Raw genomic sequence first — 57,671 nt, 5'->3', positions numbered from 1 at the left:
CTGCTCGACCGGTGACATGCGCTGGAGCTTGGACTTGACTTCGGCGATCTGGCGGCCAACCCAGACTTCCTGCAACCGGGCCAACACTCCACCGATGTAGCGAGGTAACCGCTCGTCGTCGTCGACGTTGATGGCTTCCACCCCGAGTTCGTTGACCAGGCTTGCCGCGGCGGGTGTCGCGGTGTGCGTTCGAATTGTCTCGATCCACTCCGCGCCGGACTGGCCGGTGGACGTACCACCGGCCGCGTCGATGGCCGAGCGGACCGCGGCGTAACCCGGGTGCGTGAAACTTTCGACCGTCAGCGAATCGAACACCGGCCCCGCCAGCGCCGGATACTGCAGCGCGGCCTTTAGCGCCTCGCGCTGCGGCCACAGCGTCGGATCCGCCGGATCGGGTCGCGAGGCCGGGTCAGGGGTACGCGACCTGCGTGGCTGCGCCTGCTCGCTCGCGGCGCGCCTGCGAGCGCCGCGTTCGGGCATCCCCCGCTTCTGCGCTTCCTCGCGCACCCGGGCCAGTACCTGCGCCTCGTCGGCCCAGCCCACCCAGCCCGTCAGCCGCCGCGCGTACTCGTCGCGCAGCATCGGTTCCTTGATGCGGGCCACCATCGGCACGCACCTGCGCAGCGCGGAGACCCGTCCCTCGGCGCTGTCGAGGTCGTGTTCGGCCAGCGCGGTGCGAATTGCGAACTCGAACAACGGTGTTCGACGGGCTACCAGGTCGCGTAGCGCGCCGTCGCCGAAATGAAGGCGTATGTCGCACGGATCCATCCCAGCCAACTTGTCTTCTGAAGCCACCGCCACAAACGATTGCCCGGCCAGGTTCTGCTCACCCTCGAACGCCTTGATCGCCGCCGCGCGGCCCGCGGCATCGCCGTCGAAAACGTAGATCAACTCGCCGCGAAAGAAGTTGTCGTCCATCATGAGTCGGCGCAGCATCGACAAATGCTCATCACCGAACGCGGTTCCGCAGGACGCGACCGCGGTGGTCACCCCGGCCAGGTGCATCGCCATCACGTCGGTGTAGCCCTCGACAACGACCGCCTGATGCCCCTTGGCGATGTCGCGCTTGGCCAGGTCCAACCCGAACAGCACCGACGATTTCTTGTACAGAACGGTCTCAGGGGTGTTGACGTACTTGGCTTCCATCGGGTCGTCGTCGAAGATCCGGCGGGCGCCGAAGCCGATCACCTCGCCGCCACTGGCCCTGATCGGCCACAGCAGCCGGCGGTGGAAGCGGTCCATCGGGCCGCGTTTGCCTTCCCGGGACAGGCCGGCCGCCTCGAGCTCTTTGAACTCAAAACCCTTGCGTAGCAGGTGCTTTGTCAACGTGTCCCAGCCCGACGGCGCGAAGCCACAGCCGAACCGCTTGGCGGCCTGGCCGTCGAAGTTTCGCTCGATCAGGTACTGGCGCGCCGGTGTGGCCTCCTCGGACTCCAACGTCGTCGCGTAGAACTCCTGGGCTGCCGCGTTGGCGGCCAGCAACCTGCTGCGGCTGCCGCGGTCGCGTTGCACGTTGGTGGTCGAGGCGCCGGTGTAGGTGATCGTGTAGCCGACGCGATCGGCGAGCAGTTCGACCGACTCGACGAAGTTGACGTGCTCGATCTTCTGGACGAAGGCGTAGACGTCGCCACCCTCGCCGCAGCCGAAACAGTGGAAGTGGCCGTGATTGGGCCGCACGTGGAACGACGGCGACTTCTCGTCGTGGAATGGGCACAGCCCCTTCAAGGAGTCCGCGCCCGCGCGCCGCAACTGCACGTAGTCGCCCACGACCTCCTCGATGCGGACCTGGTCGCGGATGGCCGCGATGTCGCGATCAGGAATGCGGCCGGCCACCGGGCCAGTCTAGAGCGCCCCTGGCGAGCGCCTAGGCGGGTTCCAACCGCTCGAGGCGGCCCTCGGTGAAGGATGCGACCTGGTCGATGACCACCCGCAGTCGGGCGCCGTCGCCACCGGCGGCGTTGAACGCCGGCACGAAGATCGGGTCGAGCGTCGCCGGTGCGCCCGCGGCGACCCAAGCCACCACCCGGTGGACGCGTTCGCGCTGTCGTGCCTGCAGGTCCAGATGCCGAGGGTCCGACATGATGAACTGCAGCGCCAGGATCTTGAGCACCGCCACCTCGGCCCGCACCAGATCGGGGACCCGCAGGTCGGCCTGATAACGAACCAAGGGTCCCCGGCCGGATTCCTCGCGGGTCGCCGCGATGGCCGCCGAGGCGAACCGGCCGACGAGTTCGCTGGTCAACTTCTTGAGCGCGACGGATGCGGCCAGCGTGCCGTCGTACTTACCCACAGCGGCTACGACCGGCAGGCTCGACAGCCGCGCCGCGGCGGCCACCAGGTCGTCGGACCGCAGCCCGGCACCCATCCCGCTCGACTCCCCCAACTGACCCAGCACGGCCGCCGCGTCCTTGTCGGCCAGCACCCGCATGTCGATGCGGCCGGAAACCACGCCGTCCTCGACATCGTGAACCGAGTAGGCGACGTCGTCGGCCCAGTCCATGACCTGCGCCTCCAGGCAGGGTTTCTCGTCGGGCGCGTTCGTGCGCACCCAATCGGCCACGGGTACGTCGTCGGAGTAGAAACCGAATTTGGCCTGCCGTGACCCGCGCCGCCACGGGTACTTGGTGACGGCGTCCAGCGCGGCCCGAGTGAGGTTCAGCCCCGCGCTACCACCTTCTGTGTCAAGGGTTTTCGGTTCGAGGCGGGTCAGGATTCGGAAATTCTGGGCGTTGCCCTCGAAGCCGCCGCAGTCGGCGGCGATCTCGTTCAGGGCGCGCTCGCCGTTGTGGCCGTAGGGCGGGTGACCGATGTCGTGAGCCAGGCCTGCGAGGTCGACGAGGTCGGGGTCGCAGCCCAGGCCGATCGCCATACCGCGGCCGATTTGGGCGACCTCCAGCGAATGGGTCAGCCGGGTGCGCGGCGTTTCGCCCTGACGGGGGCCGACCACCTGCGTCTTGTCGGCCAGCCGGCGAAGCGCCGCACAGTGCAGCACCCGCGCCCGGTCGCGCGCGAAATCGGTGCGGTGCTCGGTGTCGGTACCGGGCAGCGCAGCGCTCTTCGGCGGCTCGTCCACCCATCTCTGGCGGTCGAACTCGTCGTAGGGATCTCCGTTGCCTGTCACCGACGGATAGTCTGCCAGCACCAACCGGCTTGACCGTGGTGCGCACTAGATTGGCGGTCATGCGCCTCGTCCGCCTGCTGACCCTCGTGCTCGCCATGCTCACCGCCGGTGCACTCATCGCGCCGACGGCGGCTGCCGAGCCGCCGTTTCGGCTGCCGGGCTACGTCACCGACAACGCGGGCGTCCTCGACGGCGCCGCTCGGGCGGAGGTGACCTCGGCGGTCGACTCGCTCTACAACAGCCGCAGGACCCGGTTGTGGGTCGTCTACGTCGATACCTTCTCCGGTCAACCGGCCGAGACGTGGGCGCGCAACACCATGCGTACGAGCGACCTGGGCACTTATGACGCGCTGTTGGCGGTCGCCACGGTTGACCGTTCATACGCCTTCCTGGTGCCCGACAGCGCAACGGAGTTGAGCTCGAGCCGGGTGGAAAGCGTGCGGCGCAACGGCATAGAGCCTGCACTACGCAACAGCGATTGGGCAGGTGCGGCGGTCGCGGCGGCCGACGGGCTCGCCCGGTCGGGCAGCTCGGGTTCGAGCCTCAGCTGGGTCGGGTTGCTCATCGCCCTCGGAGTGATCGCGCTCGCAGTGGTGGTGCTGATGATTTGGCGCCGACGACGGCAGCGCAAGCGCCGCGAGGCCGAGTTCGCCGCTGCGCGCAGAGTCGATCCGAGCGACCCGCAAGCCCTGGCGGCGGTGTCGCTGGACGCGCTCGACGACCTGTCGCGAGCGATGGTGGTCGAGGTGGACAACGCGGTGCGGACCAGCGACCACGAACTGGAGTTGGCGGTCGAGGAGTTCGGCACCTCACGGACCGAGCCGTTCACGCGGGCGGTCAACAATGCGAAAACGACGCTCGCCCAGGCATTCAACGTCCGGCAGATCCTCGACGACGCCATCCCCGAAACCCCGGCGCAGCGACGCGACCTCTTGACCCGGGTGGTGGTCGCGGCGGCCAAGGCCGACCGTGAGCTCGACGCGCAGCGCGACGCGTTCACCGAGCTGCGGAACCTGGTGATCAACGCCCCGTCGAAACTGGACTCGATGACGCAGCGGGTGGTCGACATCACCGCCCGGCTCGAGCCGTCACGCCGGAAAGTGGCCGAACTGCACAGCGAGTTCGATTCGACCGCGCTGAGTTCGGTGGCCGGCAACGTCGACGCGGCCAAAGAACTGCTCGACTTCGCCGATGCGAGCATCAGCCGTGGGCGCGATCTTGCCGCCCGCCCGGTGCCGGGCCAGCAGAGTGAGCTCGTCGAATGTGTGCGTGCGGCGGAGTCGGCTTTGGTGCAGGCGCGCGGTCTGCTCGACGCAGTGGAGAGCGCCGCGAGTGACATCCGTCGCGCCGCCGCCACGTTGCCCGCGGCGATCGAAGACATCCAGAACGGCATCAAGCAGGCTGGCGCGTTGCTGCAGCAGGGCAACGTGCCGCAGGCCGCGCAGTTGGCCGAGGCGCGCGACGCGGCAGCGGCCGCCGTCGCCGCCGCGCAGCGCTCCAAAGCCGCTGACCCGCTGGGCACTTTCACCGAACTGACGAAGGCCGACGCGGATCTCGATCGACTGCTGGCCGCCGTCGAGCAGGAGCGGGAGGCCGCCGATCGACTCAACCGAGCGCTGGACGAGGCGCTGTTCACGGCGCGGTCGAGGGTCCGGTCGGTGTCGGACTTCATCGATACCCGCCGCGGCATCGTCGGGCCCGAGGCCCGGACCCGCTTGGCAGAGGCCGTCCGTCAGATCGGCGCCGCCGAAGAGCGGCGGGCCAGCGATCCGGCCGAGGCCATCAAGCACGCCAACGGTGCGGCGATGCTCGCGTCGCAGGCGCAGAACCTGGCCAACGCCGACGTTCAGAACGCGCACAGTTCGTACATGGGTCCGTTCGGTGGCGGTCGGGGCGGTGGGGGCAATATGGGCGCGATCATCGGCGGCATCCTCATCGGAAACATCCTCAGCGGTGGAATGCGCGGTGGCTTCGGCGGTTTCGGCGGTGGCGGATTCAGCCCCGGTTCGTTCGGCGGCTCCGGTGGCGGTGGCGGAATGTTCGGCGGTGGCGGCCGCTTCTAGCCGCCTGCCCCTTTCCTTTGCACCGCGCGCGTGCGTGTCTGCTCAGGACACGCCGCTGTTTTTGCGCAGCTCGCGCACGCTCGACGCAGCGCGACCGTGCGAAAACTGTTGCCTTACAACGGTGTATTGTCGACAGACACGCACGCTCAGCGACGAGTGAGAGTGCGTGCAGTGCTCAATTTTCGCGGCGTGGCGTGGGCAGACACGCACGCTCGCGGCAAGGGAGTGACACGCACGCGCGCGCAGCTAGTCAGCAGCCTTTGAGACGGGCGGCGAGGTAGTCGCTGACGTTGTCGAGCGACACCCGGTCCTGCGTCATCGTGTCGCGCTCGCGGACGGTGACGGCTTGATCCTCGAGTGTGTCGAAGTCGACCGTCACGCAGAACGGGGTGCCGATCTCGTCCTGGCGGCGGTAGCGCCGCCCGATCGCGCCCGCGTCGTCGAACTCGACATTCCAGCACTTGCGCAGTTCGGCTGCCAGGTCGCGGGCCTTCGGCGAGAGTGCCTCGTTGCGCGACAGCGGCAGCACTGCGGCCTTGACCGGCGCGAGCCGCGGATCCAGCCGCAACACCGTGCGCTTGTCGACGCCGCCCTTGGCGTTGGGCGCCTCGTCCTCGGCGTATGCGTCGACGAGGAACGCCATGAACGACCGCGTCAGGCCGGCCGCCGGCTCGATCACATAGGGGACGTAGCGGGTGTCGCTGGCCTGGTCGTAGTAGGACAGGTCCGCACCGGAATGCTTTGTGTGCGTGGACAGGTCGAAATCGGTGCGGTTCGCGACACCCTCCAGCTCGCCCCACGGGTTGCCCTGGAATCCGAACTTGTACTCGATGTCGACGGTGCGGTCGGAATAGTGCGACAGCTTCTCCTTCGGATGCTCGTAGAGCCGGAGATTGTCGCGGTCGATGCCCAGTTCGACGTACCACTGCAACCGCTCGTCGATCCAGTACTGGTGCCACTCGCGTGCGGTCGACGGCTCAACGAAGAACTCCATCTCCATCTGCTCGAACTCGCGGGTCCGGAAGATGAAGTTGCCCGGCGTGATCTCGTTGCGGAAGCTCTTGCCGGTCTGGGCGATGCCGAACGGCGGCTTCTTACGTTGCGTGGTCACCACGTTGGCGAAGTTGACGAAGATGCCCTGCGCGGTCTCCGGCCGCAGATAGTGCAGGCCCTCTTCGCTCTCGATCGGACCGAGGTAGGTCTTGAGCATCATGTTGAAGTCGCGCGGTTCGGTCCATTGGCCTTTGGTCCCGCAGTCCGGGCACGCGATCTCGGTCATCGCCACGGATTCGGGGTCGCTGATCCCCTTCTTCTCGGCGAACGCCTCCTGCAGGTGGTCCTGCCGATGCCGCTTGTGACAGTTGAGGCACTCGACCAGCGGATCGTTGAACACGTCGACGTGCCCGGACGCCACCCACACCTCGCGGGGCAGAATGATCGACGAGTCCAGGCCCACGACGTCGTCGCGGCTGGTGACCACCGACCGCCACCACTGGCGCTTGATGTTCTCCTTGAGTTCCACGCCGAGCGGGCCGTAGTCCCACGCCGACTTGGTGCCGCCGTAGATCTCCCCCGCCTGGTAAACCAGCCCGCGCCGCTTGGCCAGGTTCGCAACGGTGTCGATGATCGAGGAAGAGTGAGCCACGACTGCATAGCCTAGCGACACGCTCACGGCCGCCGAGCGACCGCATTTGCACGGTGACACGCCGCGATTTCGCGGACAGACACGGTCGCTCGCGCAAAGGGTGGGGCACCGCATCCCTGCGTTGACATGCATAGAAGCGCATGTATTGTTGACCGTAATGAAAATTGTTTCCACTTTGGCGGACGGACGCGTCGCCACGGATGACACCCACGACCACGGCGGCGCACCGTATCCCGACCTGCCACCGCGTGAGGTGCTCGACACCTCCGGCGACCTGCTGCGCGCGTTGGCCGCCCCGATGCGGATCGCGATTGTGCTGCAGCTGCGGGAGTCGGCGCGCTGCGTGCACGAGCTCGTCGACGCGCTGGCGGTGGCCCAGCCGTTGGTCAGCCAGCACCTGCGCATCCTGAAGGCCGCGGGCGTCGTCGCCGGTGAACGGTCCGGGCGCGAGGTGATGTACCGCCTCGTCGATCATCACCTCGCCGACATCGTCGTCGCGGCGGTGACGCACGCGGGCGAGGCGCACGAGTAAACGCATGTCGATGAGCATGGGAGTGCGCGCGACAAGGCAACGCGCAGCCATCGCAGACCTGCTGGAGAACGTCGACGAATTCCGTTCGGCCCAGGAACTGCACGACGAGCTTCGCCGGCGCGGCGAAGGCATTGGGCTGACCACCGTCTACCGCACGCTGCAACAGATGGCGGCCGCAGGCGTCGTCGACACGCTGCGCACCGACACCGGCGAGTCGGTGTACCGCCGCTGTTCGGAGGACCACCATCACCACCTGGTCTGCCGCGCATGTGGTTCGACGGTGGAAATCCAGGGCGGCGACGTCGAGGCCTGGACCGCCGACATCGCCCGACAGCACGGCTTCTCCGACGTCAGCCACACGATCGAGATCTTCGGCGTCTGCGGGCAGTGCGCGACGACGAACGGTTCAGCCGACTAGCGCACGGCGCACCTCGGCGCCGGTGGCGAGCACCATGAGGATCAGCGTGCGCAGCGCGTCATCGGTCAGCCCGGCGGCCGGAAAGTTGTAGCGCAGCAGCACATCCGCGGCCTTCTTGGAATTGCGCCTGGCCCCGGCGGCCACCTCTTTGGGTGCGCTCTTGGAGGCCAGCGACACCGTGCCCAGCAGTGTGTTGTGGGCGTGTTCGGCGACCGCGGCGCGCAGTTTGGCGTCCAACGGCAGATCCCAGGCCAGGATCTGGGTCAGCGACACCAACTCCAGACCCTCGGCGACCGCCACCGTGCGCAGCGAAGCGAAGGTCTCGTCGTGGTGGACGGTGACCGCCCCGTCGTCCTCCCGCGTCACGGGTAGGACGCCGTCGAGGATCTCGCCCAGCCGCTCCTGCAGTGCCATCACGCTCTCCCGCTCAGGTACATCATTCGGCTCTGCCGCTCAGGTACATCATTCGGCTCTGCCGAAGCGACGGTTGCGGTTGACGTACTCCTCGCAGGCGGCCCACAGGTCCCGCCGGTCGTAGTCCGGCCACAACTTGTCCTGGAACACGAACTCCGCGTATGCGGCCTGCCAGAGCAGGAAGTTGCTGGCGCGCTGTTCCCCCGAGGTCCGGATGAACAGGTCGACGTCAGGGATGTCGGAGCGGTGCAGGTGCTTGGCGAACGTCGCCTCGCTGATGCGGTCCGGCTTGATCTTACCGTCGGCGGCCAACCGCGCGAGCTCACGCGTCGCCTCGACGATCTCGGTGCGTCCGCCGTAGTTGACGCAGTAGTTGATCGTGATGACGTCGTTGCCGACGGTCATCTGCTCGGCGATGTCGAACTCCTTGATCACGCTGCGCCACATGCGCGGCCGCGAGCCGACCCAGCGCATCCGCACGCCCATGTCGTTGAGGTTCTCCCGGCGGCGACGCACCACTTCCCTGTTGAAGCCCATCAAAAAGCGCACCTCTTCGGTGCTGCGTTTCCAGTTCTCGGTGGAGAACGCGTACACCGTCAGGTGCTTGATGCCGATTTCGATTGCGCCGCAGGTGATGTCGATGAGGACGGCCTCACCCATCTTGTGTCCCTCTGTGCGGTGCAGGCCACGCTGGGTGGCCCAGCGTCCATTGCCGTCCATGACGACGGCGACGTGCTTGGGCACCTGGTCAGCAGGGATGCGCGGCGCGGCCTCCTTCGACGTGTGCTGGGGCGGACGCGCGAACCGGCCGTTGGTTCCTGCGGGGATCTCGGGAAAGACGACGGGCCACGTCGACTTGTCCGGGAACGTGGGATAGTCGTCAGGCGCCGGGGGCAGCTGTGGGTAGGCCGGCGGAGCCTTCTTCCTCCGCCCATCCCGTTCGCTTGCCATGTGGCACATCCTGCCCGACCACCGACGCGTGCTGCTCGCCGACACTCCTATCCACCCGATACACCCGTTCCACCAGTGGCAACGTCCGCAATTGGCGCTCCAGATGCCACTGCAAATGCGCGGCCACCAGCCCGCTGGCCTGGCTGCGGTGCGACGCCGTCGACGTCTCGGCGTACTCCCAGTCCCCGTCGTGCAGCGCGGCCATCAAGTCCAGCACGGCCTGGGGCGGCGTCACCGATCCGGAGGGTCGGCAGTGCACGCACACGCTGCCCCCGGCCGCCACGTGGAACGCCCGGTGGGGGCCCGGCGCAGCACAGCGGGCGCATTCGGTCAACGCCGGCGCCCAGCCCGCGATCCCCATGGCGCGCAACAGGTACGCGTCCAACACGAGCTCACGCGGCCGGCCGCCGTCGGCCACCGCCCGCAACGCGGCCACCGTCAGCCGGTGCAGCGCGGGCATCGGCGCGCGTTCCTCACCGGCCAGGCGTTCTGCGGTCTCCAGAACCGCGCAGGCGCACGTGTAACGGCCATAGTCGCTGACGATGTCGGAGGCGAACGCGTCGATGGCCTGCACCTGGGTGACGATGTCGAGGTTGCGGCCCGGGTGCAGCTGAACGTCGATGTGCGCGAACGGCTCCAGCCTGGCGCCGAATTTGCTGCGAGTGCGCCGCACCCCCTTGGCCACCGCCCGCACCAACCCGTGATCGCGGGTGAGAAGAGTCACGATGCGGTCGGCCTCGCCGAGCTTGTGCTGGCGCAGCACCACCGCCCGGTCCCGATACAGCCGCATCGGTTCAGTCTCCCACTGCGGTCCGTCAGATTCCGATCCGCACCGCCGATAAGCTTCTACTCGATGGTCAAAAACGCGCGATTCCCCACCCTCACTCAACAGCTCTTCCAGCTCGCGAGCGGCTCCATTACGTCGGTGGAACTGGTTCAGCGCTCGCTCGAGGCCATCGCGGCCAGCCAACCGACGCTCAACGCGTTCCGCGTGGTGTTCACCGAGCAGGCCCTCATCGACGCCGCCCGCGCGGACCGCAAACGCGCCGCAGGCCAGGATCTTTCGAAGTATCCCCTGCTGGGCATCCCGATCGCGGTCAAGGACGACGTCGACGTCGCGGGCCACCCGACCCGGTTCGGCGCCGACGGCAACGTCCGCCCCGCCACCCGGGACGCCGAGGTGGTGCGGCGGTTGAAGGCGGCGGGCGCGGTCATCGTCGGCAAGACCAACACCTGCGAACTCGGTCAGTGGCCGTTCACCAGTGGACCCGCCTTCGGCCACACCCGCAACCCGTGGTCACGCGACCACACACCCGGCGGTTCGTCCGGCGGCAGCGCCGCGGCGGTGGCGGCCGGGCTGGTGACCGCCGCGATCGGATCCGACGGGGCGGGCAGCGTGCGCATCCCCGCCGCGTGGACACATCTGGTCGGCATCAAACCGCAGCGCGGCCGAATCTCGACGTGGCCGCTGCCCGAGGCTTTCAATGGGATCACGGTCAACGGCGTGCTGGCGCGCACCGTCGCCGATGCGGCGCTGGTGCTCGACGCAGCGTCCGGCAACGTAGCAGGCGATCGCCATCAGCCCCCACCGGTCAAGGTTTCGGAGTACGTGGCGCAGGCGCCTGGTCCCCTGCGGGTCGCGACGTCGACGAAGTTCCCGTTCACGGTGTTCCGCGCCAAGCTGCACCCGGAGATCCAGGCGGCGATATCGGTCGTCGCCGCTCAGCTCGAAGACCTCGGGCACAGCGTGTTCGGCGCCGATCCCGACTACAGCCTCGAGATGTCGTGGAACTTCCTGTCCCGGTCGACGTCGGGGCTGCTGGACTGGGCCGACCGGCTCGGCCAGGGCGTCACGCTCGACAAGCGGACCAAGGCCAACCTGCGCACCGGCCGGTTGCTGTCGGAGCACGTGCTGCGCAAGGCCCGCGCCCGCGAGGCCCGCGCGCATCGCCGCATCGGATACATCTTCAACATCGCCGATGTGGTGCTGGCACCCACTACCGCACAGCCGCCGCCGAAGGTGCACGAGTTCGACGAGCTCGGCGGGCTGGCCACCGACCGCACGATGATCAAGGCGTGCCCGGTGACCTGGCCGTGGAATTTGCTGGGCTGGCCGTCAATCAACGTGCCCGCCGGGTTCACCTCCGAGGGCCTGCCGATCGGCGTTCAGCTGATGGGGCCGGCCAATAGCGAGCCGTTGCTGATCTCGCTGGCCGCGGAGTTGGAGGCGATCAACGGCTGGACGGTGCGCCAGCCCGAGCCGTGGTGGTTTCCCGCCCCCGCCCCCGACCCCGAGCCAGCGGCATCCGACAAGCCGGTAGCGGCCTCCGACCGGCGCGAACCCGAGGACGTCTCCGACGAGGTCGCGTAGAGTCTCCCGGCATGAGAGCGCTGGGTTATGCGTGCGCGTTGCCGGTCCTTGGACTGGTGGGCGGCTTGGTGACCGGGGTTCCGACCGCCGCCGCTGACAACAAGCGGTTCAACGACGGTGTGGTGGCCAACGTCTACACCGTCCAGAAGCAGGCCGGCTGCGATACCGACATCAAGATCAACCCGAAACTGCGTCTGGCCGCCGAATGGCATACCAACGACGTGCTCAACAACCGCGCGCTGGGTGGCGACCTCGGCTCGGACGGCAGCACGGTCGCCGACCGTGCGCGCAACGCCGGCTACGCGGGCCCGGTGACGGAGACGGTGGCCATCAACCCCGCGCTCGCGATGAGCGGCATCGAGTTGCTCAATCAGTGGTATCACCGACCGGACTACAAGGCGATCATGGCCGACTGTTCGAACGTCGACATCGGCGTGTGGTCGGCCAACGCGCTCGATCGCACGGTGGTGGTGGCGGTCTACGGAAAGGGCGACGGCGCCCCACCGGCACACGGCCCGGGAAGGCCGTTCGGGGAGCCCGGCTCGGGCGCCCAGAGCTGAAGCGCTAGAAGCCCAGGCGGCCCAGTTGTTTCGGGTCGCGTTGCCAATTCTTGGCGATCTTGACCCTCAGGTCGAGATAGACCTTGGTGCCCAGCAACTTTTCGATCTGCTGGCGCGCGGCGGTGCCGACCTCGCGCAATCTGGCGCCGCCTTTGCCGATGACGATGCCCTTCTGGCTCTCGCGTTCGACGAACAGGATGGCGTGGACGTCGATCAGCTCGCCCTGCTCGGGTGTGCGGCCCTCGCGCTGGGTGACCTCATCGATGACGACGGCCAGCGAGTGCGGTAGTTCGTCGCGCACGCCTTCAAGTGCGGCCTCCCGGATCAGCTCGGCCATCAGGGTCTCCTCCGGCTCGTCGGTGAGCTCGCCGTCGGGGTAGAAGGCCGGTCCCGGCGGCAGTTCGGAGACGAGCACGTCGACGAGCACGTCGAGGTTGTCCCCCGCGGTCGCCGACACCGGAACAATCTCCGCGTCGGGTCCGACCAGCTCGCTGACCGCCATCAGTTGCGCCGCGACGCGGTCCTTGGGCACCTTGTCGATCTTGGTGACGATCGCGACCAGTGCGGTCTTGGGTGCGACCGCGCGGATCTGGTCGTAAATCCAGCGGTCGCCGGGACCGATCCTCTCGTCGGCGGGGATGCACCATCCGATGACGTCGACCTCGGAGTAGGTGTCCTTGACCAGGTCGTTGAGCCGCTGCCCGAGCAGCGTGCGCGGGCGGTGCAGCCCGGGGGTGTCGACGAGCACGATCTGGAAGTTCTCGCGGTGCACGATTCCGCGGATGGTGTGCCGGGTGGTCTGCGGGCGGTTCGACGTGATCGCTACCTTGGCCCCGACCAGCGCGTTGGTCAGCGTCGACTTTCCGGTGTTGGGTCGGCCGACGAAACAGACGAAGCCCGAACGGAATTCGTCGCTCATAGGTTTCGCACCGGGCGCCCGGATCGGTCTGTGACGATCACGACCGCGTCCGCCGACAGCTCCCGCACCGCGGCCACGCCCGCGTCGTCGGCCGATCCGCCGAGCACCACCGCGGCCTCCAGGCCGGTCGCGCCGCTCGACACCGCTGCGGCCACGGCGGCCTGTAATGCGGTCAGCTCCAACGCCGTCAGCGCCACCGGGGCCGCCGCGTAGGTGCGGCCGTCACGGTCGCGGACGGCGGCGCCGCTTCCGGCCTCCGCCCGCGCCATCGCCCCGCGCGCCAGCGTCACGAGCTTGGCGTCCTCGCCGTCGAGGTCAGTCATCGTGCCTCACCGCTCCTCGCGCAAGCGCTCATCGTCGCCATCATCATCGTCTTCTCTCTGGGGAGTCTCGGTGCGGCTGACCAGCACCGTGCCGATACGCACCCGCCCGCGGGGGTCCGGCCCGCCTTCGGCCTGCAGCCGCAGCCCGTCCCACGTCACCTCCGCGCCCGGCAGCGGGACGCGGCCGAGTTCCAGCGCGACGAGACCGCCGACGGTGTCCACGTCGAGGTCGTCGTCGAACTCGATGTCGTAGAGCTCGCCGAGATCCTCGATCGGCAGCCGGGCCGAGACGCGATAGCGGTTGTCACCCAAGTCTTCTACGGGCACCACTTCGCCGGCGTCGTACTCGTCGACGATCTCGCCGACGATCTCCTCGAGCACGTCCTCGATGGTGACCAGGCCGGCGATCGCGCCGTACTCGTCGACCAGCAGGACCATGTGGACGCGGTCGCGCTGCATCTCGCGCAGCAGCTCGTCGAGCGGCTTGGAATCCGGTACGAACACCGTGCGCCGCATGACATCGGAGACCTTGGTGCCGCGGCCGCCGTCGGTCGAGTAGTACGTCCGCTGCACGAGGTCTTTGAGGTAGACGACACCGACGATGTCGTCGACGTTCTCCCCGATCACCGGGATCCGGGAGTGGCCGCTGCGCACCGCCAGTGACGTCGCCTGCCCCGCCGTCTTGTCGCTTTCGATCCACACCATCTCGGTGCGCGGCACCATGACCTCGCGTGCCGGGGTGTCACCGAGTTCGAACACCGACTGGATCATCCGCCGCTCGTCGTCGGCCACCACACCGCGCTGCTGGGCCAGGTCGACCACCTCGCGCAGTTCGATCTCGGACGCGAACGGGCCGTTGCGGAACCCTCGGCCCGGTGTCAACGCGTTACCGAGCAGCACCAGCAACCGGCTGATCGGTGTCAGCAGCACCGAAAGCGCTTGCAGCGGAAGGGCCGCGAGCAGGGCGATCGTGTAGGCGTGTTGTCTGCCGAGCGTTCGCGGGCCGACGCCGATCACGACGAAGCTGACCACCACCATGATCGCGGCGGCGACGAACAACCCCCAGGTGACCCCGAGATGCCCGTCGAGGTAGGCGGCCAACAACACCGTCGGCCCGACCTCGCAGGCGATGCGTAGCAGCACGATCAGGTTGATGTAGCGAGGACGCTCGGCCATCACCCTGGCCAGCCGCACCGCTCCCGGCCGTTCCTCGCGGACGAGTTCTTCGACTCGCGCCATCGACACCGTGCTCAGGGCCGCGTCGATCGCCGCGAACAACCCGCCGAAGAAGACGAGGACGATCGCGAAGATCAGCTGTCCGACGCCGGTCACAGTTCGTCGAAGTATCGGGAGTTGTCGAGGAGCCTGCGTTCCTTCTCCGACTGGCGGTCGTGGTGGTAAGCCTCGACCTGGTCGGCGACCCACTCCTCGAGCAGTTGACGCTGCAGGGTGAACATCTCTTTTTCCTCGGCGGGCTCGGCGTGGTCGTAGCCCAGCAGGTGCAGCACCCCGTGCACGGTGAGCAACGCCAGCTCCTGGCCCAGCGAATGCCCGGCCGCAGCGGCCTGATCGGCGGCGAACTGCGGGCACAACGCGATGTCACCCAACATGGCCGGACCGGGCTCGGGGGCGTCGGGCCGTCCGCCCGGCTCCAGCTCGTCCATCGGGAAGCTCATGACGTCGGTGGGGCCCGGCAGGTCCATCCACCGCATGTGCAGATCGGCCATCGCCGCCGTGTCGAGCAGCACCATCGACAGTTCGGCCGCGGGGTTGACCTTCATCTTGCGGATGACGAAACGGGCGACGCTGATCAGTTCCTCTTCGGAGACGTCGATGCCCGACTCATTGGACACCTCGATGCTCATATCGACCGCTACCGTCGGGCTCGGCCGCCGGAGGCGCGGCGCTGGGCCCGGTTCAGCTGCGTGGGCTCGTCGTGTCGCGCGTACGCGTCGACGATCTCCGACACCAGCCGGTGCCGCACGACGTCGGCGCTGGTGAGCTCGGCGAAGTGGATGTCGTCGATGCCGTCGAGGATTCGCATCGCCGCGTGCAGGCCCGAAGCGGCCCCGCCGGGCAGGTCGACCTGCGTGATATCGCCCGTCACAACGATTTTCGAGTTGAAGCCGAGCCGGGTCAAAAACATCTTCATCTGCTCGGCGGTGGTGTTCTGCGCCTCGTCGAGGATGATGAAGGCATCGCTAATCGTGCGGCCCCTCATGTACGCCAGCGGCGCAACCTCGATCACCCCGGCGCTCATCAACTTCGGGATCAGCTCGGGGTCCATCATGTCGTGCAGCGCGTCGTAGAGCGGGCGCAGATACGGGTCGATCTTCTCGCTCAGCGTGCCGGGCAGGAAGCCGAGCCTCTCACCGGCCTCCACTGCCGGCCGGGTGAGGATAATCCGCGACACCTGCTTGGACTGTAAAGCGTTGACGGCCTTGGCCATCGCCAGATACGTCTTGCCGGTGCCAGCGGGACCGATGCCGAACACGATGGTGTGCGCGTCGATGGCGTCGACGTAGCGCTTCTGGTTCAGCGTCTTGGGCCGGATGGTCTTACCGCGCCGCGACAGGATGTCGAGGGTGAGCACCTCGGCGGGCGACTCGTTGCCTGTTCCAGTGAGCATTCCGACGCTGTGCCGCACGACGTCGGGGTTCAGCGCCTGACCGTTGCCCACGATCGCGATCAGCTCAGAGATCACCCGTTCGGCCAGCGCGACGTCGGCGGGTTCGCCGGACAGGGTCAGCGCGTTTCCGCGCACATGAATGTCGGCCGCCAGGATGCGCTCGAGCGCGCGCAGATTCTCGTCGGCGGAACCCAATAGGCCCACGACGAGGTCGGGCGGAATGTTGATGCTGCTGCGTACCGACTCAGAAGACTGATCAGAGTCAGCGGTCGTCTCGCGGGGCGTCAAGAGGGTTCAGTGCCTGCTTTCTGGTTCTGGCCTGGCCGTTGCTGATGTCTGTTCACAGTTTACCGCTGGTCAGCGACACGACCCAATGGTTAAGGCGGCCACCCATCACGACCACCGGTCGGTCAGCACGCCCAGCGCCCCCAGCGCGACCGCGGCGGCGGTGGAGGTCCGCAGCACCGTGGGCCCCAGCCGCACGGCCGTCGCACCCGCATCGCGCAGCGCGGCCACCTCGTCGTCGGCGATGCCGCCTTCCGGTCCCACCACCACGACCACCGCGTCGGCCGCGGCGACCGGCACATCGGTGAGCCGCTGCGTCGCCGATTCGTGCAGCGCGAGCACGACGGCGTCCCGGTCACCGAGTCCGTCGACCAGCTGGGTCGTCGAGACCGGGCCGCTGACCTCGGGGATGCGGGCCCGCCGCGACTGCCGGGCTGCCGAGCGGGCCACCGCACCCCACCGGCGCAGACCCTTCTCGGCCTTGGCCGGCGAGTCCCACCGGGCCACGCATCGGGCGGCCTGCCAGGCCACGAACGCGTCCGCGCCCGCCTCGGTGGCCAATTCGATCGCCAACTCCGAGCGCTCCGACTTGGGCAGCGCCTGCACGACGGTCACGGTCGGGGACGGGGGCGGCACGAAGCGCCGGTCCAGCACCCGCGCCGTCAACCTGCCCTTCGCCACCTCGTCGACCTCGCAGTGCGCCAGCTCTCCGGCGCCGTCGCCGAGCTGGAGGCGCTCACCTGGCCGGATGCGGCGCACTTTGGCGGCGTGGAAGCCCTCGTCGCCCTCGACGACCGCGAGCTCACCGACCCCAGGCAGGGCGTCGACGTAGAACAGCGCCGCGGACATCGGCGTTACCGAGGCGTCCGGGTCGAAATCTGTGGCCGGGTCGTCATCCGAGCGGGATCACGACCACGTCAGCGGCCGCTGAACGTCTCACGCAGCCGGCTGAACAGCCCGCCGCCGCTTGCGGCCGTCGGCTGCGCCGAGCGCACCTCGGCGACGTCGCGGGCACGCTTGGCCTTGAGCTTGCGCAGCAGTTCGGCGTCCTCGTTGTCCAGCCGCGACGGCACCACGACATCGATGTGGGCGTGCAGGTCACCGCGAACCCCGGAGCGCAGATGGGGCATGCCGTGACCCCGCAGCGTGACGATGGCGCCAGGCTGTGTGCCGGACGGGATCGCGATTTCGGTCGGCCCGTCGAGGATCGCGTCGACGGTGACGGAGGTGCCCAGCGCCGCGTCGACCATCGGCACCGAGACCGTGCAGTGCAGATCGTCGCCGTCGCGCACGAAGGTGGCGTGCGGCTGCTCGTGCACCTCGACGTACAGGTCGCCAGCGGGCCCCCCGCCCGGTCCGACCTCGCCTTGTGCCGCCAACCGCACCCGCATGCCGTCGCCGACGCCTGCCGGGATCTTCACGCTGATCTCCCGGCGGGCGCGCACGCGGCCGTCGCCGCCACAGCGGTGGCAGGGGTCCGGAATGACCTCGCCGACGCCGCCGCACACCGGGCAGGGCCGCGACGTCATGACCTGGCCCAGCAGGGACCGCTGCACCGTCTGGATCTCGCCGCGACCGCCGCAGGTGTCGCAGGCCATCGGGGCGGAGTTGCCGTGGGTGCCCTTGCCGTGGCACAGGTCGCACAGCACCGCGGTGTCGACGGTGACCTGCTTGGTCACGCCGGTCGCGCACTCCGACAGGTCCAACCGCATCCGCAGCAGCGAATCCGATCCGGGCCGCACCCGGCCGATCGGCCCGCGGGTGGCGCCACCGCCGCCGAAGAACGCCTCGAAAACGTCGCCCAGGCCCCCGAAGCCGGCGAACCCGTTGCCGCCCGCGGCCGCCGCCGACTCCAGTGGATCGCCCCCGAGATCGACGATGCGACGCTTCTCCGGATCGCTGAGCACCTCGTAGGCGGCGCTGATGTCCTTGAACCGGGCCTGAGCGGCTTCGTCCGGATTGACGTCGGGATGCAGTTCGCGCGCCAACCTGCGATAGGCGCGCTTGATTTCCGCATCCGACGCGCCCTTGCTGACGCCGAGCAGCCCGTAATAGTCGCGTGCCACGCTGACTTGCCTGACCTTCCACCTGTGCCGGGTCTACCGGCTACCTAAGACTTCCCCGATATAGAGAGCAACCGCAGCGACATTAGCGATAGTTCCCGGATAGTCCATTCGGGTGGGCCCTAACACACCCATGCCGCCGTACACCTTGCCCGAACTGCCGTATGCGGTCGTCACCACCGACGTGCCGGCCATCTCCTCGGCCTCGGTTTCGTGGCCGATGCGCACGGTCACCTTGCCGGCCTCCTGCTGCACCGCCAGCAGCCGCAGCACCACCACCTGCTCCTCGAGCGCCTCGAGCACCGATCGCAGGGAACCGCCGAAGTCGGCGGTGTTGCGGGTGAGGTTGGCGGTGCCGCCCAGCAGCAGCCGCTCCTCGCGGTGCTCGACGAGCGTCTCGACCAGCACGGTGGCCGACCGGCCGATTGCGTCGGCGAGCCCGCCGTGCCCGTCGAGCTGCGAGGCCAGGTCCGCAACGGCGACCGATGCGGCCGCCAGCGGTTTGCCCTCCAGGGCCTGACCGAGCAGGTCGCGCAGCTTGCTCACATCGTGCTCATCGAGCGTGTCGCCCAACTCGACCATGCGCTGGTCCACCCGGCCGGTGTCGGTGATCACCACCAGCAGCAGCTTGGCCGGGGTGAGTGCGACCACCTCGAGGTGGCGGACGGTGGAGGTGGACAGCGTCGGGTACTGGACGATCGCGACCTGGCGCGTCAGCTGCGCGAGCAGCCGCACGGCGCGGCGCAGCACGTCGTCCAGGTCGACGCCGGATTCGAGGAACGACAGGATCGCGCGGCGCTCCGACGACGACAGAGGTTTGATGTCGTCGATCCGGTCGACGAACTCGCGGTAGCCCTTCTCGGTGGGCACGCGCCCGGAGCTGGTGTGGGGCTGGGTGATGTAGCCTTCGGCCTCCAATACCGCCATGTCGTTGCGCACGGTCGCGCTGGACACACCGAGGTTGTGCCGCTCAACGAGCGTCTTCGACCCGATCGGCTCCTTGGTGGCCACGAAGTCGGCGACGATCGCGCGCAGCACCTCAAACCGGCGGTCGTCGGCGCTACCCATGTGTGCTCACCTACCCCTCGAATCGCGTTGTCACCCATTTTAGGGGCACCAACAGCGCCGATAGCGCGTGCGCGGCTCTTCGACACGTGCAACACGCGCGATCGCAGTGCATTAGCCTTGCTTTTTGTTGTCACAGTCCGGGGAGGACTCGGGGGACGACTCGAAGGACGCCGGCCCAATGATCTTCAAGGGAGTCAGGGAGGGTAGGCCCTACCCCGAGCACGGGTTGTCACACCGCCAATGGGCGCAGATCCCTCCGCGCCAGATCCGGCTCGACGAGTTGGTCACCACCACCACGGTGCTCGCGCTCGACCGACTGCTCTCCGAGGATTCGACCTTCTACGGCGACCTGTTTCCGCACGCGGTGCGGTGGAAGGGCATCACCTACCTCGAAGACGGCTTGCACCGCGCGGTGCGGGCCGCGTTGCGCAACCGCACGGTGCTGCACGCGCGCGTGTTCGACATGGACGTGCCGTCCCCAGCTGACGCGTGGGCCCCGGCGCGACAGGTTTAGAACCGCGTCACCGAACTGATTGACGCTCATGTCCTTTCGGTGACACACCTGCGGCCTCGCCCAGGTCCGCGCCGAGGATGCGGTCCGACAACAGGCCCAGGCACGACAGGTTGGGAAAGCCCGGCCCCTGCGTCAGTCCCGACAGACCCGGCAGGAAGAGCTTGGGCCGCAACCCGCCGACGGCGAGGTCGTCGCCGATGGCCTCCTGCAGCACATCCGGGGTCAGCGGCGCGCCGAGGCCGAGTTCGAGCAGATCCAATGCGTCCTGGCCGAGCAGTGGCACGAACCACATCGCGTCGGCGCCCGAGCCGTCGATGACCAGGTCGAAACCGTGCACCGTCTCGAGCGACTCGCCGCCCTGAGTTGTACTCAGCGTCAACCGGATCCGGCCTTCGCGGGCCACGGCGTGCGCGACCCGGCCCCGCAGGTGGCGGATCCGGTCGTCGGCGAGCAGTGCCTCCTGCACGCGGGCGGAGAACACCCCGCGGTCGGTCCGCAACAGCGCATCGCGGCGCTCCGTCATGGTCAGGCTGGTCCAGCCGGTGGGGTCGGAGAACAGCGTGTTCTCGAAGAACCCCTCGCCTCGGGTGAACAGGGTCACCTGCGGGGAGATCACCGTGATCGTCGAAACCCGATGCCGGAACAGCTCGTTGAGCATCGACGCCGCGGTCTCTCCGCCGCCGATGACCGCCACGCGTTCGGCGCGGATCAGCTCGTATTGCGCCGCGCGATGCCAGAACTGCGCGATCGACAGCACCCGCGGATTCCCCGGCAGGATCGAGCGCTCCGGCTGACCGGGGCCCGTGATCATCAGGCCATCGGCCGTCACGGTGCGGTCGGGTGTCTGCAGCGCCCACCGCGGCTCACCGGATTCGGTGTCGACCGAGATGCCGCGCACCTCGCCGCGGACCATGTTCATCTCGACGTTGTCCGCGACCCAGCGCAGGTACTGGCTCCACCTGCGATGGGTGGGGGCGGGCCTTCCGCGGTCAACCCACTCCGCGAACTGGCCCGTCGAGATCAGGTACTGCTGCCAGCTGTGCCGGGTCATGCGCTCGTCGAGTTCGGCGTTGCGGCGCGGCACCAGGGCCGAGCGGTACGGGAAGCCGACGTCCTTCTCCGGGCTCGTGCCCAACCGGTGTTGTCCGTCGGTCCAACCGCCGTCGGCCTGCCAGTTGGCGGCCACGCCGGTCTTCTCGACGGCGACGACCTCGGGCACGTCGATGCCCATGTCACGAAGTTCTGCGGCCTTGGCGGCGACGGCGACGGCCTTGGCGCCCGCGCCCACCACCGCAAGTGTCCGGCTCATGAAACGACCTCTCGTAGCGATTCCTGCCACATCGTCTGCAGTGCAGCGACATCGTCGGCGGACAGAATTTCGGGAAGCGTGCGCCATTGCGTGCCCAGCACCGGCGCGTCGCTGTCGCCGAGCACCGCGGCAAGCACCGTCAGTTCGTGCCGGACCGCCAGCCGCGGCTCGGGCAGCGGCGACACCCCCGCCAGCAGTGCCCGGTCCGGACGCAGCGCGCCGCCGTCGAACCCGGCGTGCACCCGGCCCAGGAAGTTGAGCAATATCTGCGGTTCGGGCAGGACCGCCAGGCGTTCGGCGGTGTCGGGGCGCAGATAGCGCAGCAGCCCGTAATCGATGCTGTCACCGGGGATGTCGCCGACATCGCGGGCGGTCTGCACACGCAGCGGGTAGATCGCGGTGAGCAGGCCGACGGTGTCGGAGGTGTCGACTGTGTCGATCAGGTTGTCGGCGCGGCCGTGTGTCTCCAGTGCCAACAGCGGCGGTGGGGTGTCCTGGCCGCGGTGCAGCCGCCAGCGAGTGACGGTACGCGCGGCGGCCGCAGCCAGCAGGTGTGGTGCGGGTTCGGACGCGTTGAGTAACCGCAGCGTGAGGTCTGTGTCGGTCACCGCCATGGAGACGACGACGTCGCCGACCCGATCGGTCTGCGGGCGCAACCTGCGGGCACCGAGCGGTGGGTCCTCGCCGTCGAGTTGGGCCGCCCAGAAGTCGGCCGTGTCGAGCGTGTACGCCCGCTCGCGCAGCAGTCTCGACCAGCGCCGGTAGCTGGTGTGTTCGCGGATGGGCGCCGGCTCGCGGCCCGACGAGATGGTGTGCCAGGCCGCGTCGAGTTCGGCCAACAGGATCCGCCAGGACGCCGGGTCCGCGGCCAGCACGTGGGCAGTCAGCAGCAGGAGGCCAGGTCCGCTGGGCGGGCGCAGCCACACCGCGGCGAGCATCGAACCCTGCTCGGGGTCAAGGTCTTCCACCGACCGGTGGGCGTGTTCGGCCACGGCTGCGACGAGCGTTTCGTCGGTATCGTCGTCGACGGGCACCTCGGTCAGCAGATCGCACGCCTCGTGCTCGACGAGCGTCATCGTCTGCCGGTCGATGCGGCTTCGCAGCACCGGGTGACCGCCGATCACCGCGCGCAGGATCTGCTCGAGTCGCTCTCGGGTAACGCCGTCGGGCAGCCGGATCGCTTCGGTCTGCGCCAACCGTTGCGGTTCGCCCAGTTCGTAGAGCCAGTGCGCACTGGGCAGCACGGGCGTCGGACCGTCGGGGTCGTCGTCGTGCTCGGCGAGCGCCGAGTCTTTCTCGATCGCCTCCGCGAGCTCACGCAATGTCGCGCACTCCAGCATCAGCCTGGCGCGCAACGGGATCCCTCGCCTACGGGCGGCCTGCACCACCGAGAGCGCCACGATGCTGTCCAGGCCGAGTGCCAGAAGGTCCGCGTTGACATCGATGGTGGTGGTGGCGGAGCCTTCGAGTAACTCGCAGAGCACAGCCGCCAGCGCCTTCTCCGTCTCGGACTCCGGCGCGGTCGAGGGCCCCTCGGCGACGGCGATCGCGTTCAGGGCGGCTTCGTCGACCTTGCCATGCGTGGTCAGCGGCATCTGGTCGATGACCACGATCGAGTGCGGAACCATGTAGCGCGGCAGGCGTTTTGACACCATGGCGCGCAACTCGGAGGCCGCCGGCGCGGGTTCGGCGGCGACGAACGCCACCAGTTGTGCGCCCCACCGTTGTGGGCGCACCACCACGTGGGCGTGTCGCACCGCGGGATGGGTGTGCAGAACCGCCGAGATCTCGCTCGGCTCCACTCGGAAGCCGCGGATCTTCACCTGCGCGTCGGAGCGCCCGAGGAACTCCAGTGCGCCGTCGGGTTGGCGCCGCACCACGTCACCGGTCCGGTACATGCGCTCGCCGTGCCCGAACGGGTCGGCGACGAACCTGCAGGCGGTCTCGCCGAACCGGCCCAGATAGCCGCGGGTCAGTTGGCCGCCCGACAGGTACAACTCGCCCGGGACGCCGTCGGGTACCGGCCGCAGCCACGAGTCCAGCACGTAGGCCGTGCTGGCCGACGTGGGATGCCCGATGGTCGGTTGGTCGTGTTCGGCGATCGTGGCGACAACGGCTTCGACGGTGGTTTCCGTTGGGCCGTAACAGTTGTAGGCCGCCATGCCGGTGCGCGCGCATTCGTCGCGGATCAGGTTCCACGCCGGGATCCCGACGGCCTCCCCGCCGAGTGCCAGCACCCCGAGCGGCACCGTCGTGAGCAGTCCGACCGCGTGCAGTTGGGCGAACATCGACGGTGTGGTGTCGATCAGGTCGATCCCGTACCGGCCGATCGTTTCGACAAGGGCCTCAGCGTCACGCTGGATGTGGTCGTCGACGATGTGCACCGCATGCCCGTCGAGCAGGGCGGCCAGCGGCTGCCATGCCGCGTCGAACGTGAACGACCAGGCGTGCGCCACCCGCAGCGGGTGGCGCAGCCGAGCCGCCGCCGGGCGCAGCACATTTCGGGCGTGGTCCTCGGCGTAGGCCAGCAGCGCCTGATGGGTTCCGATGACACCCTTGGGCCTGCCGGTGGTTCCGGAGGTGAACACCATGTACGCGGCCTGACCCGGCAGCGCGACCGTAGGGCGGTAGTCCTCGGTGGTCTCGGACGGGCCCTCTCCGAGCATCTCGTCGTCGACGACGACCGTTGCAGCGCACTGGTCGAGGATGTCGGCGATCCGCTCGGCGGGCATCCCGGGGTCCAGCGGCACGATCACACCGCCTGCCTTTAGCACCGCCAGCATCGCGACGACATACTGCGGTCCTCGCGAAAGGCGGATCGCCACAGGTGTTTCAGCCTGTACACCCTTCGCCACCAGCATGGCGGCGAGCTGATCGGCCGCCTCGTCGAGTTGTCGATAGGTGAGCTCGCCGCCGGACCAACTCAACGCCGGTGAACCCAACCGCGCGCTCGCGGCTTCGGCGAACGCGGTGTGCACACCGAGATGTTCGCTCGCCGGCGCGGGCTCGGCGGTCGCGATCGCGCTTTCGCCGTCGAGCAGGACACTGACGTCGCGCAGCGGGCGATCCCAACCGGCGATCAGTCGCTGCGTCGTGGTGAGCAACCGGTGCCCGAGCGACTCGGGACTCATCTGGCCGAGCGCCCCCTCCACGACCTCGACCAGGACCGTGAGCTCGTCGTCGATCATGTGCGCGGCGATGGTGACCGGGAAGTGCGACACGCTCTCCAACGCCGCAGGCCGGAATGTCGCACCGTTGGCCTCGAAGTCGCCGCCGCCGACCAGACCGCCGGGCGGAAAGTTCTCGTACACGAGCAGGGTGTCGTACATCTCGCCGATGCCACCCAGGACCCGCAGTTCGTTGTGGGGAAGGTATCCGTGGTCGCGCAGCTTGGCCGCTTCGCGTTGCAACGCAACGCATTGCGCGCCCACTCGGGCCGTTGGGTCCAGCCGGACCCGCAGCGGCACCGTGTTGATGAAGAGCCCCACCATGGTCTCCACGCCCGCCAGCTCGCCGGGGCGTCCGGACACCGTCACGCCGAACACCACATCGGAGCGGTCGGTGAACGCCGAGAGCACTGCGGCCCAGGCCATCTGGACCAGGGTGTTGACCGTGACACCACGGGACCGGGCGGCCTCCGCCAACTGCTGCGTAGCGTCCCGATCCAGGCGCAGCTCGGTGCGGTGCGGTTCACCGGTGGGCGGCTCCCCGGAGGTGAGAGCCGGTGTGACGAGCGTCGGGCCGTCGAGGTCGTCGAGGTGCTCACGCCACAGGGCGCGGCTGGTCTCCTGATCGCGGCCGGCCAGCCAGCCGATGTAGTCGCGGTAGGGGCGCGGCGGCGGTGGTAATACGGACGGATCGCCGCCCGAGCGGTACAGCGAGATCAACTCGCCGACGAACAGCGGCAGCGACCACCCGTCGATGATGATGTGGTGGGCGACGACGACAAATCGCCAGTGCGATTCGGGCACCTCGATCAACAGAAACCGGATCGCCGGTCCGCGCGCGAGGTTGAACGGCCTACGATATTCATCGGCCTCGAGCGCCTCGACCTCGTCGGCCCTCGCGGTGATGTGACGCCACGGCACGTCGACGCGGTTCGGCACTACCTGGACCGGTTTGCTCTGCGCCCGAACGAAACTCGCCCGCAGGTTGGGGTGGCGGACGAGCATCGCGGCCGCGCACTCGCGCAGCAGTCCCGCGTCGAGCGACCCGGTGACATCGGCCGCCATGGTGATGACATACGGGTCCTCGCCGCCGTCTTCGGCGGTGCTCAGCTGCGCCAGCGAGAACAGCCCCTGCTGCAGCGGGCTGAGCGCCATCACGTCCTCGATGGCGACCTTCGGTTCGGCCTGCGTCGAGGTCACGGTGCGCCCTCTTGGGAGGCCGACCACATCGACGTGACCGCCGCCAGTTCGTCGGCCGACAGGCCGGAGGCCGCCATCGGCTCGTGATGGACGTCGGGCGACTCCGTCTCCGCGCCGCCGTCCACCTGGGCCGCCAGTTCGTGGATCGTGGGGTGCTCGAACACCATTCGCGCAGTGACCGCCAGCCCGACATCGCGCGCCCGGGCGGCGAGCTGAACCGCCAGGATGGAATCGCCACCGAGCTCGAAGAAGTCGTCGGAGCGGTTCACCTCTGGCACGTTGACGACCTCGGCGAGCAGCGATGCCAGCACGCGTTCGGTTTCGGTGCGCACGGGTTCTGCCGGCCCGGCGGGCGCCGACGGGCGGCGCGTCTCGACGGCCTCGATGTACTCCAGTTCGCCGTGGGCGGTCCAGCGCCCACGTCTGCCCGTCGCACGCAGGTCCGCGCCCGTCTCGTCGACGACGTGCTCGTAGACGTCGCCGACCACGCCGATCGCGACCGGATCGCGCCAGCCGTCGAGCACGCTGGCCGATGCCGCCGCGCCGAACCGCTGCACGCGGCGGCGCTCCTCGCCGTCGGAGATTTGCACGTCGCGAACCCGTTGTCCGGGATCGTCTGCGAAGGCGGCCAGCACGCGATTCAGCCACCCGACGAACCGTTCGGCGGTGCTGCGCCGATACAGGTCGGTGCGGTAGATGACGTGGCCGCGGTAGCCGTCTTCGGCGCCGAAGAAGTTCACCGACAGGTCGGCGTGCGCGACGTCGAACGGCGGCTCGAGCGCGGTGAATGTGGTGTCGCCGTCGGGCTGCGATTCGATCACCTGGTCGGCGGGCAACGCCTCCCGCACGTGCACGACGACACCGAACAACGGGTTGCGCGACAGCGACCGTGCCGGGCTGACCGCATCGACCACCTGGTCGAACGGCAGGTCCTGGTGGGCGTAAGCCTCCAGCGCGGTGTCGCGGGCCCGGCGCAGCACCTCTCGCAGCGTCGGGTTGTCGGTCAGATCGTTGCGCAGCACCACGATGTTGATGAAGAAGCCGACGAGCTGGTCGAGTTCGGCCTCGGTGCGGCCCGCGACCGGCGTGCCCAGCGGAATGTCCGGGCGCTCACCGGCTTTGTGCAACGCGACCGCCACGGCCGCCTGCAGCAGCATGAACTCGGTGACGCCGAGCTCCTGGCTCAGTTCGGCGAGCTTGCCGCGGGTGGCGGCGTCGATAGCGAACTCGACGGCGTCGCCTTCCCCGCTGAGCACCGGCGGGCGCGGGAAATCCGGGGTCAGGCCCGGATCCTCGTGCAGACCGGCCAACTGCTCGCGCCAGTAGTCGCGCTGCGCGGCGACGGGCCCGTCGGTTTCGCCGATCAGGGCCGCCTGCCACGCCGCGTAGTCCGCGTACTGGACCGGCAGCGGCGCGAAACCCGGTGCCTCACCGGCCCGCCTGGCCCGGTAGGCCGTCAGCAGGTCGGTGAACAACACCATCGCCGACCAGTGGTCGGCGGCGATGTGATGCACCACCAGCGAGACCACGTGCGCGTCCGGCGTTGCGAGCACGGCCGCGCGAACGGGTGGGTCGGCTTCCAGGTCGAAGACGTGCCTGCGCTCCTTGCCGAGTTCGGTGTCCAGCCACTCGTCGTCGGCGCCGTGGGCGCGGCGCACCGCCACCTCCAGATCGTCGTTGACGATCTGGTATGGCGCACCGTCGATTTCGCGGTAGGTCGTGCGCAGCACCTCGTGCCGGGCCACCACGTCGCGTACCGCGTGCACGAACGCGTCGGCGTCGCACGGCCCGTTGATGCGGGCCGCGAACGGGATGTTGTTGACCGGACTCGGTCCGTCGATGCGGTACTGGAACCACATCCGCAGCTGCGAGGCCGACATGAGCAGCGGTCCGTCGTGCGGGACGGGGACCAGTCTGGGGCGGGTGGGACCGCCGTCGGTCGATGACGAGTCGATCCGTTGCGCCAGGGCGGCCACGGTGCCCAGTTCGAAGACCTCGCGCACGCCGATGTCGACGTTGAACGCACTGCGCACCCCGGCAACGAGTTTGGTGGCCAGCAGCGAGTGGCCGCCGAGGTCGAAGAACGAGTCGTCGGCGCCTATGCGGTCTCGTTCCAGAAGTTCGGCGAACAGGTCGGCGATCCGGCGTTCGGTACCGTCGGCCGGCTCGCGGAACACTGCACCGGAGTCGATGTCGGGTTCGGGTAGCGCCGCCCGGTCGATCTTGCCGTGCGCGGTGATCGGGATCTCGTCGAGCACGACGTATGCCGCCGGGGTCATGTACTCCGGCAGAGCGGCGGCGACCCGGTTGCGGATCCGCTCGACATCCACCGATTCGATGTCTTCGGCCGGCGTGACGTAGCCGACGAGGCTCTTGCCCACACCGGGCAGGTCGCTGACCACCACGACCGCCTGACCGACGCTCGGGTCGACGGAGATCGCCGCGGCCACCTCGCCGAGTTCAATGCGGAACCCGCGGATCTTGACCTGCTCATCGGCGCGGCCGACGAACTCGATGTCGCCGTCTGCGTTGCGACGGGCCAGATCACCCGATCGGTAGAGCCGGCCGCCGGGGTTGAACGGGTCGGCGACGAACCGCTCCGCGGTCAGCTTGGGCCGGTCGTGATAACCGTGCGCGACATGTGTTCCACCGATGTAGATCTCACCGATCACACCGACCGGGACCGGCCGCAGAACATCGTCGAGCAGGTGGATCTGGGTGTTGATCTTGGGCTTGCCGATCGGCACGATCCGGGTGCCCTGCTTACCCTCGACCTTGTACCGGCTCGCGTTGATGACGGTCTCGGTCGGTCCGTAGAAGTTGTGCAGCAGCGCATCGAATGTGGCGTGGAACTTGTCGGCCAGCTCACCGGGCAGCGCCTCGCCGCCGATGGGCACCCGTTGCAGTGTCCGCCACTGGTTGACGCCGGGCAGTGACAGGAACAGGCCCAGCAGCGAGGGCACGAAATGCATTGAGGTGATGCCCTCGTCGTGCAGCAAGTCGGTGAGGTAGCCGACGTCGCGGAGACCGTCCGGGCGCGGAATGACCAGCCGGCCGCCGCACGCGAGCATGCCGAATATCTCGGCGATCGAGACGTCGAAGCTCGGTGAGGCGACCTGCAGCAGCCGCTCGCTGTCATCGATCCCGTAATCGCCCTTGAACCAGACGAAATACTCGGCGACCGGCTTGTGGGCCACCGGGACACCCTTGGGCAGACCGGTCGAACCCGAGGTGTAGATCAGGTAGGCGGTGCTCTCCGGGTACAGCGGGCGGACGCGCTCGGCGTCGGTGGGGTTGGTGGTCGGGAACCGGTCGAGATCGGTGATCGGTTCGCGGATGGCCAGTTTCGGATCGGAGTCCGACAAGATGAACGTCAACCGGTCCTCGGGGTAGGTCGGGTCGACAGGCTGATACACCGCGCCCGCCTTGATCACGCCGAGCGCGGTGATCACCAGCTCCGGTGAGCGGTCCAGCAGCACCGCCACGCGGTCCTCGGTGCCGATACCGCGCTCGATCAGCCAGTGCGCCAACCGGTTCGCAGACTCGTTGAGTTCCCGGTAGGTGTAGTTGCGTCCCTCGTAGACCACGGCGACGGCGTCGGGTGTGCGCGCCACCTGCGCCTCCACCAGTGCCGTCATGGTCGACGGTGCGGTGTCGAATTCTTCTCCCGCCGAGACCCGGCGCAACCATTCGACGTCCTCGGGCGCCATCAGTTCGAGCTCATTGACGGGAAGGTCGGGGCGCTGAAGCGCGTCATCGAGCAGCACCGCGTAGTGCTCGAGCAGCTGGCGCACCAGCGGCGCCTCGAGGATCTCGACGAGGTACTCGGCCTCCACCACGATCCCGGGTGCGTCGAACTCCACCATGAAGCCCAGCGGCAGCTGGGTGAGATGGCCGCGTAATTCGGCTCGGCGGCAGATGATTCCGGGCGGATTGAAGCCCTGCCCGTCGGCGCCGCGCGCACCGAAGGTCACCCGCGTCATCCGCTCTACGCCGTGGCGGCGGTCGGGGTTCAGTTCGCGTACCACCCTGTCGAGGTTGACGCGCTGATGAGCGAACGCACCGACCGCGGTGTCGCGGGCGTGTGCGAGGACGTCGCGGAAGCTCTCATGGGCGCCGGGCCGCAGGCGCAGCGCCACCGTGTTGCCGTAGTACCCGATCACGTCCTCGACGTCGGCGGTGCGGTTGAGCACCGGTGTGGCGACCAGGAAGTCATCGGCATGGGTGTAGCGCTGCAGCAGTACCCCGAAGGCGGCCAGCAACACCATGTACGGCGTCGCACCTGCCTCCTTGGCCAGCACGGCAACCCGCTCGACCGTTGCGTCCGGCAATTGCAGCGTCAACCGCTGCGAACGCCAGTTCGTCGGCACCGCAGAACCGTTCGGCCCGGGCAGCTCCAGCGGCTCGGGCGGGTCGGCGAGCGTATCGCGCCAATAGTCCAGGTCCTCGTCGACCGGGCCCAGCGCGTGCGACGGTGGTGTGACCGCGGGCGCCAAGGCCTCACCGGCGTACGCGCGCGTGAGATCGCCGAAGAAGACCTGCCAGCAGCCGTCGTCCCAGGCGATGTGGTGCGCCACGAGCAGCATGACGTGTTCGTCGGGCGCGGTGCGCACAACGGTGAGCCGCAGCGGCGAGTCGGTGCTCAGATCGAAGGGGGCGCAGAACTCGCGCTGGGCCAGCACCTCCAGGCGCAGCCGGCGCGCATGCTCGGACAGCTCGGTCAGGTCGTGCACGGTCCAGCCCGGCATCAGGTCGTCGTGGACGGTCGGTTGTGGTTCGCCGTCTTCGTCGACGCCGTAGGTGGTGCGCAGCGCGGCGTGACGCGCGGCGACTGCTTTGACGGCGTCGTGCAACCGGGCGACATCGAGGTTGCCGGTGAGTCGGTAGGACAGGCAGATGTTGAGAATCGCCCCGGTCGGGTCGGCCGCTTGGACGAACCACATGCGGCGCTGGCCGTCGGACAGCCCGTCTTGTTCGTCGGTCGAGGTGTTCTCACCGCGCAGACCCCGCTCGGCGAGCTTGCGGCGCAACAACTCCAGCCGGCGGTCCTCCACCTGCTCGCGGATATCGACCGTGTCAGTCACGCGTTGTCCACCTTCTCTGATCGTTCTTTGCTGTCGAGGTCGGCGATGAGTTCGCCGCCGGTAACGCCGCCGAGCAGGACCGCCAGCGACACCTTGTGTCCGGTCGCCCGTTGCAGCCGTTTACGCAGATCCAAAGCCAGGAGCGAGTCGACCCCCAGGTCGAGCAACGACGTCTCGAGGTCAATCGAGCTCGCCTCGATGTTGAGCACCGCACCCAGCTCCGACGTCACCACCGCCGTGGTGTCGCGCGCGGGTTCCGGTGCGGCCACGGCTGTTTCGTTGTGCTCTGCCGTCCGGCTCTCCAAGAACACCCGCAACCGAGCCTGGTCCGCGCTGAACAGCAGCGGATCCTCGCCGTGGTCGCGCAGGCTGGCCTCGACGGCGGCGTCCGGGGACATCGCCAGCAGCCCGGAGCGCTCGATCTTGGTCACCTCGTCCGCGTCGGCGATGCCGCTGCCGCGCCACAATCCGTACCTGGCGGCCACGCAGTGCTGCCCCTTGGCCCGCAACTGGCCCGCCATCACGTCGAGCATCCGGTTGGCAGCCGAGTATGCGGCGTGTGCGCGCCCACCCCACACTCCGGACACCGAGGAGCACACCAGGATTCGACCATCCCCGCGCATCGGCCAGAGCTCGGCCGCCCTGGCCAGCCCGCCGATCTTCGCGGCCGCCGCCTCGACGAACGTCTCCGATGTGAGCTCGTCCCGATCGGCGAAGGCCGCCGCGCCCGCCGCATGGATGAGCAGAGACGCACCGTCGCCGCCGAACTCCTCGGCCGCCGCGGCCACCTCCTCGGCGGAGGTGATGTCACACCGCGGCGCGACCACGTCGAGGCCCGATGCGGTCGCGGCGAGGTCGGCCTTGGTGGCGGCGTCGACACCGCGGCGGCTGAGCAGCACGATGCGGCGTGCCCCGTGGGCGGCCAGATACCGGGCGAAATGCAATGCCACCGCGCCATTACCGCCGGTGATCACGACGTCGTCGAACGCGCCGGGCGCCGAGAGCCACGAGGGTGCGGGTTCCATCGCCTCCGCGACGGAGCGGAGGAAAACCGTTGGACCCGAACCATCGTCGCGCACGGCAACTTCGTCGCCGCCGGACAGAAGTGCACTGACCGCCGCGGCGGTGAGGGTGTTGTCGGGTTCCCAGGAGGGCAGGTCGAGATGCCTGAACGCCTGCTCGGGTCGCTCGAAGCCGAGACTGCGGTGCATCGCCGCCAGGGCGGTCTGCGCGGGCAACGCGACCGGCTCCCCCGGCTGGACGTGCTCACCGCCGACCGTCACCAGGCACACCGCGCGGCAGTGCGGTCCCGACGCGTCGACGTAATCAAGCAGGCCCTCGCCGACGAGCTGGGAGATGTCGTGGGCCGCGCGTTCGGCGTCGGGATGGTCGAGTAGGGGTGCGACGGCGACGACGAGCTCAGCGTCGGACGGCTCGACCATGTCGGATCCGTTGTCCCGCAGCGCCGAGCGCAGCTGTTCACCGAGCGGCCCGCGCGGGCCGGCAAGCTCGACGACGGCGACGCGCCGCGCGATCTGGTCTGATCGCGCTGCGGTGGCGTCCCATTTCTCATGGGCGACGGTGAGACCGTAGACCGGGGCCAGCGGCTGCGGTTGTGCCCACAGCCGCACCGCCCGCATCGGCGCGTTCGGGAAGCCGCGCAGCTGGGGATGCGCAGTGACGTCGACCAGGTCGGCCCAACGAAATTCGGGGTTGGCCACCGCGGCGGTGGCGATGCTGGTCGACAGCGCGTCGATGGCGGAAAGGTCGCGATGCCCCGATCCGATAACCAGTGGGTCCTCGTCGGCCAGCAGGTCGCCCAGCGCGAACAGCAGGGCCGGATGCGCCGACATCTCGATGTACGCCGTGGCACCGCGGCGGGCCGCGGCCGCAACGGCCCGGTCGAATCGCACGGTGTTGCGCAGGTTCTGGTACCAGTAGGAGGTGAACGTGGTGCCCGCGGGCACCACGTCGGTAGTGGTCGAGCCGATGAACTCGACTGGGGCGTCGCCGAACTCGGTGTCGGGAAGCATCGCGAGCAGGTCCTCGCGCACCCGCTCCAGCGCACTGGTGTGTCCCGGATAGTTCACGTCCAGTTCGCGGGCGAACAGGCCATGTTCGGTCGCGGTCGCGACGAGCGCGCTGATCGCTGCGCGCTCCCCCGCCACCGCCACCGACGCGGCGGCGTTGACCGCCGACACCTCGAGCCACCCCGGCGTCGATTCGATCAACCGCTCGGCGTCGGCCAGTGAAACCCCCAGCGCGGCCATGCCGTAGTCACCGGAAAGCCGCTCGACTGCCCTGGCTCGGGCGATGACCACAGCGGCCGCGTCGGGCAGCGCGATGCTCCCGGCGACGTAGGCGGCCGCGACCTCACCGAGGCTGTGCCCGACCACCATGTCGGGTGCGATTCCGCATGAGCGCCACATCTGGGCCAGCGCGACGGCGTGGGTGAACTGCGCCGACTGGATCTGTGTCTGCGACCAGGAACCGCCGTTGGTCTCCGCGGTCAGGTACGGCAGCGGTGACGGCTCGCCTGCGGCGACGAACGCCTCGGCGCATTGGTCGACGTGGGTGCGATACACCGCTGACCGCCGGTAGGCGTCCGCCCCCATGGACGGCCACTGGTTGCCCTGTCCGGGGAAGACGAAAGCCGTTCGTGGCGCGGTTGATTGCGACGAGCGGACCGTCAGCGGGTGCGTACCGCCGTCGGCGATCGCTCGGAGCCCCTCGGCCAGTTCGGCGGTGTCGGCGGCGCGCACGACCGCGCGGTGCCTGCGTATGCGCCGGGTGCGCAGCAAGGTCGAGGCCACCGCCGCCACGTCGGGCTCGCGATCGAGGTAGCGCAGTATCGCCTCGGCGTCGGCGGCCAGCAGTTCCTCGGCGTGCGCACTCAACACGACGGGCACCCGGCCGTCGGGGAAACCAGTGGCCATCACGCCGCCTCGGGACGGCTCGACGGAACCGACACGATCACGTGGGCATTGGTGCCGCTCATGCCGAACGCGGTGACCGCCGCGAACCGCTCACCGTTGGTGGCGGGCCAGGGCGTCAGCTCCGATGCCAGCCGCAATCCTTGGGTTTCCCAGTCGATTTCGCGGCTTGCCTCGTCGGTGTGCAAGGTGGCGGGGATGGCGCCGTGTTCGGCGGCGATCAGGGCTTTGGCCAGGCCGAGTCCCCCGGCGGCCGCCTGGGTGTGCCCGAGGTTGGACTTCACCGAGCCGAGCAGCGGGCCCTGGCCGGGTTCGGTGGCGCCGTAGGTCCCGACGAGCGAGATAAGCTCGGTGCGGTCCCCGAGCCGGGTGCCGGTGCCGTGCCCCTCGACCATCCCGATGTCGTGCGGACGCAGTCCACTCTGTTCGAGGGCCCGTGCGAACAACCGCGCCTGCGCCGGGCCGCTCGGTGCCGTCAGCCCGACCGAGCGGCCGTCCTGGTTGAGGCAGGTCGCCCGCAACTCGGCGAGAACGCGGCGTCCGTCGCGCAGCGCCCGCGACCGGCGCTGCAGGACAAACATGGCCGCGCCCTCGGCCCATACGGTTCCGCTGGCTTGCGCGCTGTAGGGCCGGCAGTGACCGTCGTCAGACAGCGCGTGTTGTTTGGAGAATTCGACGAAGAAGCCGGCTGAGCCCATCACGCAGACACCGCCGGCCAGCGCCAGGTCGCAGTCTCCCGACCGCAGCGACTGTGAAGCGGTGTGGATCGCGGTCAGCGTCGACGAACACGAGGTGTCGATGGTCAACGCGGGACCTGCCAGACCGAGGGTGTAAGCGATGCGCCCCGAGATCACGCCGAGCGCGGTGCCCGACATCAAATGCCCGGTCAGATTGGAGAATTCGGCAAGGTCGGGACCGTAGCCCATCACCGAAGCGCCCACATAGCAGCCGGCGTCGTGGCCCGCGAGGTCGTCGGGGTTGATGCCGCTGTTCTCCAGTGCCCGCCACGCCACCCGGAGCGCGACCCGCTGCTGCGGATCCATCGCGACCGCTTCCCGCGGGGAGATCCCGAAGAACTCCGGATCGAATTCGGCTGCGCGAGCGAGGAATCCGCCGAGATCGTGGATGCGCTTGAACCCGTCGCGCGTCGACCCGTCGAGGATGTCGCGGACCGACCAGCCGCGGTCCCGCGGGAAAGGGCACAGGCCCTCGCGGCGGTTGACCAACAGATCCCAGTAGTCCTCGACGGTGTCGATTCCTCCCGGCGCCTCGATCGCCATCCCCACGATGACGATCGGATCGTCGCCGACGCCGTCGGGCGCGCTAACCGGCATTGACCAACTCCGCGACGGCGTCGAGATGGTCGTTGATGTAGAAGTGGCCGCCGTCGAACAACGACAGCGTGAAAGCGCCCTGGGTGTGAGTCTCCCATCCGCGCAACATGTCTGGGCTGATTCGGTGATCGTTGCGGCCACCGATGGTGTGTATGTCGGCGGCGAGGCGGACGTCGGGTTCACAAGCGTAGCGGTTGAACGCCTCGTAGTCCGCACGCACCGCGCGAACGAGCAGTTCGATGAAGTCCTCGTCGGCCAACAGGCGGGGGTCGGTCCCGCCGAGGTCGACCATGTTGGCGACGACTTCGGTCGCGGCCGTCGGCAGGCGCGGTGAGGTGGCGATGGTCGAGGGGGCCTGGCTCGCCGAGACCCACAGCTGGTGGACGGGAACGCCGTTGCGCTCGGCCACGCGGCCGAACTCGAATGCGATCACCGCACCCATGCAGTGGCCGAACAAGCGCAGCGGTCCCAGTTCGGACCAGTCCCCCGCGGCGAACAGGTCGGCGGCCAGATCCTGCACCGTCTCCGGTGCGGGATGGCGGAGCCGGTCCGCGCGCTGCGGGTACTGGACCACGTACGCGTCGTCACCGGTGCGGGCCAGCGCCGAGGCGAACGCGCGGTAGGCCGCGGCCGCGCCGCCGGCGTGCGGGAAGACGATGGTCGCACCGTCGGACGACTGTCCCGCGGAACGTTTGATCCAGGGCGCGAAGGTTAGCTGGCTCCGTTCGTCGATCATCGCGTCGGAGTCGCGTCGGGGCGGCGTGGAAGACCGGACAGGTGCGATGAGCGGGCCTGCGATTCCGCGGTGAAAACACTCATGAATTCCTCCGTGTGATTAGCGCAGGCTGTCCTAAATCGGAAGTGAGGTTACCCTATCCTTCGCGCCCCGGACACGCCTACGTCGCCCCTCCGCTAAGGGGCATCCCGGTCCTGTCCGCTTCGCCGCTTCGCGTAGCTCTACCCATTCTGACGTGCGCGAACGCAGTTATCGTTCCGCGGCTGCCATCACCCACCCGCTGGCGGCGACGCGTTGATTCCAGAACTGCGCGTACTGGCCGCCGCGGGCCATCAGCTCGGCATGGCTGCCCTGGTCCTCGACCGAGCCGTCGGCGGACAGCACGACGATGTTGTCGGCGGCGGTGACCGTGGACAGCTTGTGTGCGATCACGACGACGGTGCTGTGTTGGGCCAACGTTCGGATGGACTCGGCGACGTGATGTTCGTTCTCCGGGTCCAGCGCGCTGGTCGCCTCGTCGAACAGCACGATGGGCGCGTTCTTGACCAGCGCCCGCGCGATCGACACCCGCTGCCGTTCGCCGCCCGAGAGTGCCGAACCGCCTTCACCGACCCGGGTCTGCCAGCCGTCGGGCAGGCGCTCGACGACCGACAACAGGCCCGCGGTGCGCGCGGCTTCCACGATGGCGGCGTCGTCGGCGTCGGGCCGACCGATGCGGATGTTCTCCCACAGCGTGTCGTCGAACAGATACACGTCCTGGAAGACCAGCGACAGTTGCGCCATCAGGTCGGCGGTCAGCTGGTCCCGCACGTCCACGCCGCCGACCCGGACCACGCCGCCGTCGACGTCATAGAAGCGCGCGATCAGCTTGGTGATCGTCGACTTACCCGAGCCCGACGGGCCGACCATCGCGGTCATGGTGCCCGGTTCGGCGACGAAACTGACGTCCGTGAGCACCTTGCGGTCCGAGTAGCCGAACGCGACGCGGTCGAGCTCGACGCGCCCAGGCGCCGGAAGCGTGCTCGCGGTGGCCGGCTCTGTCAACGACGGGGTGTCCAGGATGGAGGTGATGCGCTCCAGCTCGGCGGTCGCCAGCCTGACCGCGGACCCGAGTTCGGCCAGCTGCGACAGCGGTGAGGCGAACCGGGCGGCGAGCCCGAGGATGGCCACCAGCGTGACGGGGTTGATGTCGCCCTGGACCGCGACCCACACACCCGCCGCGATCAGCGCCGAGAAAACCGCCTGCACCGCAACGCCGTTCAGCAGCAGCCCGGTCACCGACTGCCACAAGGCAGCGCGTCCGGCGCGATGCTGGGTCTGCAGCGCGTCGCCCAGGGGCGTGTAGTCGGCCCCGGTGCGTCCGAAGGCCCGCAGCACGGGTTGGTAGCGCGCGAACTCGATCACCCGATTGTTGACCTCGATCGCCGCATCGTGCGTGCGCACCTCGGCGCCGGCGATCAGCCGGGAGGCGAACCGCCCGCACATCACCAGCAGCACACCGCCGATTAGAGCGACGAGCCCGATCCGCCAGTCGAAGTAGAACAGGCCGGCCACCACGGTCACCGCGCTGACGGTGTTGACCACCAGCGGGGTGACCAGGTTGCCGCCGCTGGTGCCGACGAAAACCGTTCCCTTGACCGCGATCTGAGAGACCTTGCCGACCGTCTCACGGCTGAACCAGCCCAGCGGCAGGGTCACCATGTGGTCGCCGAGCCGGTGGTGCAGCAGCCGCATCGTGGTCAGCGCCATGCGGATCGCGAGTTTGGCTTGAACGTAGCTGAGCACCGACGCGACCAGCACGGTAACCGCCATCAGGCCCAGCCAGCGGCCGGTGGCGGCGTAGTCGCCGTCGAACAGCGAGACCGTCACCGGCACCAGCAGCAGCATCACCAGGCCGTGCAGGATTCCGTAGACGGTCACCACCGCCAGGAAGCTGAACATCCGGCCCCGCTGCGGGCCGAGGATCTGCAGAAAGCCCCGGATCATCGGGCCACCTCCCATTCCCGTGCGTGCCCTGCGGTGTAGGACTGCCACATGCGCGCGTACTGCCCGCCCGCGGCGAGCAGCTCGTCATGCCTGCCTTGTTCGACGGCGCGTCCCTGATCCAGCACGACCACGTTGTCGGCGGACACGATCGAGCCGAGCCGGTGCGCGATGACCAGCACGGTGCGCCCGACGATCAGCCGCGACAACGCCTCTTGGATTTGGGCCTCCGAATCGGGGTCGGCGAACGCGGTCGCCTCGTCGAGCACCAGGATCGGCGTATCGGCCAGCACGGCGCGCGCGATGCTCACGCGCTGAGCTTCGCCACCGGAGAAGTGCGCGTCCTCGTCGATGACGGAGTCGTATCCCCTTGGCAGCTGCAGGATCCGGTCGTGGATGCGAGCGGCCTTGGCCGCCGCGACGACGTCCTCTTCGGTGGCGCCGGCGCGGCCGAGGCGGATGTTGTCGGCGACGCTGATGCCGAGCAGTTGCACGTCCTGCAGCACGAACCCGACGTGCCGGTACAGCTCGGCGGGCGCGATGTCGCGGACGTCGACATCACCGACGCGGATCGCGCCCGCGGTGACGTCGTGAAAGCGCGGCACGAGCGTGGCCAGCGTCGACTTGCCGCTGCCCGACGGCCCGACCAGCGCGGTGATGGTCCCGGCTTCAAGTGTGAGCGACACGTCGTGCAGGACGGTGTTCTCGCCGTCGTAGGAGAACCGGACATCTTCGAATCGGATCGAATTGTCCTGCGGTACCTGCGGTTCGCGCGCGACGGGCAGCACGGGTGTGTCCAGCAGGCGCTGTAGGCGCCCGGCGGCGGCCGCGGCCTGGCGTTTGATGTGCGTGGAGTAGCCGACGGTCAGCACGGCCGCCGGGATGGTCACCGCGACCAGCGTCGAGCCCAGCACCTCGATCGGGCTGACCCAGCCGCTGCGGACGAACCAGAATCCGCCGGCCAGGTTGGCCAGTAGCAGCACCGGGGTGTCGATGAAGACCGACGACACCGCCTTGACCCGAACCAGCGGTCCGATCCATCCCGCGAAGCTCTCGTTGAACTCGTCGGCGGCGTCGGCGAAACGCTTGTGCGCCTTGCCGGCCTGGCCGAACGTCTTGACCACTGACACCCCGGCGATGAACTCGACGATGGTGGCGCTGATCCGTTCGACGCCCTGGTCGAGCCGTTCCATCTGCGTTCGGGAGTCGCGCCCCAGCGCGAGGTAGATGCCGATGTAGAACGGCACGGTGGCCATTGCCAGCAGGCCCAGCCGCCAGTCGAGGTAGAAGCAGTAGATGAGGCCGAACAGCGGGGTGGCCAGCGCCCCGGTGTTCTCCACCGCCGAATGGGCGACCAGGAAGTGCAGTTCGCCGACGTCGTTCTGGACGGCCTTGTTCACCTCGCCCGACGACTTGCTGCCGAACCAGCCCAGCGGCAACCGGCCCAGCTTGTCGACGATCCGCAGCCGCAACGACCGCTGCAGATCCACGTCGGCGAAGTGGGTGATCGTGAGCGCAGCACCGCCGGCGAGCGTGCGTACCAGCAGCGCGACGACCACGATGGCGACGACGGTCCAGAGCCTGGCGGTGTCCGGCGGCCCGTCGGCGAGCAGTTCACGCCCGATCTCCACGATGCCGATGAACGGCACGATCGTCGCCGCCGAGGCCAGCAGCTGGTACCGCTGCGCCCGCGACGAACGCGCCCGGGTGGGCGCGAGCAGCTGCTGCAGCGCGAGCTTGTCGTAGGTGGCTGCGCGCTTGGCTGCATCGGCCGCGGTTTCGGGGGAACCCGTCTCGATGGCGGGCGCGGGTTGCACAGCGGTCATGCACCCTCCAGGTCTAGCGGTGGGTAAGGGTCGCCTAACCCTACCGGTCGCCTATGAGGCGGCGGTCGCTACGTAACGTGAAAGGCATCGATTACGGGCTCACACCTTTCGAAGGGATCGTTCATGGACCTGGCAGGCGTCGGTATCTGGAGTTCGCAGTTGCGCTACGGCGATCAGGGTGAAGCGGCCGAAGCCGCCGCGGAGCTGGAGGACCTCGGGTTCTCGGCCCTGTGGATCCCCGACGTGGGCGGGCCGGTCCTCGATTCGGTGGACAACCTGCTCTCGGCGACGAAGCAGGTGGTGATCGCCACCGGAATCCTCAACCTCTGGATGCACGAGCCCGCCGACGTGGCCGCTCGCTACGCGTCGCTGACCGACACCCACGGCGAACGCTTCCTGTTGGGCATCGGGGTCAGCCATGCCCCGCTGATCGATTCGAAGGAACCGGGGCTCTACCGCAAGCCACTCGCGGCGACCCGTAAGTACCTCGACGATATCGATGCGGCTCCCCAGCCGGTTCCGGTCGCCAACCGGGTACTCGCGGCCCTGGGCCCCAAGATGCTCGAACTCTCCGCGACCAGGGCGCGCGGCGCTCACCCCTATCTGGTCACCCCGGATCACACGCGCTACGCCCGCGAGCAGCTCGGCGAGGGTCCGCTGCTGCTCCCCGAGCAGACGGTGCTGCTCACCACCGACGCCAGCGAGGCCCGCGCACTCGGAACCGATTGGCTGCGTTCGTATCTGGCGTTGCCCAACTATGCCAACAACCTGTTGCGGTCGGGCTTCACCGAAAAGGACGTGGCGACGGTCAGCGACCGGTTGTTCGACGCGATCATCGCCTGGGGCGACGAACAGACCGTGCTGGACCGCGTTCAGCAGCACCACGACGCCGGTGCCGACCACGTGTGCGTGCAGGTGCTGACCGCCGACCCGCGTGAGTTCCCGCGCGATAAGTGGCGACGGCTGGCCAGTGCCCTTCGCTGAGGCCCTAGGCTGACGATTCGAGCTCGGACAGCACCGCGGCGCTGTCCATCTGCGCGACCTCCAGGTAGACCTCGGCGACGGCGTTGAGCCGCTCGCCGTCGGGTTCGCGGCCGAGGAGTCGTTCGGCGAGTTTGGCGACGCACCGGGCGGCGAACATGTCGGTGACCAACACCGTCGGGGTGTCCAGCCAGTCGCGCACCCGGGCGATCACCTGGGTGGCCAGGACGGAATCCCCTCCGAGGGAGAAGAAGTCGTCGTCCACACCCACGCGCACGTCGTCATCGACATCGAGCACGTCTGCGACGATCGCCACCAACGCCGACTCCAACGGTGTGGCCGGCGCCCGGTACTCCTGGGCCGCAGGCGGTTCCACGTCAGCGAGCAGCCGGGCCGCGGCCTTGCGGTCGATCTTGCCGTTGACGGTGAACGGGATGCGGTCGGACACCGCGATGATCTTCGGGATCATGTGGGCGGCCACGAGATCGGTCATGGCCTGGGTGACCGTCCGCGCGTCGACCGCGGGGTCGTCGGTGCGCACCAACGCCGCGAGCACATCGCGTTCGCCGGGAATGACGGCGGCGACCGCGGCGTCGATTCCGGCGACCCGCTTCAGCGCGGCCTCGACCTCACCGAGTTCGATGCGGTAGCCGCTGATCTTGACCCGGTGGTCGACACGGCCGACGAACTCCAGTGTCCCGTCGGGAAGGTAGCGGACGAGATCGCCGGTGCGGTACCAGGTTCGGCCGTCGTGCTCGACGAACTTCTCGGCCGTCAAGTCGGGTCGCCCGCGGTATCCGCGCGCGATGCCGCGGCCGGTGAACCACAGTTCGCCGGGCACCCAGTCGGGGCAGTCCGATCCGTCGGCGGCCACCACGCGGCAGGAGTTATTCGGGAATGGGGTGCCGTAGGGCACCGACGTCCAGTACGCGGGCGGATCGTCGACCTCGCAGATCGTGCCGTGCACCGCGGTCTCGGTCGCTCCGCCCAAACCGGCGGCGCGGACGCCCGGAGCCGAGTTGCGCAGTGCCCGAATCAGTTCCGGTCGCACCCAGTCGCCGCCGAGCAGCACCACCCGCAAGCTGGTCAACCGGTCACCGCCGACCTCGAGCAGCATGTCGAGCCATCCGGGCATCCAGTTCAGGAACGTCACCCTGTGCTGCTGGATCAACCGCGCCCAGGTGTCCGGATCGCGGCGCTGATCCTCGTCGACCACCACGACCGCGCCGCCTGCGCGCAGAAGCGCGAAGATCTCCAGCACCGACATGTCGGCTTCCAACGAGGCCAGCGCCAGGCTGCGATCGCCCCGGTGCAGGCTGAAGTGCTCGGAGACGAACTCGATGGTGTTCATCACCGCGTCGTGGGTGAGCTCCACGCCCTTGGGCTCGCCGGTCGAACCCGAGGTGAACAGCACGTAGGCAAGCGAATTCGGGTCGGTTTGGACCGGTTGCGTGTCGGTGTCGCGGGTGATCGCGTCGGCGACGGCGATGACCGGCACACCGGTGTCGTTCGTCTGCGCGCTGCCGCATACGAGCACCGCGGCCACCGCGCTCGACTCGAGAATCCGCGCGGTGCGCTCGGCGGGTTGGTCCGCGCCGATCGGGAGATACGCGCCGCCCGCCGCGAGGATGCCGAGTACCGCGGGAATCTGTTCGGCGCACTTGGGACCGATCAGTGCGACGAGGTCACCGGGGCGAACACCGTTGTCGCGCAACGTTGCAGCCACGCCCAGGGCCCGGTCTCGAAGCTCCCCGTAGGTCAGCTCGCAGTCGCGGCTGAACACCGCAGGGGCGTCGGGGTCGGCGAGCGCTCGGTTGAAGAACCCGTCGTGGATCGTCTCTGCGCTCGGCGGCGCCGTGGTGCTGTTGACCGCCTGCCGGACGGCTCGTTGCGCCTCGGGCACCGCGGACGGATCGGGTGCGTCCCATGCGGCGTCGTCGGTTGCGAGCCGGGTCAGCTCGGCGAGGTGGTAGGCGAACATCTCGTCGGCGACACCGGGCCGAAACGCGTCGACGCGCACATCCCAGTTGATCATCAGGCCGTCGACGAGCGGGGTCGCCTGCGCGTCGATGAGCACCTGCGGGCCTTGCGAGATGGTCCACACCGGTGCCCCGAACTGGTCGGTGACCTCGCCGGCGAACAGGTCGCCGAGCCCCAGTGCGCTGGTGTAGACGATCGGTGCCAGCACCTGGTTGCCGCGGTGGCGCCCGAGGTCGCGCAACACCGAAAGGCCCGAGTATCCCGAGTGCCGTGCGGTGTTGTGCAGGGTCTCCTGCACGGCGCGTGCCCGCTGTGCGGGCGTGCGGGCTTCGGTGAGGTCGATGTCGAGCATCAACGAGGACGTGAAGCAGCCCACGAGTTTCTCGACGTCGGGATGGAACGGCTCACGGCCGAACATCGGCAGGTTCAGCAGGAACCGCGAACCGCTCGACCAGCGCGCCAGCGCATGGGAATACGACGCCGCGACGGCCATTGCGGGCGTGATGCCACGGCGGTGCGCGGCGGCGAAAAGGGCGTCGCGCGTCGGCACGTCGAAGATGTGCCAGAGCCGCACGCTGCGCCGGGGGTCGTCCTGTTCGGCAGGCGGAATCAGCGGCAGCGCCGGCGATTCGGGAAGTTCAGGGATGCGCTCGGCCCACCACCGGACATCCTCGTCGGAGGGGCCCGGATCGGCCGCGGCCAGCGCGGCGCGGTACTCCCGGTAGGTGTAGCCCAGGTCGGGAAGATCGCCGCCGCGGTAGAACACCGCGAGGTCGGCCATGAACTTGCGGTAGCTCACCGCGTCGGCGGCGTTCATGTCCATGTCGACGTGCAGCCGGGTGCGACCGTCGGGGCGCAGCGTCAGGCTCAACTCGAGTACGTCGCCGTCGAGGATCTGGTGCGATTTCTCGTGCCGGATGGACTCGAGTCGCCGCTCGGCGGCCTCGGCGTCCAGGTCGCGCAGGTCGTGGACCGTCACGGGCAGGCCGCGGTCACCGATGCGCTGCGTGCCGTCCGGAAGGATCTCGATCCGCAACATCGGGTGACGCGCAACGAGTTTGGTGGCCGCGTGCTGTAGCCGCTCGGGGTCGACGCCGGCACCGTCGAATTCGACGTACAGGTGCGCGGCCACGCCGCCGAGCTGCTGATCGTCGTTGCGGCCCAACCACATCGCGTGCTGCATGGGCGCCAACGGGAAGGGTTCGTTCTCGTTGCCGGTTTGCGTGGGCTCGGCCGTCGGTTCGGCGCTGCCGCCACCGGACCGCTCGGTCACCAGTGCCGACCATGCCGCCACGGTGGGGTTCTCCGCGAGAGCGGCGAAGTTGATGTCCATGCCCTGTTTGCGCCACCGGCCGGACAGCGACATCATGCGGATCGAGTCGAGTCCAGAGGCGATCAGGTCGGCGTTCGGATCGACCTCGTCGGGGCTCACCCCGAGGAGTTCGGCGACCTCCTCGCGGACGGTGCGATCGGTCGTTCGCTCTGTCGACGAACCAGTCTCACCCACACCCACGACGCGTCCTCCGGATTAGTACAGGCTGCCCTAACTAACGCGGGGCACGCTACCTTATATGCGACCTACCGAACACACCTACCCCAAGGGGTCGCATCCTTCATGAGCACCGGTTTCGAGCAGCGCTCACAAGCAGATCAGCCGCTTCAGGAAGGCGGGCTCGGCGACCTCATGACGGGTTTCGTGCCGTTCCCCGCAAACCGCGCCGACGAGTACCGCCGCGCGGGCTACTGGACCGATGAACCACTCGAGTCGATCCTCAAAGATGCGGTCGCCGCGTGGCCCGATCGGACCGCCGTCATCGACGAGCACGTCAGCTACACGTTCGCCGAACTCGATGCCCGCGCCGAGCGGATCGCGGCGGCGCTGGCCGACCGCGGCATCGTCCCCGGCGACCGCATGATGCTGCAGTTGCCGAACACCTGCGAGTTCGCCGTGGCGCTGTTCGGTGTGCTGCGTGCGGGTGTCGTTCCGGTGATGTGCCTGCCGGGGCACAGGTCGGCGGAGCTGAACCATTTCGCCGCGGTCAGCGGTGCGGTGGGCCTGATCGTGCCCGATTCGGTCGGCGGGTTCGACTACCGCGAGCTGGCCGAGGAACTCGTCATGGACAACCCGGCGATGCGCCACGTGTTCGTGCACGGCGACCCGGGCCAGTTCCAATCCTGGTCCGCGCTGGCCGATTTCGACGGTCCCCTGGCCCAGCGGCCGCCGGTCGACCCCGATGCGCCCGCCCTCCTTCTGGTGTCGGGTGGCACCACGGGTCTGCCGAAGCTCATCGCCCGCACCCATAACGACTACCTGTACACCGCCAGGACGAGCGCGCAGGAGTGTCACCTCACCGGCGACGATGTCTACCTCGTGGTGTTGCCCGCAGGGCACAATTTCCCGCTGGCGTGCCCGGGACTGCTGGGGTCGATGACCGTCGGCGCGACATCGGTTTTCACCACCGACGCCAGTCCGGAGGCCGCCTTCGCGCTGATCGACCGGCACAAGGTCACGGTCACCGCGCTGGTCAACGCGCTGGCCAAGGTGTGGACGCAGGCGTGCGAGTGGGAGCCGGTGCTGCCGACGGGGTTGCGGCTCGTCCAGGTCGGCGGTTCGCGGATGACACCGCAGGAGGCCGAGTACATCCTGTCCGGGCTCACGCCTGGGCTGCAGCAGATCTTCGGCATGGCCGAGGGCATGCTGAACTTCACCCGACCCGGCGATCCGGTCGACGTCGTGGTCAACACCCAGGGCAGGCCGATGTCGCTGCACGACGAGATGCGCGTGGTCGACGAGTCCGGCGCGCAGGTGGCGCCCGGTGAGGAAGGCGAGCTGCTGGTGCGGGGCCCCTACACGCTCAACGGCTACTACCGCGCCGAGGAGGCGAATGCGCGCTCGTTCACCCCGGACGGCTTCTACCGCAGCGGTGACCGCGTGCGGATCTTCGCCGACGGTCCGCGCGCCGGCTACGTCGAGGTGACGGGTCGCATCAAGGACGTCATCCACCGCGGCGGTGAGACGGTGTCAGCGTCGGATCTCGAAGAGCATCTGTTCGCACACCCGGCGGTCTACACCGCGGCGGCGGTGGCGCTGCCCGACGAGTTTCTCGGCGAAAAGATCTGCGCCGCAGTCGTGTTCAAGGGCGCCCCGATCACCCTGGCCGAGCTCAACCAGTTCCTCGACGAGCGGGGGGTTTCGGCGCACTGCAGGCCCGACGTGCTGGCGCCGCTGCCCACGCTGCCCAAGACCGCTGTCGGCAAGGTCGACAAGAAGAAGGTCGTCGCCCAATTGACGTCGTGACGCGAGCTTGAACGCGCCGCCGAATCTGAAGAACTGCAGCAAATACTGGCGGCTTTTCGTGCAAACCTTCGGTTTCGGCCGGCGCCGGTCAGGACACCTCGACCGTCTCCGCACCCTCCGGTACGCCGAGCAGCTCGACGAGGCGTTCGGAGACCGCCGCCACCGTCGGGTATTCCCACAGCAGTGTCGGCGGCAACGACAACCCGGTCTGCTTCTCCAGTTGCTTGAGCAGCCCTACCGTCATGATCGAGTCCACGCCGACCTCCACCAGCGGCAAACCGGTGTCGACGTCGGCCTCGGCCACGCCCAGCTGTGCGGCCACGGCGGCGGTGACGACCTGGGCGACGCATTCGGGGTCGGCGTCCACCAGGCTCAGCTCCGGCGCATCGTCGCCTCCGGGAGCATCGAGTTCCGTCGGCGCGACGTCGGCCAGCATCGGTACCGACGCTGCCGCCGGAAGGAGCGGCAGCACAACGACGTTCGGATCGTCGTGGCGCATCGCCAGGTCGAGTGCCCGCATCGCCTCGTCCGCCCCGATGGTGTCCATGCCCAGCGCGTCCAGTTGCGCCGCCACGAACCCGGACGTCGAGCCCATGCCCAGGCCCCGCCATGCGGTCCAGGCGACGCTGACGGTGCGGTCACCGAGCGCCCGCCGATGGCGCGCCATTCCGTCGAGGAACGAGTTCGCGCATGCGTACGCGCCCTGGCCGGGGAAGCCGGCGAGGTAGCCGCACGACGAGAACAGAACCAGCCAGTCCAACTGTTCGGGCGGGAACACCTCGTGGAGGGTCAGAGTCCCGTCGACCTTGGGACGCATCGCCGAGGTGAAGTCCTCGGGCGTCGTGTTGACCAGCAGCGCACCCGCTTCGACACCGGCGGCGTGGATCACCCCGCGCACCGGAGGCAGGTCGCGCAGCGCGGTGCGCAGCGCGTCGGCCGCCCCTGCCGCGGCGATGTCCAACGCCACCACGCGCACGGACACACCGCGCTCCTCGAGTGCGGTGACCGTGTGGACCAGACCAGAATCCGGTTGCCACTCACAGCGGTCGGGCATACCGCTGCGGGAAAGCAAGACCAGTCGCCGCGCGCCGATGTCGGCGAGCCGCTGCGCCATCCGCAAGCCGAGCGCTCCGGTGCCGCCGGTGATGACATACGTGCCGCCGGCCGAGCATTGCATCGGCGCTCCGGTCCCCCGCCCTGCCGCGGAGAGCCGCGCCGAATGGGCCGCACCGTCGCGGAAGGCCACGACCGGTTGGCCCTGCACCGAGGAGAGCACCCCGACCGGCAGTTCGGCTGTGGCGACGTCGATCACGCCGCCGAAGGTCTTCGGGTGTTCGGCGGCGGCGACCCTTGCCAAACCCCACAGCGGTGCGTGCACCACGTTCGCGCCCTCGTACACGCCCTGCGTGAGCACCCACATCCGCGCCTTGGCGCCGTGGTCGAGCAGCCCGCGCAGCGTCTGCGTCACCACAGCGACTGACTGTTCCGGTGTGTCGTGCGCGCTCGGAAGCACCAGCACGACGGTGTCACGGTCGAACGGCTCGGCCGCAGAGGCGATTTCGGCCGTATCACCGTAGAGCGCATGGGGCACCTCGGCAACCGACAGGTCTCGCGTCACGAAGTCGCGGGTGGCGGCGTCTCCGCCGACGACCACGACCGCCCCGGGCCGGCTGTCGACCTGCCACGGCACCGGTTGCCACGAGAGCCGGTGCAGCATCCGAGATACATCGCTGCCGGAAGGGTTCTCGAGCTCCTCGAACGACATGCCCGTGAGCGAGGCGAGGACCTTGCCGGACTCTTCGGCGAGCAACACGTCGGTCGTGGTGGTGCCGGGCCTGCGCCGTACATGCAGCAGCACCACGGCCGGCGGTCGGCCGTGCACCTGCACGCGGTCGATGTGGGCGGGCATCCGCAGTCGCGGTGGCCCGTCGAACACCGTGGAGGCCGCCGAGGTCGCCGCGTCCAGCAGCGGGGCCCAGGTGTCCGGCGTCGCCCGGTCCCCGCGCGCGGCGACCCGGGCGACCAGTTCGCCGTCTCCGCCGTGCAGTTCGAGGATCTCCCAATCGAATCCCATTGCGGCCACACCCAGTGTCGCGAGCGTGTCCACGACATGGTTCGACGGCAACAGGTCACGGCAGCCGTCGCGCGCGGACGACTCGTCGAACACCTCCCCGAGGAGGTCTTCGATGTCGTCATCGGCCGCGACCACCGCGCTGCTGTGGGTCAACCAGCCGCCGTCGACGGTGTCCTCGTCGTCGTCGACGACGCGTGTGGCCAGCGTCAGCCCGCGGTCCTGCAGGACCACCTGCACGTCGCGGGCGCGTCCCGGCGCCACCGGGGTGCGCAGCCGGACGTCGACGAGGTCCCTGCCCGCGCGGTCACAACGCGTGTCCAGCTCGTTGGCGGCACCGAGGAAGGTGTTGATGATGACGGCGGCGGGCACGATTTCGGTGCCCTTCACCGGGTGGTCGCCCGGATACGGACGGGATTCAAGGTCCACGCGCGTCTGCCACATCTTGGAGGCGACCGCACCGGTCACCTCGATCCGGCCGCCGAGCAGGGTGTGGGTGTCGACGTCGTGCACACCTCGGCCGCCGGGTGGAGGGGTGGGAGTGCGCCAGAAGTGGCGGTGGTGCCACTGCGTCACCGGGAGATCGGCCACCCAGGACACCGACGACAGCTGGTGCTGCACCGGAGCACCGTGGCAGTGCAGTGCGGCGACCGCCGTTGCCACCGAATGCATCTGGGGGCGCTCACGACGTAACAGCGGGACGACGGCGTGCTGGTCAGCGCCGGCTGTCGTGAGCGTCTCGACGATCGAGTGCGCCACCACCGGGTGCGCCGACACCTCGAGGAACAGCCGATGCCCGTCCTCGATGGCCGCCGAGACGGCTTCGGCGAACCGCACCCGGTCGCGCAGGTTGGCCACCCAGTAGTGCTGATCGCGTGGTGCCACCGAGCGGGGGTTGGCCAACGCCGTTGTGTAGAGCGGAATCTCGGGTGTGCGCGACGGCGGAAGCGAAGCGGTGAGGCGTCCGAGCTCGCCGGTCAGCGCGTCCATCGCGGGGCTGTGGAAAGCGACGTCGGTGTTGACGCGACGTAGCATGAAGCCTTGCTCGGTCCACTCCTGGCAGACGTCGTCGACCGCATCGACCGTGCCCGATATCACCGTCGACTCCAGCGACGCGCTGATCGCCGCCACCACGTCGGCCCGCCCGGCCAACCGCCGCTCGGCTTCGGCGAACGGGAGCCGCACGAGCGCCATCGCGCCCTTGCCCATCACCGACCGGAAACCGCGGGCGCGGTAGCACGCCACCGCGGCACCGACGGTGAGATCGAAAACCCCTGCGGTGACACAGGCCGCGACCTCACCGACCGAGTGTCCGATGACCGCCGCCGGAGTGACGCCGCGCGCACGCAGCATCGCGGCCAGACCCACCTGCATCGCGAACGTCAGCGCCTGCACCTGGTCGGTGCCGCCGAGCTCTCCCGTGGTCAGCGCCTGGCGCGCCGAGAATCCCAGCTCCACGGTGAACACCGGATCGATCGTGTCGATCACCGTGGCGAATTCCGGTGCCGCCGTGAGCAGTTCGCCACCCATACCGGCCCAGTGTGAGCCGTGACCGGAGAACACCCAGACCGCGCCGTTGACCACGGCAGGCAGCACCGTACCGGTCACCACGGATGGGTCAGGGACGTCTTCGGCCAGTGCGGTCAACGCGGCGGCCGCACCGTCGGCGTCGTCGGCCACCACGGCGGCCCTGGCCGGTTCGTGTGAACGCCGCGTCCACAGCGTCGCCGCGACTTCCTCGATCGGGACGGGGTGGTCTCGCAGGTATTGCGCGAGCGCACCCGCCTGGGTGCGCAACCGGGCGACGTTGCGCGCCGAGACAGGAATGATCGCCGGAAGTCGTTGCACGGGTGGACTTTGCGCCGCCGGTTGCGCGTCGGGCGCCTCCTCGAGGAGCACGTGGGCGATCGTTCCGCCGTAGCCGTAACTGCACACCGCGGCCCGCCGCGGCGCACCGTCGGAACTGTCCCAGGGTTCGACCCGCGTCGGCACCCGCAGGCCGCTGTTGGCCCAGTCGACGGCCGGAGTCAACGAGGTGACACCCGCCGTCGGAGGGATGGTCCGATGATGCAGTGCCAACGCGGCTTTGATGAGTCCCACCACTCCGGCGCCGCCTTCGAGGTGGCCGACGTTGGGCTTCACCGACCCGATCCTGCACGGCGCATCGGCGGGCCGGTCGGCCCCGTAGACCGACGCGAGCGCCCCGACCTCGGTGGGGTCACCAGACGGGGTGCCGGTGCCGTGCGCCTCGACGAAACCGACGCTCGCGGGCGCGATGCCGGCGAATTGGCATGCGCGCCGGAACATGTCGGCCTGCGCGTCGCCGTTGGGCGACATGATGCCGACGGTGCGCCCGTCCTGCGCCACCGCGCCGCCCCGCACGACCGCGTACACGTGGTCGCCGTCGCGCACCGCGTCGGCGAGGCGTTTGAGCACCACCACGCCTGCGCCTTCGCCGCGCCCGTAGCCGTCGGCCGAGGCGTCGAAGGTCTTGCACCTGCCGTCGGGCGCGGTCGCGCCTGCCACGTCGAGCACCCGGGTCAGACCCGGTCCGATCAAGGCGCTGACCCCGCCGGCCAGCGCCAGCGACGTCTCACCGGCATTGAGCATCTGGCACGCCTGGTGCACCGCGACCAGCGAGGCCGCGCACGCCGCGTCGAGGGCGACGCTGGGGCCGCGCAGGTCGAGCAGGTGTGAGACACGGTTGGCGATGCCGCACAGCGACGTGCCGATGCCGGTCCAGGCTTCGATGCCCGATAGGTCTTCCATGATCAGCTTGCCGTAGTCGTCGGAGTTGACGCCCATCAGCACCGCGGTGTCGCTGCCCGCCAACGACTTCGGCGGAACGCCAGCGTGCTCGAGCGCCTCCCAGCTCACCTCGAGCGCCAACCGCTGTTGGGGGTCCATCAGCTCGGCCTCGCGCGGTGAGACCCCGAAGAATTCGGCGTCGAACCCGGCTAGGTCGTCGAGGAACGTTCCCCACCGGGTGACGTCCTTGAGCACCGCCGCGTTGCGGGGATCGCGTTGGAGGTACGGCTCCCAGCGCTCCGGCGGGACCTCGCGGACGTCGCTGCCGCCGTCGAGCAGGAAGTTCCAGAACTGTTCCGGCGTGCCGATCGCACCGGCCACGCGGCAACCGATCCCGATGATCGCGACCGCGTCGGGGCGTGCGGAATCCTCGGATGGGGCGGTATCGGTCACGTCAGCTGAGTCCCAAAGCCTGGATAGCCTTGCCTAAGAAGCCACACGCCATGGCCGCAATACTGGCATAACCGGGCTCATTTGTGGAACCTACGAAGGCTTCACGAACGTGGTGCCGATCACGTTCGAATTAGCTTGCCGTGACGTCAATCCGCCGACGGTTTGGGGCGCGTCCGAGCCGTCACAAGGTGCGGACAGCCAGCGGTTCGTCGCTGCCCGACACCCGGATGTCGATGCTGCGGATCTCGGCGGTGGGGATGCTGGTGGCCGCGGACAATCCGGTCGCCTCGTCACCCGCGGGGCGCCACGAACCCACGGCCGTCTGGACGCCGTCGCGCGTGGTCACCACGATGTCGTAGCTGTCGACGTCGCGGGCCCAGTCCTTGGTGTACTCGCAGGCCCAGTTGAGCTCGGTGCCCCACTTCTTCTCGGTGACCGCCAGCTGCGCGGTCAGGCCCTGACGCTGACCGGGCTGCATCGGCTCCATCGCCACCGTCTGCACCGACGACGTGCGCGGAAAGACCGTCGCGCCCACGACGCCCCCGACAACCGCGAGGGCCGCCGCAACCGCGATGGTCGCCGCGAGCATCGAGCGCCGTGAGCGCCGTTGCCGCTTGGCGGCGGCCTGCGCCAGTGAGGCGACGTCGGCGGAGTGATCAGCGGCGGGAGCATCGTCCAGATCGATCAGCGCCGCGGCCTCGTCGCGGCTGAGCGCGTCAAGGATCGCGGGCATCTCGGCGAGGTCGGTCAGCTCCGCGGCGCGCGCCGGGTTCGCAGCGAGGTAGTCCTCGTAGGTGCGACGTTCCTCAAGGCTCAGCGCGCCGAGGACGTAGGCCGCATCCCATTCCGCGAGGTTGTCGTCGGGTGTCCGGTCGAACTTGTCGCTCATTGGACAACCCCCCTTTCCTGCAGCGCAATCCGCAACGCGCGCAACCCGTAATGAAGCCTGGACTTGACGGTGCCCGGTGCGACCCGCTCGTGCTCGGCGATGTCGGCGACAGTCTGCCCGAGGTAGTAGGCGCGCACGATCGCCGTTCGATGGTCGGCGCTGAGCGATTTCAGCGCCTCGGTGAGCACCCACTTGTCGACCGCGGGACCGATCGCGTCGAGAGAGGGCCGCTCGGGCAGGTCGTCGGTCTGCAGTTCCCGGCTGAAGCGCGCGCTGCGCCGGTCGTCGATGACGAGGTTGCGTGCGACGGTGAACAGCCACGCCCGCGCGGCGTCACCCGGCTGCTGCAGGATCTCGGGTTTGCGCCACAGCCGCAGCAGCGCTTCCTGCACCACGTCCTCGGCGAACGGCATGTCACCGCGGGTCAGCCGCAGCACGTATCGCAGCAGCGCCTGGCTGTGCTCGTCGTGGATCGCGCGCAGCAACTCGGCCTGCGCGGGGTCGGGAGTCATCGCTCATCCACCGCGGTCGTCATCGCTGGTCACAACGATGTCCATCGGACAATCGTTCAACGCCCGGCCCGCGAACGTGAGCTTATGCGCGAGAAATCGCCGAATCTTCGAGCACAAGCTCACGTTGGGCGCGGTCAGTCCAGCAGATCGCGGACCACCGCGTCGGCCAGCAGCCTGCCGTGGTCGGTGAGCACCAAACGGTCCCCGGCGCGGCTCAACAGCCCGTCGGCGACCGCAACGTCGGCGCGCTCCCGCTCGGGCGCACTGAGCACGTTCGTCGGCAGCCCGTCGCGCAACCGCACCCGCAGCATCACGTCCTCGATGTGCAGGGTTCCGGCGTCGAGGTGCTCGTAATCGGCCACCGGCAGTCGACCATCGGCCAGGGTCTGGGCGTACGCGCTCGGATGCTTGACGTTCCACCAGCGCACGGAGTCGACGAAACCGTGCGCGCCCGGTCCCGCACCCCACCACTGGCCGCCGTTCCAGTAGCCGATGTTGTGTTGGCACTCACCGCCGGGCCTGCTCCAGTTCGAGACCTCGTACCAGGCGAAACCGGCGCCGGCCAAGCGCGCGTCGAGCAGCTCGTAGCGGCGGGCCAGCACGTCGTCGTCGGTCGGTAGGAGCTCGCCGCGGCGCACCCGCCGGGCCATCGCCGTGCCGTCCTCGATGACCAGCGCGTACGCCGAGACATGGTCTACGCCGGCCTCGACGACGGTGTCGACCGAGCGCAGCAGGTCGTCGTCGGACTCCCCCGGCGTGCCGTAGATCAGGTCGAGGTTGACGTGGTCGAACCCGGCCGCACGGGCCTCCCGCGCCGCGGCGAGCGCCCGGCCCGGCGAGTGTTTCCGGTCGAGGACCGCCAACACATGCGCAGCCGCCGACTGCATGCCCAGCGAGATCCGGTTGTATCCGGCCGCCAGCAGCTGGTCGAACAGCAGTGGAGACGTCGACTCCGGGTTGGCTTCCGTGGTGACCTCGGCACCCGCCGCCAGCGGGAAGTGCGGCCGCACGGCGTCGAGAACCGCGGCCAGCCCGGGCCCGCCCAGCAGCGACGGTGTGCCACCGCCGACGAACACGCTGTTGACCTCAGGGGTGCGGCCCAGGTGCGCAGCCGCCTGCGCCAACTCGATCCGCAGCGCCGCAAGCCACCCGTCCGGGTTGGCGCCGCCCAGCTCGCCGGGCGTGTAGGTGTTGAAGTCGCAGTAGCCGCAGCGGGTCGCGCAGAACGGCACGTGGATGTAGATGCCGAACGGCCGCCCCTGCGCGGGGGTCATCGGCGGCAGCACCGCCGCGGATGCGGCGTCACCGGGCGCTTCGGTTCGAACGGTCACCCAGCCAGTTTCCCAGACCGCGGTTTTGCTCGCCGTGAGCGCAAATCTCGTCCGGTTAGGGCAGGTGCGGCGATTCGTGGCACAATGGCCGACGTGACTGCCCCCCGCATCTTCCCCAAGCGTGTATCGCTGGTGGTGCGTCGGCACGTCGACTTCAAGCGCGTGTGTACGTGTTGCTGTCTGCCTTGACGCGCTTGATCTAGACCCAGCCCACCCGTACTTCAGCTGGCCGCCGGATCTGCGCCGCCGGACAGCCCCGGCGATGACGCGCGATCCGGCTCCTCAAAGGAGCCAAAACCATGACCACCGCGGAATCCAAGCCGAAGCCCGCTAAAAAGACACGTGCCGAAGGGCAGTGGGCGCTCGGTTACCGCGAGCCGCTCAACGCCAACGAGCAGTTCAAGAAGGACGACGATGCGCTCAACGTGCGCGCCCGCATCCTCGACATCTATTCCAAGCAGGGCTTCGAGAGCATCGACAAGCAGGACCTGCGCGGCCGCATGCGCTGGATGGGTCTCTACACGCAGCGCGAACAGGGCTACGACGGCACCTGGACCGGCGACGAGAACGCCGACCTTCTGGAGGCCAAGTACTTCATGATGCGGGTGCGCTGCGACGGCGGCGCGCTCAGCGCCGCGGCGCTGCGCACCATCGGCGAGATCTCCAGCGAGTTCGCCCGCGACACCGCCGACATCAGCGACCGCGAGAACGTGCAGTACCACTGGATCCGCATCGAGGACGTGCCGCAGATCTGGGAGCGGCTTGCCGCGGTCGGGCTGCAGACCACCGAGGCGTGCGGCGACTGCCCGCGTGTGGTGTTGGGCGGCCCGTTGTCCGGCGAGTCCCTCGACGAGGTCCTCGACCCAAGCTGGGCCGTCGACGAGATCGTGCGCCGCTACATCGGCAACCCCGCGTTCTCGAACCTGCCGCGCAAGTACAAGACCGCGATCTCCGGCCTGCAGGACGTCGCCCACGAGGTCAACGACGTCGCGTTCATCGGGGTGAACCACCCCGAGCACGGGCCCGGCCTGGACCTGTGGGTGGGCGGCGGCCTGTCCACCAACCCGATGCTCGCCCAGCGCCTCGGTGCGTGGGTGCCGCTGGAAGAGGTCCCCGACGTCTGGGAGGGCGTCACCTCGGTCTTCCGCGACTACGGCTATCGGCGGCTGCGCAGCAAGGCGCGGTTGAAGTTCTTGATCAAGGACTGGGGTGTAGAGAAATTCCGTGAAGTTCTCGAACAGGAGTACCTGGGCCGCAAGCTGATCGACGGGCCGGCGCCCGAACCGGTCAAGCACCCGATCGACCACGTCGGTATCCAGAAGCTGAAGAACGGGCTCAACGCCGTCGGCGTCGCGCCGATCGCGGGCCGTGTGTCGGGCACCATCCTGACCAAGGTGGCCGACCTCGCCGAGGCGGCCGGCTCGGACCGGATCCGGCTGACGCCGTACCAGAAGCTGGTCATCCTCGACGTCGCCGACGACAAACTCGACGAGCTGGTCGCGGGCCTCGACGCGCTGGGCCTGCCGTCGCGGCCGTCGGCATGGCGTAAGAATCTGATGGCCTGCACCGGCATCGAATACTGCAAGCTCTCGTTCGCCGAGACGCGCAACCGCGCGCAGGTCCTGGTCCCCGAGCTGGAGAAGCGGCTCGAGGACATCAACGCGCAACTCGACGTGCCGATCACGGTCAACATCAACGGCTGCCCGAACTCGTGCGCACGCATCCAGGTCGCCGACATCGGGTTCAAGGGCCAGATGGTCGACGACGGTGACGGCAACTCGGTCGAGGGTTTCCAGGTGCACCTGGGCGGCAGCCTGGGCCTGGACAGCGGTTTCGGGCGCAAGCTGCGCCAGCACAAAGTGCTTGCCACCGAGCTCGGTGACTACATCGACAGGGTCGTTCGCAATTTCGTGAAACAACGAGAGCAGGGCGAGCGTTTCGCTACGTGGGCCATACGAGCAGACGAGGCGGACTTGCGGTGACTAGCGACAACACGGTGATGAACGAGATGGAACTGCAGGCACTGGCCGAGCGTGGTGCTGCCGAACTCGAGGGTGCGAGCGCACACGACCTGCTGCGCTGGACCGACGAGAACTTCGGTGGCGATTACGTGGTGGCGTCGAACATGCAGGACGCCGTGTTGATCGACCTGGCCGCCAAGGTGCGTCCGGGAGTGGACATCCTGTTCCTCGACACCGGTTACCACTTCGTCGAGACGATCGGCACCCGCGATGCCGTCGAGGCGGTCTACGACGTCAACATCGTCAACGTCACCGCCGAGAAGAGCGTGGCCGAGCAGAACGAGTTGTTCGGCAAGGACCTGTTCGCCCGCGAGCCCAACGAGTGCTGCCGCATGCGCAAGGTCGAGCCGCTTTCGGCGGCGCTGCACGGCTACTCGGCCTGGGTGACCGGCATCCGCCGCGTCGAGGCGCCCACGCGCGCCAACGCGCCGTTCATCAGCTGGGACAAGGCGTTCGGGCTGGTGAAGATAAACCCGTTGGCGGCCTGGACCGACGAGGACATGCAGAACTACATCGACACCCACGGTGTGCTGGTCAATCCGCTCGTCTACGAGGGCTATCCGTCGATCGGCTGCGCACCGTGCACGGCCAAGCCCGTCGAAGGCGCCGATCCACGCAGCGGCCGCTGGGCAGGCACCGGCAAGATCGAATGCGGGCTGCACGCATCGTGAGGTCACTGTGACCCTCGTGCTGACCGCGCACGGCAGCGCCGACCCACGCTCGGCGGCGGTGACGCATGCGGTGGCAGGCCGGATCCGGCGTCTGCGTCCGTGGCTCGACGTGCGTCCGGCGTTCCTGGAACAGAACGGCCCCAGCCTGCTCGACACTCTGAGCGGGCTGCACGCCCCGGCCGTGGTCGTACCGTTCCTGCTGGCCAGTGCATTTCACGCGCGGGTCGACATCCCTTCGGTCGTCGAGCAGTCGGGCGCGGTGGTCGATCGCGCCGAGGTGCTCGGCGAGGACCCGGCGCTGTTGACCGTGCTGCGGCAGCGGCTGGCCGAGCTCGGGGTCTCACCCGACGACGACGGCCTCGGCGTCCTCGTCGTCGCGGTCGGCTCGTCACATCCCGCCGCGAACGCCAGGACCGCCACGGTCGCTGAGTCTCTGCGCTCTGGAACACGCTGGGCGGGAGCCGAAGTCGCGTTCGCCACCGGACCGTATGCGGGTATCGCCGAAACCGCCGAGCGCCTGCGTGCCCGCGGGGCCCGACGCCTTGTCATCGCTCCGTGGTTCTTGGCGCACGGCCGGATCACCGATCGTGTCGCCGAATACGCTGGGGCTCAAGGTATTGCGATGGCCGAACCACTCGGGTCGCACAACCTCGTCGCGGCGACGGTAATGGACCGGTACGACGCGATCACCGCCCGCGCCGCGGCCGCCGCCTGAGTCAGATGCGTTGACGGCGGTCAAAGAGGCTGGCGTGACTCTTGTTTGACAATTCGTTCGACCCAGTCAACAAGCTGCCTCATCGGGTATGGTGGTGCCGCGTGTTCCTCAAACCACTCTTGAACTAGGACGCCCGGTATATGTGGGGCGAGCTTACCGGTCCTAGGGCGGTCCGAATTCCATCCCTTAGACCCCATCCAAGCTGCTAGCTTTTCATATGCACCCTCGTCCTCCTGAAGCGCCACCGCGAACTGAGAATCGATCACCTTTTGTCCGCTCGGACCCAATCTCTCGACCAGTTCGTCGACGCCAAAAGAATCTAGTAGGAGGCCTTCCAGGTCTGAGCTAAGTACGAACGCGTCGTACTTCGCGAGGATTCGATTCAATCTTCGCTGTTGTGCAACAGCGCGGGGAAGAGAGGACACGTGCTGGTCGGCGAGCTTGCGTAGTTCGTCCACGTCGCCAGACGTCGGTCTTGTTCGCCGTTCCGAAAGGACATCCGGGAGCACCCTGTGTCCATCCCTGGTGGAGAGCCCATCTCGATCGGAAAGCA

Annotated in this window: 39 protein-coding genes (2 of these 39 cut by a window edge); 11 read left to right on the top strand and 28 right to left on the bottom strand. The window is 68.7% G+C overall.

Annotated features, from left to right (window positions below):
* Nucleotides 1-1,833, bottom strand: the 5' portion of a protein-coding gene (dnaG, locus tag AAHH99_RS19865; protein ID WP_418770203.1) for a DNA primase. The gene continues 99 nt to the left of window position 1, outside the view; 1,833 of the gene's 1,932 nt are visible here — the first part of the coding sequence; it begins with the start codon at nt 1,831-1,833; its stop codon lies beyond the left edge, outside the window.
* Nucleotides 1,834-1,864: 31 nt separating this feature from the next.
* Nucleotides 1,865-3,121, bottom strand: coding sequence for a deoxyguanosinetriphosphate triphosphohydrolase (locus AAHH99_RS19860; RefSeq protein ID WP_418770202.1), 1,257 nt, complete (start codon nt 3,119-3,121; stop codon nt 1,865-1,867).
* Between the two features lie 59 nt (nt 3,122-3,180).
* Between AAHH99_RS19860 and AAHH99_RS19855 the strand changes: the two genes are divergently transcribed.
* Nucleotides 3,181-5,184 (top strand): TPM domain-containing protein, encoded by a 2,004-nt coding sequence (locus AAHH99_RS19855; protein ID WP_418770201.1) that lies wholly within the window; start codon nt 3,181-3,183, stop codon nt 5,182-5,184.
* Between the two features lie 250 nt (nt 5,185-5,434).
* Here the strand turns inward: AAHH99_RS19855 and AAHH99_RS19850 are convergent, their stop codons facing one another.
* Nucleotides 5,435-6,829 (bottom strand): glycine--tRNA ligase, encoded by a 1,395-nt coding sequence (locus AAHH99_RS19850; RefSeq protein WP_418770200.1) that lies wholly within the window; start codon nt 6,827-6,829, stop codon nt 5,435-5,437.
* Between the two features lie 157 nt (nt 6,830-6,986).
* Between AAHH99_RS19850 and AAHH99_RS19845 the strand changes: the two genes are divergently transcribed.
* Entirely contained in the window at nt 6,987-7,361 is a 375-nt protein-coding gene (locus AAHH99_RS19845) for an ArsR/SmtB family transcription factor (RefSeq protein WP_418770199.1), read from the top strand.
* Nucleotides 7,362-7,371: 10 nt separating this feature from the next.
* Nucleotides 7,372-7,779 (top strand): Fur family transcriptional regulator, encoded by a 408-nt coding sequence (locus tag AAHH99_RS19840; protein ID WP_418770294.1) that lies wholly within the window; start codon nt 7,372-7,374, stop codon nt 7,777-7,779.
* Here the strand turns inward: AAHH99_RS19840 and AAHH99_RS19835 are convergent.
* The 3 genes from AAHH99_RS19835 to recO are packed head-to-tail and all read right to left on the bottom strand — an operon-like array spanning nt 7,768 to nt 9,934.
* Nucleotides 7,768-8,193, bottom strand: a complete 426-nt coding sequence (locus tag AAHH99_RS19835; protein ID WP_418770198.1) for a hypothetical protein — start codon at nt 8,191-8,193, stop codon at nt 7,768-7,770. The genes AAHH99_RS19840 and AAHH99_RS19835 overlap by 12 nt on opposite strands.
* 48 nt (nt 8,194-8,241) lie before the next feature.
* Nucleotides 8,242-9,144 (bottom strand): decaprenyl diphosphate synthase, encoded by a 903-nt coding sequence (locus AAHH99_RS19830; protein ID WP_418770197.1) that lies wholly within the window; start codon nt 9,142-9,144, stop codon nt 8,242-8,244.
* Nucleotides 9,074-9,934 carry a DNA repair protein RecO gene (recO, locus tag AAHH99_RS19825; protein WP_418770196.1) on the bottom strand — a complete coding sequence of 287 codons (861 nt, stop codon included), beginning with the start codon at nt 9,932-9,934 and terminating at the stop codon, nt 9,074-9,076. The genes AAHH99_RS19830 and recO overlap by 71 nt, the downstream gene beginning before the upstream one ends.
* Before the next feature lie 63 nt (nt 9,935-9,997).
* On the opposite strand from recO, the gene AAHH99_RS19820 reads away from it, so the two are divergent.
* Together AAHH99_RS19820 and AAHH99_RS19815 are read left to right on the top strand one after the other, a co-directional pair.
* Nucleotides 9,998-11,515, top strand: coding sequence for an amidase (locus tag AAHH99_RS19820; protein WP_418770195.1), 1,518 nt, complete (start codon nt 9,998-10,000; stop codon nt 11,513-11,515).
* An 11-nt stretch (nt 11,516-11,526) separates the two neighbouring features.
* Nucleotides 11,527-12,075, top strand: coding sequence for a CAP domain-containing protein (locus AAHH99_RS19815; protein ID WP_418770194.1), 549 nt, complete (start codon nt 11,527-11,529; stop codon nt 12,073-12,075).
* 4 nt (nt 12,076-12,079) lie between these two features.
* Here AAHH99_RS19815 and era read toward each other — a convergent pair whose 3' ends face one another.
* From era to hrcA, 8 genes are all read right to left on the bottom strand, one after another.
* Nucleotides 12,080-12,994, bottom strand: a complete 915-nt coding sequence (gene era, locus AAHH99_RS19810) for a GTPase Era (protein ID WP_418770193.1) — start codon at nt 12,992-12,994, stop codon at nt 12,080-12,082.
* Nucleotides 12,991-13,317, bottom strand: a complete 327-nt coding sequence (locus AAHH99_RS19805; RefSeq protein ID WP_418770192.1) for a cytidine deaminase — start codon at nt 13,315-13,317, stop codon at nt 12,991-12,993. The genes era and AAHH99_RS19805 overlap by 4 nt, the downstream gene beginning before the upstream one ends.
* Before the next feature lie 6 nt (nt 13,318-13,323).
* The gene (locus tag AAHH99_RS19800; RefSeq protein ID WP_418770191.1) at nt 13,324-14,649 is read right to left on the bottom strand and encodes a hemolysin family protein; all 1,326 of its coding nucleotides are present in this window, start codon (nt 14,647-14,649) and stop codon (nt 13,324-13,326) included.
* Nucleotides 14,646-15,182: an rRNA maturation RNase YbeY gene (gene ybeY, locus AAHH99_RS19795; RefSeq protein WP_064398947.1), complete on the bottom strand. Its 537-nt coding sequence runs from the start codon at nt 15,180-15,182 to the stop codon at nt 14,646-14,648. The genes AAHH99_RS19800 and ybeY overlap by 4 nt, the downstream gene beginning before the upstream one ends.
* An 8-nt stretch (nt 15,183-15,190) precedes the next feature.
* Nucleotides 15,191-16,234 carry a PhoH family protein gene (locus tag AAHH99_RS19790; RefSeq protein ID WP_418770190.1) on the bottom strand — a complete coding sequence of 348 codons (1,044 nt, stop codon included), beginning with the start codon at nt 16,232-16,234 and terminating at the stop codon, nt 15,191-15,193.
* 105 nt (nt 16,235-16,339) lie between these two features.
* The gene (locus AAHH99_RS19785) at nt 16,340-17,080 is read right to left on the bottom strand and encodes a 16S rRNA (uracil(1498)-N(3))-methyltransferase (RefSeq protein ID WP_418770189.1); all 741 of its coding nucleotides are present in this window, start codon (nt 17,078-17,080) and stop codon (nt 16,340-16,342) included.
* A 68-nt stretch (nt 17,081-17,148) separates the two neighbouring features.
* Nucleotides 17,149-18,297, bottom strand: a complete 1,149-nt coding sequence (gene dnaJ, locus AAHH99_RS19780) for a molecular chaperone DnaJ (protein WP_418770188.1) — start codon at nt 18,295-18,297, stop codon at nt 17,149-17,151.
* Between the two features lie 33 nt (nt 18,298-18,330).
* Nucleotides 18,331-19,362: a heat-inducible transcriptional repressor HrcA gene (gene hrcA, locus AAHH99_RS19775; protein ID WP_418770187.1), complete on the bottom strand. Its 1,032-nt coding sequence runs from the start codon at nt 19,360-19,362 to the stop codon at nt 18,331-18,333.
* Nucleotides 19,363-19,540: 178 nt separating this feature from the next.
* Here hrcA and AAHH99_RS19770 point away from each other — a divergent pair, with 178 nt between their 5' ends.
* Entirely contained in the window at nt 19,541-19,876 is a 336-nt protein-coding gene (locus tag AAHH99_RS19770) for a type II toxin-antitoxin system VapB family antitoxin (RefSeq protein WP_418770186.1), read from the top strand.
* A 7-nt stretch (nt 19,877-19,883) separates the two neighbouring features.
* Here the strand turns inward: AAHH99_RS19770 and mbtG are convergent, their stop codons facing one another.
* From mbtG to AAHH99_RS19730, 8 genes are all read right to left on the bottom strand, one after another.
* A complete protein-coding gene (gene mbtG / locus AAHH99_RS19765; protein ID WP_418770185.1) occupies nt 19,884-21,185 on the bottom strand; it encodes an NADPH-dependent L-lysine N(6)-monooxygenase MbtG in 1,302 nt (433 codons plus the stop codon).
* Complete coding sequence (locus tag AAHH99_RS19760) at nt 21,182-25,507, bottom strand: amino acid adenylation domain-containing protein (RefSeq protein ID WP_418770293.1); 4,326 nt, start codon at nt 25,505-25,507, stop codon at nt 21,182-21,184. The genes mbtG and AAHH99_RS19760 overlap by 4 nt, the downstream gene beginning before the upstream one ends.
* Before the next feature lie 41 nt (nt 25,508-25,548).
* Nucleotides 25,549-30,636 (bottom strand): amino acid adenylation domain-containing protein, encoded by a 5,088-nt coding sequence (locus AAHH99_RS19755; RefSeq protein WP_418770184.1) that lies wholly within the window; start codon nt 30,634-30,636, stop codon nt 25,549-25,551.
* Nucleotides 30,633-33,572 (bottom strand): mycobactin polyketide synthase MbtD, encoded by a 2,940-nt coding sequence (gene mbtD / locus AAHH99_RS19750; protein ID WP_418770183.1) that lies wholly within the window; start codon nt 33,570-33,572, stop codon nt 30,633-30,635. Before mbtD ends, AAHH99_RS19755 begins: the two co-directional genes overlap by 4 nt.
* Nucleotides 33,572-34,903 (bottom strand): polyketide synthase, encoded by a 1,332-nt coding sequence (locus AAHH99_RS19745; protein ID WP_418770182.1) that lies wholly within the window; start codon nt 34,901-34,903, stop codon nt 33,572-33,574. Before AAHH99_RS19745 ends, mbtD begins: the two co-directional genes overlap by 1 nt.
* On the bottom strand, nt 34,893-35,639 hold the full coding sequence (locus AAHH99_RS19740) for a thioesterase II family protein (protein ID WP_418770181.1): 747 nt from the start codon (nt 35,637-35,639) through the stop codon (nt 34,893-34,895). Before AAHH99_RS19740 ends, AAHH99_RS19745 begins: the two co-directional genes overlap by 11 nt.
* Before the next feature lie 249 nt (nt 35,640-35,888).
* Entirely contained in the window at nt 35,889-37,625 is a 1,737-nt protein-coding gene (locus AAHH99_RS19735; RefSeq protein WP_418770180.1) for an ABC transporter ATP-binding protein, read from the bottom strand.
* Complete coding sequence (locus AAHH99_RS19730) at nt 37,622-39,448, bottom strand: ABC transporter ATP-binding protein (protein WP_418770179.1); 1,827 nt, start codon at nt 39,446-39,448, stop codon at nt 37,622-37,624. Before AAHH99_RS19730 ends, AAHH99_RS19735 begins: the two co-directional genes overlap by 4 nt.
* A 123-nt stretch (nt 39,449-39,571) precedes the next feature.
* Here AAHH99_RS19730 and AAHH99_RS19725 point away from each other — a divergent pair, with 123 nt between their 5' ends.
* Nucleotides 39,572-40,432 (top strand): LLM class F420-dependent oxidoreductase, encoded by an 861-nt coding sequence (locus tag AAHH99_RS19725; RefSeq protein ID WP_418770178.1) that lies wholly within the window; start codon nt 39,572-39,574, stop codon nt 40,430-40,432.
* A gap of 4 nt (nt 40,433-40,436) precedes the next feature.
* On the opposite strand, the gene AAHH99_RS19720 is transcribed toward AAHH99_RS19725, so the two are convergent.
* Entirely contained in the window at nt 40,437-43,922 is a 3,486-nt protein-coding gene (locus AAHH99_RS19720) for an amino acid adenylation domain-containing protein (RefSeq protein ID WP_418770177.1), read from the bottom strand.
* Between the two features lie 102 nt (nt 43,923-44,024).
* Here AAHH99_RS19720 and AAHH99_RS19715 point away from each other — a divergent pair, with 102 nt between their 5' ends.
* Complete coding sequence (locus AAHH99_RS19715) at nt 44,025-45,707, top strand: (2,3-dihydroxybenzoyl)adenylate synthase (protein ID WP_418770176.1); 1,683 nt, start codon at nt 44,025-44,027, stop codon at nt 45,705-45,707.
* 88 nt (nt 45,708-45,795) lie between these two features.
* Here AAHH99_RS19715 and AAHH99_RS19710 read toward each other — a convergent pair whose 3' ends face one another.
* The 4 genes from AAHH99_RS19710 to hemW form a co-directional block, all read right to left on the bottom strand.
* Complete coding sequence (locus AAHH99_RS19710; RefSeq protein ID WP_418770175.1) at nt 45,796-50,979, bottom strand: SDR family NAD(P)-dependent oxidoreductase; 5,184 nt, start codon at nt 50,977-50,979, stop codon at nt 45,796-45,798.
* A gap of 181 nt (nt 50,980-51,160) precedes the next feature.
* The gene (locus tag AAHH99_RS19705) at nt 51,161-51,868 is read right to left on the bottom strand and encodes a hypothetical protein (protein ID WP_418770174.1); all 708 of its coding nucleotides are present in this window, start codon (nt 51,866-51,868) and stop codon (nt 51,161-51,163) included.
* Nucleotides 51,865-52,380: a sigma-70 family RNA polymerase sigma factor gene (locus AAHH99_RS19700; protein ID WP_418770173.1), complete on the bottom strand. Its 516-nt coding sequence runs from the start codon at nt 52,378-52,380 to the stop codon at nt 51,865-51,867. The genes AAHH99_RS19705 and AAHH99_RS19700 overlap by 4 nt, the downstream gene beginning before the upstream one ends.
* A gap of 134 nt (nt 52,381-52,514) precedes the next feature.
* A complete protein-coding gene (hemW, locus tag AAHH99_RS19695; protein ID WP_418770292.1) occupies nt 52,515-53,654 on the bottom strand; it encodes a radical SAM family heme chaperone HemW in 1,140 nt (379 codons plus the stop codon).
* 356 nt (nt 53,655-54,010) lie between these two features.
* On the opposite strand from hemW, the gene AAHH99_RS19690 reads away from it, so the two are divergent.
* The 3 genes from AAHH99_RS19690 to AAHH99_RS19680 are packed head-to-tail and all read left to right on the top strand — an operon-like array spanning nt 54,011 to nt 57,118.
* On the top strand, nt 54,011-55,693 hold the full coding sequence (locus tag AAHH99_RS19690; RefSeq protein WP_418770172.1) for a nitrite/sulfite reductase: 1,683 nt from the start codon (nt 54,011-54,013) through the stop codon (nt 55,691-55,693).
* Between the two features lie 17 nt (nt 55,694-55,710).
* On the top strand, nt 55,711-56,403 hold the full coding sequence (locus AAHH99_RS19685; RefSeq protein ID WP_418770291.1) for a phosphoadenylyl-sulfate reductase: 693 nt from the start codon (nt 55,711-55,713) through the stop codon (nt 56,401-56,403).
* 7 nt (nt 56,404-56,410) lie between these two features.
* Nucleotides 56,411-57,118 carry a sirohydrochlorin chelatase gene (locus tag AAHH99_RS19680; RefSeq protein WP_418770170.1) on the top strand — a complete coding sequence of 236 codons (708 nt, stop codon included), beginning with the start codon at nt 56,411-56,413 and terminating at the stop codon, nt 57,116-57,118.
* A gap of 20 nt (nt 57,119-57,138) precedes the next feature.
* On the opposite strand, the gene AAHH99_RS19675 is transcribed toward AAHH99_RS19680, so the two are convergent.
* A protein-coding gene (locus tag AAHH99_RS19675) for an ATP-dependent nuclease (RefSeq protein ID WP_418770169.1) crosses the window boundary here: on the bottom strand, nt 57,139-57,671 show its end. It continues 1,288 nt past the right edge of the window; only the last 533 of its 1,821 coding nucleotides appear in the window; its start codon lies beyond the right edge, outside the window — the gene reads right to left on this strand; the stop codon is at nt 57,139-57,141.

Origin of the sequence: Mycobacterium neumannii (assembly GCF_048452905.1) — a bacterium.
GTDB classification, from domain to species: Bacteria; Actinomycetota; Actinomycetes; order Mycobacteriales; family Mycobacteriaceae; genus Mycobacterium; species Mycobacterium neumannii_B.
This window is presented reverse-complemented; position numbering and strand designations above follow the sequence as displayed.

Excerpts from the sequence above, each read along its gene's own strand:
- mbtD (WP_418770183.1), bottom strand. The coding sequence starts at position 33,572 with ATGGCCACTGGTTTCCCCGACGGCCGGGTGCCCGTCGTGTTGAGTGCG.
- AAHH99_RS19835 (WP_418770198.1), bottom strand. The coding sequence starts at position 8,193 with ATGGCACTGCAGGAGCGGCTGGGCGAGATCCTCGACGGCGTCCTACCC.
- AAHH99_RS19730 (WP_418770179.1), bottom strand. The coding sequence starts at position 39,448 with ATGACCGCTGTGCAACCCGCGCCCGCCATCGAGACGGGTTCCCCCGAA.
- AAHH99_RS19725 (WP_418770178.1), top strand. The coding sequence starts at position 39,572 with ATGGACCTGGCAGGCGTCGGTATCTGGAGTTCGCAGTTGCGCTACGGC.
- AAHH99_RS19735 (WP_418770180.1), bottom strand. The coding sequence starts at position 37,625 with ATGATCCGGGGCTTTCTGCAGATCCTCGGCCCGCAGCGGGGCCGGATG.
- AAHH99_RS19840 (WP_418770294.1), top strand. The coding sequence starts at position 7,372 with ATGAGCATGGGAGTGCGCGCGACAAGGCAACGCGCAGCCATCGCAGAC.
- AAHH99_RS19770 (WP_418770186.1), top strand. The coding sequence starts at position 19,541 with ATGATCTTCAAGGGAGTCAGGGAGGGTAGGCCCTACCCCGAGCACGGG.
- AAHH99_RS19700 (WP_418770173.1), bottom strand. The coding sequence starts at position 52,380 with ATGACTCCCGACCCCGCGCAGGCCGAGTTGCTGCGCGCGATCCACGAC.
- AAHH99_RS19820 (WP_418770195.1), top strand. The coding sequence starts at position 9,998 with ATGGTCAAAAACGCGCGATTCCCCACCCTCACTCAACAGCTCTTCCAG.
- AAHH99_RS19690 (WP_418770172.1), top strand. The coding sequence starts at position 54,011 with ATGACCACCGCGGAATCCAAGCCGAAGCCCGCTAAAAAGACACGTGCC.
- mbtG (WP_418770185.1), bottom strand. The coding sequence starts at position 21,185 with ATGAGCCGGACACTTGCGGTGGTGGGCGCGGGCGCCAAGGCCGTCGCC.
- AAHH99_RS19705 (WP_418770174.1), bottom strand. The coding sequence starts at position 51,868 with ATGAGCGACAAGTTCGACCGGACACCCGACGACAACCTCGCGGAATGG.
- AAHH99_RS19830 (WP_418770197.1), bottom strand. The coding sequence starts at position 9,144 with ATGGCAAGCGAACGGGATGGGCGGAGGAAGAAGGCTCCGCCGGCCTAC.
- AAHH99_RS19685 (WP_418770291.1), top strand. The coding sequence starts at position 55,711 with ATGAACGAGATGGAACTGCAGGCACTGGCCGAGCGTGGTGCTGCCGAA.
- AAHH99_RS19785 (WP_418770189.1), bottom strand. The coding sequence starts at position 17,080 with ATGTCCGCGGCGCTGTTCTACGTCGACGCCCTGCCTGGGGTCGGTGAG.
- AAHH99_RS19745 (WP_418770182.1), bottom strand. The coding sequence starts at position 34,903 with ATGCCGGTTAGCGCGCCCGACGGCGTCGGCGACGATCCGATCGTCATC.
- AAHH99_RS19845 (WP_418770199.1), top strand. The coding sequence starts at position 6,987 with ATGAAAATTGTTTCCACTTTGGCGGACGGACGCGTCGCCACGGATGAC.
- hemW (WP_418770292.1), bottom strand. The coding sequence starts at position 53,654 with ATGACCCCCGCGCAGGGGCGGCCGTTCGGCATCTACATCCACGTGCCG.
- AAHH99_RS19760 (WP_418770293.1), bottom strand. The coding sequence starts at position 25,507 with ATGGCGCTCAGCCCGCTGCAGCAGGGGCTGTTCTCGCTGGCGCAGCTG.
- hrcA (WP_418770187.1), bottom strand. The coding sequence starts at position 19,362 with ATGGGTAGCGCCGACGACCGCCGGTTTGAGGTGCTGCGCGCGATCGTC.
- AAHH99_RS19740 (WP_418770181.1), bottom strand. The coding sequence starts at position 35,639 with ATGATCGACGAACGGAGCCAGCTAACCTTCGCGCCCTGGATCAAACGT.
- AAHH99_RS19815 (WP_418770194.1), top strand. The coding sequence starts at position 11,527 with ATGAGAGCGCTGGGTTATGCGTGCGCGTTGCCGGTCCTTGGACTGGTG.
- ybeY (WP_064398947.1), bottom strand. The coding sequence starts at position 15,182 with ATGAGCATCGAGGTGTCCAATGAGTCGGGCATCGACGTCTCCGAAGAG.
- AAHH99_RS19805 (WP_418770192.1), bottom strand. The coding sequence starts at position 13,317 with ATGACTGACCTCGACGGCGAGGACGCCAAGCTCGTGACGCTGGCGCGC.
- AAHH99_RS19715 (WP_418770176.1), top strand. The coding sequence starts at position 44,025 with ATGAGCACCGGTTTCGAGCAGCGCTCACAAGCAGATCAGCCGCTTCAG.
- AAHH99_RS19855 (WP_418770201.1), top strand. The coding sequence starts at position 3,181 with ATGCGCCTCGTCCGCCTGCTGACCCTCGTGCTCGCCATGCTCACCGCC.
- recO (WP_418770196.1), bottom strand. The coding sequence starts at position 9,934 with ATGCGGCTGTATCGGGACCGGGCGGTGGTGCTGCGCCAGCACAAGCTC.
- era (WP_418770193.1), bottom strand. The coding sequence starts at position 12,994 with ATGAGCGACGAATTCCGTTCGGGCTTCGTCTGTTTCGTCGGCCGACCC.